Source organism: Flavobacterium sp. B330r (genome assembly GCF_056824325.1).
The window spans coordinates 346,030-403,700 of record NZ_CP124860.1 but is presented as its reverse complement, the minus strand read 5'-3'; the positions used below and the strand labels follow the sequence as shown (position 1 = coordinate 403,700).

The following is a 57,671-nucleotide window of genomic DNA, read 5'->3' as shown; positions in this document are numbered from 1 at the left end:
GAGAGCAACTTATGGCGTTAACGGAAATATAGATCAAAGTACAACGCCTTACGTAACGGCTACGAGAAGAAATGATAATTTATATCAGTCATTACAATACACTAATATTAGCGGACAGCCCAACCCAATGTTAAGATGGGAAAAAACACAAAGTACCAATTTAGGGGTAGATTATAGTTTGTTTAGAGCAAAATTAAACGGTAGTATTGATGTCTATCGTAAATACAGCAGTGATTTATTGGCTACGACCGATTTAGATCCAACTGTTGGGGCATTAAACAGAAGAATTAATGCAGGAGCTTTATTAAACAAAGGAATTGAGTTCAGTGTTGGTTCAGATTGGTACAATAACGGAAGTTTCCGTATTGGTTCTAATGTGATTTTAGCTTTTAACAGAACAACAGTTGACAAAATTACAAGAGCAGAATCGTCTGCAGCTTCTTATGTTAGTTCGCCTTTAAATTATTTCTTAATAGGAGAAACCTACAATAGTTTGTACGCTTACAAATACGGCGGAACGGTTAATGGATATCCTTATGTTTTAGATGAAAACGGAAATCCGGCAGTCACTTTTGATGCAAATGGTGTTCCAGTATCAAGTTCTATTAAAACAGTTAACTCCCCAAAAGCTTTGGTAAATATGGGAAGTTTGACGCCAACTTACTCTGGTTCGTTATCACAGCGATTTTCATATAAACAATTTGATTTGAATTTCTTATTTGTTTTCTCAGGTGGAAATGTAATGCGAAAAGAAGTTCTGGATACAGGTTCAGATGCGGTAAACCTTTCGGGTATTGCAGATCGTTATACAGATGCAAATCCAAATGGAAATACACGTTTGTATGTCGATTATGATGAAAGTGTTAGAAACTATGCTGTAACAATGAGCAGTTTATGGAGAAATTCAGATGTAAATGTTGTAGATGGCGATTACATCAAACTTAGAAACATTTCATTAGCTTATAATTTACCAAAAGCTTTTGCTGGTAAAATGAATATTTCATCGGCTAGGTTTACTTTTCAGATGAATAATATCTGGTATTGGAGTGCAGCAGGAAACCATATTGATCCTGAGGTTTATTCTGCCAATTCAGCTACACGTAATTTACCATTGCCAAAAACATATTTGTTTGGCTTTAATCTTACTCTTTAAATTATGAAACATTTATATATTTCAATTCTGTCAGTAATGATGTTTTCAGTAACATCTTGCGAAGAATATACAGACATAACACCAAAAGGATCTTTAGTAGTAGAAACAGCCGATCAGTTTCACGAAATGGTTTCACTTCCGGGGCGCGGTTATCCAATCAATAACTTTCAATATTTATCTGACGATCAATGGATGAGAGAAGCCAACGTAATCGGAAGAACGCCAAACATTGATATTCTTAATTTTACTTTTGATGAAAGCGTAGACAGAGTTTCGTTATTAAGTGGGTCAAGCTTTTATAATCAGGCTTATAATTATATCAACAGATGGAATACCATTATTTCATTAGTAGACAATAGTAAAGGCGATGCAAATACAAAACAATTAGCAAAAGCCGAAGCTCAGATTTACAGAGCCTACGATCACTTTTTATTAGTAAACACTTACGCAAAAGGCTATGATCCAAATACTGCAGCAACAGATGGTGGAATCTGTATCATGGATAAATTTGATTTAGAAGCACAGCCTTCCAAATCTACCGTGGCGCAGGTTTATGATTTTATTCAAAAGGATATTGAACAAGCGTTGCCCTATCTTCAGGAAAAACCGCTTGATGTTTATCATCCGTCTTTAGCTTTTGCTTATGCCTTTAAAGCTAAAGTGCATTTGTTTAAAAGAGAAATTGCACAAGCTCAAGCAGCAGCAGAAAAGTCGTTAAGCTACAACAACCAAATTTTTGATATGGTAGCTTACAGCAAACAAGGAGGACCAACTGCAGTTGCGGTACCGGCAGCCAATAATATAGAAGTATTGAGCTATATGTACATGACAGGTTATAATGAAATGAACTTTGGTCAGCTTTATGTCATCAGTCCAGAATTGAGAACTTTATTCGGAACTAACGATGCGCGTTTTAATTTGTTCTTTAATTCTACAAGTGCAACCAATTTAGATCAAGGTTCCAATACAGCATATTGGGGAACTCAATATACAAAGTTCTTTTATCCAACTGTTGGCATGAAAACACCTGAAGTATATTTAATTCTTGCAGAATGTTATGCTAGAGAAAATAGATTTAGCGAATCGGTAACTGTTTTAAATACATTGAGGGCAAAACGTATTTTATCAGGAGCAGTAAACTTAGAAGTTCCAGCTACAAGAAAAGAAACAATGGATCTTGTTATTAATGAAAGAAGAAAAGAATTGCTTTTTGGTTTCAATAGATTTTTTGATTTAAAAAGATTAAATACAGAAACCGAGTATGCAAAAACAATTACGAGAGTTTTTCCACTTGTAAACAAAACAGTTCCGCAGAAAACATACACCTTACAGCCTAATTCAAGATTGTATATCGTTCCGTTTCCTTTGTCGGCGTTGACAAAAAATCCAAAACTTACTTTAAATACAGACGAAAAAGTTCCGTTTTAATCCCAATGAAAAAGTTAATTATATCTCTAATCATGCTGTCGGCTTGGCAGCATGGTTTTGCTCAAACTCCCGAAAAGAAAGCCGATAGTACCAGTACACAGCCAAAAGGTATGCAGGCTTACAATAAAATAATTACCGATAAAGCTAAAAGCAAATCAGGTCTTTTTACGGTTAGCCAAGTTGATACTAAATATTACTTTCAAATTCCAGATAGTTTATTTAATCGATACATGCTTGTTGTAACAAGATATCTTTCAACGCCTGAAGGTTTTGGAACTTTTGGTGGAGAAAAAGCGAACGAGCAGACTATTTATTTTGAAAAAGGTTCCAATAATACGGTTTATTTAAGATCGCTGCAATACAGACAAGATGTTCGTTCTTCAGGTTCTATGCTTGCAAAAGCATTAGAAGGAAGCAATGAAAATCCGATTGTGGCTGCGTTTCCAATAAAAACAACCAATCCAGACACCAAAGATGTGGTTATTGAAGTAACAGATGTTTTCAAGAAAGACAATGCTATGTTCTCTATCGGAAGTCAGGACAAAACAGAGAAAAAATTAACGTCTCTTGCCGATGACAAATCTTTTGTTGAAAGTATTGATACATATCCAATTAATATTGAGACTAAAACAACAAAAACGTATACAAGTTCTACTTCAAGCAGCGGAAGCATAACATTACGATTGAATACTTCGATTGTATTACTTCCGAAAACGCCAATGCGCAAACGTTTCTTTGATGAAAGAGTAGGTTATTTTGCTAATAAATATGTTTTGTTTGATGATGACGAACAGCGGGCTCAAAAGAAATTTATTGTGCAGCGCTATCGTTTAGAACCAAAAGACAAGGATATTAAAAAATACTTGAGAGGTGAATTGGTAGAACCAAAGAAACAGATTGTTTATTATATCGATCCTGCAACGCCAAAAAAATGGAGACCTTATTTAATTGCAGGTATCAACGATTGGCAGAAAGCTTTTGAAGCAGCAGGCTTCAAGAATGCCATTGTGGGTAAAGAGTGGCCCGAAGACGATAAAACCATGAGTTTGGAAGACGCAAGATATTCTGTAGTGCGATATTTAGCTTCTGAAACACCAAATGCTTATGGACCAAGAATTAGTGATCCAAGAAGTGGTGAAATTATGGAAAGCCATGTTGGCTGGTATCATAATGTAATGAAATTGGTGCAGAGATGGTATATGATTCAGGCTGGACCTTTAGATCCAAGAGCAAGAAAAATGCATTTAGATGATGAATTAATGGGGCAATTAATCCGTTTTGTGTCTTCTCACGAAATCGGACATACCATTGGCTTACGTCATAATATGGGAGCGAGCAGTGCAACTCCGGTAGAAAAACTTCGAGATAAAAAATGGGTAGAAGCAAATGGACATACGGTTTCTATTATGGATTATGCCCGTTTTAACTACGTAGCACAGCCAGAAGATAATATTAGTCCAATAGGTCTTTATCCGCGTATTGGGAGTTATGATAAATGGGCTGTTGAATGGGGATATAAATATTACCCAAACACGAAAGATGAGTTTGAAGAAGAGAAATTATTGGCCAAATTAACAACTGATAGTTTAACGGCGAATCCGAAATTATGGTTTGGTGGAGAAGGAAAAGATGAAGATCCGCGTAGTCAATCAGAAGATCTGGGAGACGATGCGGTACTTGCCAGCGATTACGGAATTAAAAACCTGAAGCGCGTTGTGCCTCATCTAATCGAATGGACTTATCAGCCAAACGATCCGTATGATAATTTAGCAGACATGCATAAAGCAGTAGTAAGACAATACGGTTTGTATTTGTATCACGTTCTGAAAAATATTGGAAACAACTACATTACAAAACGAACAGTCGATGAAAAAGGAGTAGTTTATAAACCAGTTCCTAAAGCAAAAGTAAAAGCAGCGATAGACTATTTAGGTAGACAATTGTTTGTTTCTCCACTTTGGATGTATCCGCAGGAAATTGATGATCTGATTGCTTTAAAGAGAGAAGATCAAATCTCAGATCAGCAGAATCAGGTATTGAATATGTTATTGAGCTCTGGGATGCTTTATAATATCAGTTTAAAATCGATGCAATCTGAGGGAGCATATACCGTTCCTGAGTTTTTAAACGATGTACAGCAAACAGTTTGGGTGAAATTTAGCGGAGACGAAAAACAAGATTATTATAGAAGAAGTTTCCAGCGTGGTTATGTTGAAAAGTTAGGAATGCTTTTATTGCCAAAAGAATTAGAACCAGGAAAAGCGTCTAATACAGCACAACGAAGTGATGTAAGATTGTATGGAAAACAGCATCTTTTGAAATTAAAAACAGATGTTACAAAATTGATGAGTGGTTCAACAGGAATTAATAAAGATCACTACGAAAACATTTTATTAGAAATAGATAAAATCATTACCAAATTAGATAAACCTACATCATGAAAAATTTATTAGTTATAGCATTTATTTTCTGTAGCTTTTTAGCTCAGGCGCAACTTACGTCAAAAGAAGAAGTAACTTCTGAATTGGTTGCAAAGCGTGAAGCAGAGAAAAAAGAAATCACAAAAAGTTATTTGGCTTTAAAAAACAGTTTTTTAACATCAGACAGTTTAGCGGTTGTTAAAAATGCAGAAGCTTTAAAAAGTGCCTTAAAAAACTTCAAGTTTAAAAAGTTAAATTTAGAAAACATGAATGCAGCTACAACTTCGAGAAAAGAGATTATCGAATTGGCAACGGCATTAACGGCAACAAAAAACATCAACAAACAGCGTAAGATTTTTGAAACACTCTCGATAAAATATTGGGATCAGGCTCCAAAATTTAAACCTGCTGATGAGACATTGTATTTACAAATTTGCCCAATGACAGGTGCAGTTTGGACAAGTGATAGTAAGGAAATCAAAAACCCGTACTACCCAAAAAACATGCTGACTTGTGGTGAAGTAAAAGCAAGTTTATAATTTTTTTAATTTTGAATTAGTTGGATGAATGCGGTATTCTTTGTAGGGAAGCCGTATTTGTCGTTTATGAAATAAAGTAGTTCAGAGCGGATTTTTATCCGATTAAATCGTAAAAAAGAGCCTTGGAAATTAATTTTCAAGGCTCTTTTTTTTAAAATTTTGTGAAATTAAACTATCATTTTTTGAGGGACATTTCTATAATTTAAGTTTAATGTTTGTTAATAAAGTTTCGGTTTTTGATACAAGGCATTGACAATCAAAAAGGTAGCGTTATAATCTCGTTTTTTATTATTTGTAGGATTTTTATTTAAATTTGAAAACATTAATTAATGAAGTATTCTTACAATTGTATGGTTATTAAAAAATCTTAAACCATATGTAAAAATTAGAATAAATGATTGAAGATTTAGAAAATGTTGTTTTTGATTCAAACTTTAGTTTAAATTTTGGTTCATTTGAACAAAAAAGAATATACGGATTTTGTTATGAAAATTATGAAAATGATGTTTTAAAAAATCAAATTCATTATGAAATTGAAGTAGCTATTCTCAGTGATAACTATGGACAAAATTGTGTTTTGGAAATTAATAGAAGGCAAGTTTTTTTAAATAATAAAACTCCAAACGCAAAAATTGAACAGATTGCCGAAAAAGCATCAGTGGCAATTTTTCCTATTCGTCTAAAAATAAAAAGGAGTGGCGAAATTGAGGAAATTATTAATATGGAGGCTGTTAAAAAAAGATGGATATCTATCAAAAAAGAAATACTTCAATACTATAAAGGTGAAGTAATAGATAAAGTCATTAATGAAATGGAAAACATTTTATTAAATGACAATACATTAAAAAAATCAATTTCTCAAAATTGGTTTTTCCATTTGTACTTTAAACCGTTATACGTAGAATATACCTCTAAATTAAAATTTAAATCTATTTGGGAGTCACCCATATTTGGAAATCAATTTGTTGAATATGGTGTTTTTCATACGGTCAAGGATAAATATGATTTGGACGATAAAATACTTATAAATGCTAACGGAATTGCTATTGACGAGAGAGGTGTCGAAGAAATAATGGAAGGTTATCATTATCCTAAAAAATACTTGTCAGATGATTTTGGAGAAACAGTCGATTCTAAAATGAATGTCGATTACAAATTGTATAAGGAAGATCGAAGCATTTTTTCAATAGTAGGAACTTTTGAAACCAAAATCAATGAAAGTTTAAATAAAAGAAATCGAATAGAAATATACCACTTTCCAGAAAGCAGTTCATTTAGACCTTGTAGTGATGCAGAATTAAAAGAAAGTAAAAGAATATTTCAATCTTATCAAGATAAGGAAGATGATGATATTATTGATGTTACTGCAAGACTAAAAAAAATGCAATCAGAAAATCTCGAACCCAAAAGAATACTTGGTGTTCCAAGAGAAAAACATCAATTCTATATTTATGAAAAAGAAACCACTGAAACTAAAGAAAGAAGTTTTACAGATAAATTAAAATCTTTTTTTAGAAAAAATAAATAAGCCTCACTTTAATAAACTTAACTATGGCCGAGAAACATTTTGTAGTTTATGGAGCTGTCTGCCAATGTCAGTTCAGCCAAGCACCACAAACAGATGAATTAGCAGTTAAAACGCATTCCAAGCATTATGCAAATGATGCTGACGGAAAAGAAAAGTTAATTGCCACCAATAAAGAAATTGGGAAAACAATGAAAAAAAACACTTTTGGGAATTGTAAAAAACAGCCATCTGGAAGCAGTTTCCTTCCTTGCCAAACTACAATAACCGAATGGAGCGGTTCTTACGAAAAAGTAACTTTATCAAATCAAGGGCATCCTTTGTTGGAGGACAGTAAAGCTACGTGTCCAATGGGAAGCAAAGACTGCATAACAATTAAAAATCATGGACAAACGGCAGATCTCACTGAAAAAAACACAAAAAGCAGCTCTCCAGAAGTGTTAGCAGAATTACTTCCTGGACTAAACTTAAGCGATTTGAACGATTCTGTTTTAATAATTAATAGCGCAGAAAATGAGTAGAGATTTACATATTAAGCCCGTAGAACCTTTGGAGCCAGGTCAAAAATGGGATAAAGCAAAAAGCTGTCTCACGCTTTCTAAAGCTGGAGCATTTAAAGTGATTATTACTGATTTTGAAAAATATATTAATTCTATTTATCCTAAACCAAAATCTTTTACCCCTGTAAAAAAGGAAGTTTATGATAAAATGAGTCGCGAAAGTCAAAATGAATACAAACGTAAATTCGAAAAATACAACGAATCTCAGGACACTTACGAAAAAAATACAGACCAGGAACGAGCAAGTATAAAATGGTGCTGGCAGGTTGTAGGAAAAGGAGTTGATCCAGATAAAATTACACACAATAATACGATTATTTTAGGGATTGCCAGTACAAACTCTAAGCAGATCACATTTCCAAAATTACTCGAAGGTGGCGGTATGACTTGGCTTGAAATTTTCAATAAAAAAAGTCTCCCTATGGGTGTGCCGCCTCATGGTATGTTTATACGCGCTGTTGGCACGCCAAAAGTTATTGCAGCAGAGTGGCGTGATTATACGGGGGCTTTAATAGAAGAAGAAATTGCATTTGGTTCTACAGTTTACCTTCATATTTATACAGAAGCCTTATACGGACAAGACATTCAAATACAACTGCGAGATACCAAATTAGTCAATGCCGATTTAACTCCAACCCCAAGTGATGCTGACGGAGATCCGATACAAAAATTAGATCCAAAAAATGCTTTAACTAAATTTGTGCGCCCTGTAAAAGTATATCCGTATACCAAAATGACTAGACTACCTGCCGGATCTATTACAGATGCAATGATTACTGCCGAAAAAGGAAAAAGTCAGAGCTCCACTCCTAATGTACAAAAGTGTGTTTTTCCTGTGTTTGTAGAACAAGCTTGGCAAATTCAGGGAGCTGGCTTTTGGGACAGCGGCAGCGAACTTTCTATTAACCCTATTGTGTATCATGATAAAATAAAGGATGGAAGTATTGATTTGGATGACTGTACGCTAAAAGTTTCTAAAAAAGGAATTTTGATGCAAGGCGAACTCTCTGGTAATAACCCTTTAGTGCAAGGTGAAGCAGAAAAGGGTGGAATTCCCGAAGAACAAAAGAAAATAGATTTTACGTTTGGTGTTTTTATAGATGGTACATTAAATAATATGTACAATACTATTGCAAGAAAAACCTGGGAAGACGACCAAATTAAGAAAAAACATTCAGACGTTTCATACCAGCAGCAACAAGACTATATTGAAGATCCCGAAGAACGTTTAAAAGTAGCCGCATCGAACCAAAAACAAGTAGGAAAAGCAAAAGAAAGCCGTTATAAATATGCAGACGAAAGCAGCTTTGAAAACGATTTGAGTAATCCCGCTATTTTGTTTAAAAATTATTTAGAAGACCCTTTCAATAAAATACATCCCGTACTTAAAATTTATACAGAAGGAATGGGAACCAACACCCTAAACAATAACGATGAGAATAGCGAAACTGGAATTTTGCCTCTCGAAAATTATGAAACAGATGATGTAGCTCAAGGAACAGGATTTGGACAAGGAAATGCAGGAATATTAGACCGGGTAAAAAGAGCAATAGAACTAATGTCAGATAAAATAAAAGAGGCTAATCAAAAAGAAATAGGCACTATTACCGTTGATGTTTTTGGTTTTAGCCGTGGAGCAGCGTCGGCACGCTGTTTTGTTCATGAAATAACAAGACAGTCTTATATGGCAGAGACAGTTTATCTTGTCGATGGGTCGTTTTATTGTAAAGATGCAAATGGTTATGCAGTAAGTAGTGAATATGCCAATAAAAAGTTGCCAACCAATGGAAGATTGGGATATTTGCTGACCAACGAGAATATAACATTCGATCGATTAGTTATTCGTTTTGCAGGATTGTATGATACTGTACCGCATCATGGTCTCGTACAGTGGAATGATGTAAAAGATTTAGGTCTTAATTCTATAAGTAAAGCCAAATATACCGTACACCTGGTCGCTGCAGATGAACATCGTGCCAATTTTAACTTGGTAGATATTTCGTGTATTACCGGAAAAAGAGGAGGCGGAAAGACAGACCGCGGTGTAGAACTTTATTTACCTGGCGTACACTGTGATGTAGGCGGCAGTTATGTAGAAGGCAGAAGCGAAATAAACGGACGATTGTTAGTAAATAACTCTATGTTTGGTAATATGCTCGAAAAAGAAAAGGAACAACTCATTACCGAAGGCTGGTTTCATAAGGACGAACTTACGATTCATTGGGACAATACTCAAAGAACTATTTTAAACGGTATGGCTAGTGTATTGTCTTCAAACAGAAAAGCGATAAGTAATCAGTACAGCTATATTCCGCTCCATTTAATGGCTCAGTTTTGTTTGAATAAGGAAGTTCCAATATCTTTAAAGAGTATTATGAATGACTATAAGTTCAAGAATACAAAATTTTCTAATGTATCTTTTTTAGAAAAAGTAAAAGCTCGTCTAGAGCAATATGCTTTTCATGATGGTCAGCCTTTTGTATATGAAATTGTTCCGATGCGAACCATTGTATACAGTGCTGATGACCATACAGCTGTTGCTAAAGAAGAAGAAAGAAGGGCTAAAGAAGAAGACGAGCGAAATGCTGTACTAAAAAAACTTCGTCATGATTACCTGCACTGGAATGCCGTCTATGGAGAAGGCGTAACCAATACTTTAGTACAGCCCAACAAACCCAATTTTGAAAATAATAAACGAAAAAGAGTCGTAAACGGATAATATATATGAAAAAAAAATATCAACTATTAGGTTTAATGATGATACTGTTACTATCCTGTAACAATAAAAATAAAAAAAATATGAATTCTAAAGAAAATTTTAATTGGGGCGTTGCTGTAATAGCACCACATACATATCCTATAGAAATACACAAGGGCTACTTAGGCAATGACAAAAAAATGATTGCTCCATTTATAAATACAGGACTTATACAACAAGGATGGGCTTATTATGGAGATGTTTTCTCTGGTGGCAATGAAATGCCTACAGAATTATCACTTACTTGGATCAGTTATGCTGAAAAAAAATTCTGGAAAATTGAAACAGAAATAGATAAAAAAACACAGGATAAAATACGACAATTGTTTACAGAAGGATATGACAATAAAAACCTAAATGGAGTATGGTCTCATACTACATATAAAAAAGTCACTATAGGTTTAGCTCCCGGTGGTATTGTTATTTTATGGCTTTCAGGATTGAATAAAAAAATAGAAATTGCAAATTATCAAGCAAAAGAAACCTTTGTAAGTGTAAATGAGTTTTGTAGAAACCCAGACGAGTATACTCAGCAGGAGTTTTATGATGATAGATTTGAAGATTATGTACCTAAAGAAACACAAGAATATATCAAAAAAAATGGTGTTCCTGTAACCTTATGGGAAGAATTCAGAACAAAATATAACTATCGTTTCGATTTGCAGTTCTACAAAACAGACAAAGAAAGTAACGATAGGGAATCAGAATATCTAAACGGTGAAAAGGAAATAATAAAAATAGAAGATTTAAATTCCTATCAAACTAAAGCTCTGCCTTCTTATTGCCGATTTTGGTTTAGCCAATATAATGCAGAAGCAGAATTTGACGGCGAAGAAATATTAAATGCCTTTAAAAAAATAAGCAAAAACCACCCCGATAAAAATATTGATATAGAAGCCAAAGTCGCGTTTATGTACAAAACTGTTGATTTTATCGTAAAATGTGAAGGAGAGGAAATTCCATTACACAATGTAGTGGTTAGAATGTGGAAGAATTAAACCATGATTAAAAAATATAACACCATTTTTCTATTCATTTTATTTGGCATTGTTTCCTGTAACAATTCAAATAAAAAAAATATGAATTCTAAAGAAAATTTTAGTTGGGGAGTTGCCGTAATAGCACCTCGAATATATCCTATAGAAATACACAAGGGCTACTTAGGCAATGACAAAAAAATTATTGCTCCATTTATAAATACAGGGCTTATACAACAAGGATGGGCTTATTATGGAGATGTTTTCTCTGGTGGTAATGAAATGCCTACAGAATTATCACTTACTTGGATCAGTTATGCTGAAAAAAAATTCTGGAAAATTGAAACAGAAATAGATAAAAAAACACAGGATAAAATACGACAATTGTTTACAGAAGGATATGACAATAAAAACCTAAATGGAATATGGTCTCATACTACATATAAAAAAATCACTATAGGGTTAGCTCCCGGTGGCATTGTTATTTTATGGCTTTCAGGATTGAATAAAAAAATAGAAATTGCAAAGTATCAAGCTAAAGAAACTTTTGTAAGTGCGAATGAATTCTATAGAAATCCTCATGAATACACACAGCAAGAATTTTATGATTATTACTATGATGCAACTATTTCTAAAGAAACACAAGAATATATCAAAAAAAATGGTGTTCCTGTAACCTTATATGAAGAATTCAGAACAAAATACAACTATCGTTTCGATTTGCAGTTCTACAAAACAGACAAAGAAAGTAACGATAGGGAATCAGAATATGTAAACGGTGAAAAGGAAATAATAAAAATAGAAGATTTAAATTCTTATCAAACTAAAGCCCTGCCTTCTTATTGCCAATTTTGGTTTAGCCAATATAATGCAGAAGCAGAATTTGACGGCGAAGAGATATTAAATGCCTTTAAAAAAATAAACAAAAACCACCCCAATAAAAATATTGATATAGAAGCCAAAGTCGCGTTTATGTACAAAACTGTTGATTTTATCGTAAAATGCGAAGGAGAGGAAATTCCATTACACAATGTAGTGGTTAGAATGTGGAAGAATTAAGCCATGATTAAGATTAATGTGATAACAGTTTTTTCGAGTTCCGAATTTATTATTACTTGATATACTAATAAAATAAGCCTTTTCTATAAAATTTAGAAAAGGCTTATTTTAATATACTTTATTGTGATTGATTTATTTATTGATTAGCTTTTCAAGCCTTGCCATCATTTCATCTTTCTCTTTCAACATACGCTCATATAAAGCTATTTTATCATCATACAATTGTACAATTTTATCAATAGGATTAAATGTACAAGTATCATTCTTTTGATAGCCAATCGAACCGTTGTCAAATTTATTAGAAATAATATTAATAGCTTGTTCTTCATCAAAATTCTGAAATGCTTCAACAGGAATTCTCAAAGAATTCGAGATTTGTTTAAGAAGAGAATCTTCAATAACATCTTTCTGCTCTAGCATAGAAATTTTCTTTTGGTTCCAATCTTCTCCCAAATCATATGCCAATGCTTCTTGTTTGATACCAAGCATTTCTCTGAATCGTTTTACATTTCTTCCTTGATGAATTTTCTGTTCCATAAATGAGTCTTGATTTTCTGAATGCTCAAAGATAAAGCCATTTCGATTAAAAATACTTGAATTTCAAAGATAAAAAAATATTCTATACAATATCTTTTGTAAGATATTATATCTGCTTTTGAATGGATTATTCTTTTGAAAGAATCGAATTTCGCTTAAGAACTTTAGATCTGGCGTAACAGAATGAAATATTTAAGAAGTACATTAACAGGATACAGAAAAAAGGTATTTAATTTTTGGGACATACAATAATTGTACAAATTCATAAAAAAAACCGTAAAGACTTTTTTAGTCAATTACGGTTTTTTTTGTGGAGTCGCCGGCTATTGCGGTAATTATATCAGAGTTGGTTGTTAATAGCTGATTATCAATAAGAAACGCTTATTTTGCAGTAATTCTTATATTTGTTATGACTAAGTTTTTATAACTAAATATAGCATTATTGTCAACTAAATTGTCAACTGATGAAATACACTTTTAATCTTAAAGAGCCGAAGAGTGATAAAGAAACTTTGATTTTATTTTCATGCTATTTTAAAAATGAGAATAAGAAATTTGTCTTTTCAACTGGTGAGAAAATAATGCCTGAAAATTGGGATTTTGAAAATAGATTCCCTTTTGTAAATGGGAAAAAGAAATCAAAATTTGTTCAAAGCATAAGACTTCAGATGAATCGATACTCTGATTTATTTCTTGAAACAGAAAGCTTGTATAAAAGAATAAATGAACCTTTTACTTCGAAGAATTTAAAAAAAGTTTTTGACGAAGAGTTTAAAAAAGCTCCGTCCGGGAAAAATGCATTTTTTGATGCGTATGATGAGTTTACTGCCGAAAAGGAGAAAGGCAAAGAATGGTCTGCGTCAACAATCAAAAGGTATAAAAATATAAAGAATATTCTAGAAAAATTTGAAGCTGCTAGAAAATTCAAATTGACATTTAGTAAGATCGATGAAATATTTCATCGTGAATTCACTTTCTATTGTATGGATGATTTAAAGCATATTAATAATACTTATGCTAGAAATCTCGGGCTTTTCAAAACCTTTATGTTTTGGGCCAGGAAAAATAAATTTACTTATAACGATAGTTTTGTAGAGTTTAAAAAAGTTGAGAGAGTAATTACAAATCAAATTGCATTAACAATAGATGATTTGAATAAGTTGATGCAACACGAATTTGAAAGTGAAAAGCTAGGGAAAGTTCGTGATGTTTTTGTCTTTGCTTGTGTAACTGGTATGCGTTTTGGAGAGTTATCTTTGATAAGAAGAAGTAATGTGACTAATGATTTTATTTTATTAAAAGAAAATAAAGATGAAACTAAAGAAACCAGGGAGATACCTTTAACTAGTATTTCTAGATATATTTTATTAAAATATGATTATAAACTTCCTTTAATTGCCAATCAAAAACAGAATAAATATATAAAAGATGTATTTCAGGAGATGGAATACAATAATAAAGTTCAAAAAGTTACAACTAAAGGTAAAGAAAATATTAAAGAAGAAATGTTCTTTTACGATAGAATAAGTACACATACAGCAAGAAGAACTTTTATTACTATGATGAAAAGACAAGGTAAAAGTGATAAATTAATTGCATCTATAACTGGGCACAACGATATGAAAACTTTGAATCAATATTACCAGATTAGTGAACCAGAGAAAAAAGAAGCCATGGATGAAGTTTTTAATGTTGAATTAAAATTGAAAATCGTTTAGTATGGATTTTATAAAGAAATATTTTAAAAAGAAATCAGAATTTATTGATTTAAAGCGTCTTGATAATAAGAATACTAATGGTGAAATTAAACTAGGTGTAGTTATTCTTATTATGGTTTTTCTTTTTTTGATTGCTTTTTATTTTTTCGAAAATGTTTTTCTGAAATCAGAAGGAATATTTAGACTAGTTGCTATAGGAATAACGTTTTCGGCAGCAATTATGGTTGTTTTATATTTTCGTCTATTGATTGATAAGACTGATAAGAGGAATAAAATAAATTCAGCAATAGTAAATTATGATTTTTCGAATGATGAAAATAATACAATAGAAGTTCGCTTTAAAAATTTTTTTAAAGATGAATTGTGTTATTTGAATTTTAAAAATAATGCCATTAAAATTGGATTAATTGACCAAAATTGTAAGTGGTTGTACAAAGAAAAAGAAATTTTATACTTCGCTTTATTGTTTTCTAAGTTAAAAGAGAATAATTATTTTAAAAACACAATTGAAAACAAAAATTTTTGTGAGATTTCTAGCCAATTTTTAGATATTAAAATTAATTCAACGATGCTAACAAAATACGATCTTTCCAAGGAAAATAATCTAATTAAAGCACATCACGAAAAATATTATGAAAATGATTATTCCATTTTTAACCAAATATAGTTCCACTCATTTTCAATTGTATTCAATTGAAGATATTGAATACAAATAAGTTATTATTAAAACGATTAAGTTATAAAATTGTAAAAAATTAAATCTACAATTTTATGCAAAATCCATTTGAAACAATTCAATCAGAATTGAAAGAGTTAAAAGGTTTAGTTGCACAACTTCTTACTAAACCAGAAAAAGATTTATCTAATAACATGTATACTGTCAAAGAAGCGGCAGAACTCTTACATGTGGATCGCCAGACCATTAGAAACCATATTGATAATGGTAATATTAAAGCTTCTTCTATTGGGAGAAGAATTTTAATAAATCACGAAGAGTTATTTGACTCTCTTAATGAAGTAAAATCCCTGAAATATAAAAGACAAGTATAGAAAGCACCATTTCTATACTTGTTTTTTTATTATCTAACCTATTGTATACACCATAATATACAATAAAAAACATTGCACAAAATGGAAGAAAAATATTTACGAGTAGGAACTTCCTATTTCAAAATTATAGATAAACCTTTAATTTCTGACGATAAAGTAAAAGTGATGGTTAGATGGAATCGTGAAACAATCATTTCAGATCATGGAAAATCGTTTTTAAACGATATATCCAAATTAGATGGTTTTTGCTGTATTCCGAATCATTTTGGTTACCAGCAAATTGTAGATGATTTCTATAATACCTATCATGAACTGCCTAACCAACCAATAGCTAAGGATTTTTCAATTCATGAGCTCGAAAAATTGATTCCAAATTCATTGCAATTTATTCAACATATTTTTGGAGACCAAACGCAATTAGGCTTAGACTATATAAAACTTTTATATGAAAAACCTACGCAAGCATTGCCAATTCTTTGTTTGGTAAGCAAAGAGCGATCGACAGGAAAAAGTTCTTTTATAAAGTGGTTGAAAGCAATTTTTGGAATGAATATGACTTACATAAAAGGCGATTCATTTGGGTCGCAGTTTAATTCTGATTGGGCGAGTATGTTAGTTGTAGCGATTGATGAAGTGTTTTTTGATAAAAAAGAAATTACAGAACGTTTAAAGTATCTTTCTACGACAGATAAAGATAAAATAGAAGCAAAAGGAAAGGATCGACAAGAAATTGAATTCTTTGCAAAATTCATTCTTTGTTCTAATAACGAAGATAATTTTATTCAAATAGATGAAGAAGAAATCCGTTTTTGGATTCGTAAAATTCGGACTATAAATACAGAAGATGTATTCTTTCTTAAAAAACTGAACAAAGAAATTCCGTATTTCTTAAAGTACCTGCAAATGAGAAATTATTTTTCCGAGCAAAAAACCAGAATGTGGTTTAAACCGGACCAGATTATGACTGCCTCTCTATTAAAGCTTGTAAATCGAAATAAAGAAGAGGCGCTGATACTTGAATTGATTCATGAATGTTTTGAGAAAATGGAAGAGTATGAGTTGAAACTAGCTCCTAATGATATTTTCATTCTACTAAGGAAGCAAAATAACAGAATAAATATTTCTGCTAATGAAATAAGAAATATTCTTAAACGATGGGGTTTTACACCAGAAGATAATACGAAATCTTATTGTGGAATTGACTTATTGTCGCATGGCGAATATGTAAAAGTAGATCGAAGAGGACGTTTTTATACCATCAAAAAGATTTTGTTTTATAAAATATTTGATGCTTTGATGCAAAATTAGCATAAAGTCTTGTAATTGAGCTAAAGAGATCTGCATCAAAGCTTGCATCAAACTAAAAAACAATCTTTTTTGATGCAAAACTGATGCAGGACAAAAATAAAGTGATGCACTGATGCAACTATTGATGCGCTGTAATAGTAATATAATCAATGAGTTAAGTGTTATTTGCATCAAAACATCAAAAAAAAGCAAAATTCTGTTCTTTTTTTCATTAGCAAATGAACTGACTTGTACCAAATCTAGTAGGAGGTTTATTTAAAAAAAAACAATTATGGAAAAGTTCAATTGTAAAATTGCAAATCAAATTGATTTAGTCAATTATCTGGAAACGTTAGGGTATGAGCCGTCAAAAATAAAAAATCAGGATTATTGGTATCTATCACCACTCAGAAATGAAAATACACCCTCTTTCAAAGTGAATCAAAAATTAAATTCATAGTATGATCATGGAATAGGTAAAGGAGGAAATGTAGTCGATTTTGGGATTGAATATTTTAGATGTAATGTTTCGGAATTTTTACAACTTTTAAATGGTAATAGCATTTCCTCAGGTATAAGTTTAGCGCTTATAAATGAAAAACAACAGACTTCAAATCTAAGAATTGCAAATGAAAAGAAAGATAATCCCCTTGATAAAATTATCATTGTTGATGTACGCACATTGGAAAATAAGTTGTTGATGGCTTATTTAGACAAACGAAGCATTTCACAAGAGATCGCAAGGCAACATTGTAAAGAGGTTGATTTTTGTTTAAATAATCGAAAGCATACTGCAATTGGATTTGAGAATATTTCAGCAGGATATGAATTACGTAATGAAAATTTTAAAGGCAGCAGCTCACCAAAAGACATCACTTTCATAGATAATCAAGCAAAATCAGTAGTTGTTTTTGAAGGCTTTTTTGACTATCTCTCTTATAAAATGATGAATCAAAAATCGGTTAACCTAGAAACAAATTTCCTGATACTAAATTCTCTATCTTTTTTTAAGAAGTCTCTACAATTAATGGAAAAGCATGAGAGAGTCGATCTTTATTTAGACAGAGATACGGGAGGTATAAAATTAACTAGCGAAGCCCTGCAAAGAGATTCTATCAAATATATTGACCAAAGTTTTTTATATAAGCAAAAGAAAGATTTAAACGAATTTTAAAACCAGGAACAGCAAGTTAAACGAGGTCATAATTTTAGACGATCTATATAACGTTCGAGTGGTAGCCAGCTATGTTTTGGTAAAACCAAAACGCTGGCTCCCCTCATGCTATCGCATTCGTTGAGAGGATTTTTTTCATGCTGCCGCATTCAAAAAATAAATGATAAGAGACTATGGAAGAGAAAGAAATAAAAAAGAACGGAGGGGGAAGACCCAAAAAGGAAGTAAAAAGAGACCAACTGATGGCAATTAAATGTACACTCTACGAGCGTAAAATCATAGAATTCAAAGCTAAAAAAGTAAATCTTACCGTTTCCGAATACCTTCGGGAAATTGGACTCACGGCAAAGATTGATTACAGAAATAAAGCGTTTCCGAAAGAAATCCTAAGCTTTACTGGAGTGCTCAACCATATGGCAGCCAATCTGAACCAAATCGCTAAAAAGAGAAATAGTAATGATGAATTAAGTCCGCTTGAACGAGCAGAATTAAAAGTACAGTCAGGTCATGTTAAAGATCTAGCCGTCCAAATTAAAAACTTTATGTCATGATAGGTCGTGTAAGCATCGGCAGCTCTTTTTACCATTGCATTAGCTACTGTCTGGAAGATAAAAGAGAGTTATCAGAGGTGAAAAAACTTGCACTTGCAATGCAAGATCGTTTGCAGCATAAAGACCGAGCAGAAGTATTAGAATATAATAAATGCTTCGAAAACAAATATGAGCTTACAGAGCAGTTTAAAGATGTAAGGAAATTAAGCAGGCGTGTTGAAAAACCAATGTTACATCTGACCCTGCGTTTAGCTCCGGAAGATACATTAACCAAAGAACAATTGAGAGAAGTTGGAATAGAATGCGCTAAGGAGTTTGGTATAGCGGACAACCAATACATCTGTGTATTACATAAGGATACCAAAGAGCAGCACATTCATATTGCAGCCAATCGAGTTGGCTTTGATGGTAAGGTTGCCAATGATAGTAATAGCTATAAACGGATGGCTGAACTTTGTCGTCGGCTTGAAAAGAAATACGGTCTTCAAGAAGTATTAAGTCCAAGAGCATTTATGTCTCCTAAAGACCGGTTATTGCCTCGCCATGACAGTAGAAAAGAAAAACTTAAAGCAGATATCGAGCAGACATTAAAGTCTGCCAGTTCTTATCTAGCATTTGAAAAACAAATGCAAAATTTAGGATATAAAGTTCTCAAAGGAAGGGGGATTTCTTTTATAGATGATAAAAAAGTAAAAATAAAAGGAAGCGAAGTTGGTTTTTCATTGATGAAAATTGAAAAGTTATTGCATCAGAAACAACAGTGTGTCATGAAAAATGATGGCAAAGAAAAAAAATATGATAGAGATAGTCAGTCAATATCTAATTCTTTTACGACTGAAAAACAAAGAAAAGCAAAGCAAAGCTATAATTTAGAAAGACCAGGAGAAACAGTTGTTAAAGAGGTTTTAGGGTTTACAGGTCAATTAATTAATTCTGAATGTGATGTGGATTATATGGATCCTGAATTACAGAGAATTCCACAAAAGAAAAAGAAGAAATCAGCATTAAGGAGATGATATTGAAAAATAGAAAATATGGAAACAAATTCAAATACAGACAAAGGGCATATAGAAAGAGAGACATTACAGTTAGTGCTGGAGGAATTTACACAGGAACAGAAAACAAATAATCAGCATATTGAGGCGCTTATTGCTGCAGTTAAAAATGTGGAGAATAAAATTGATGTATTTAAAAAGGAATATAAAATAGAAAAAAATGTTTCAGAACAATTGGAAATTAAGCAAATTGAGACTATTCTTCAAAAAGGTTTTCTAGACATAAAATATATGATTGGCAGGCAACCAAAAAGTATCGTTAGGAAATTCCAGATTTTGTTATTTCCGGAGCAGGATGCAAAACTGTTTTATAAAATTGTTTTTGGCAGGTGGTTTTTATGGCTTATTATAATGGTAGCCCTAAGCAATCTTTACAACTGGGGAATACATTATAGCGACAATAATAAAGAAATTGAAATGCAACAAATTCAAAACGACAGGATACGAAAAGCTTGGCACTATATGTATGCTAATAATGGGAAGGAAATTAAAAAACTTATGAATAAAGCTTATTTAAACTCGGTAGAGAGAGTAAGCGGTAATGATAAAACTCCTCATAAGTAGGTGTTTTATTAAATTATAATGTAGTAATAATTCTGTACTTTATCTTCAAGAAATCCTGATGATAAAATTTTTATGTTTAAAAAGCTCTCCTGATATTAGAGATAGCAATTAATCAGTCATCTATAAAACACTAGTAATAAGGTGAATATGATTAATGAGAAATTTCTGAAATTTATTTTCTTCAATAAATTCTTATTTTTTATTGTTCGATTTTGTTATGTAAGAAAAAGATGTACCTTTAAATTCGAAATAAATCTTGTTTTTTTTATATGATTATTGGGGAAATTTTAGACGAAGTAGGAAAGGTTAAACATAAGACCTACAAAATACAAGATGGTGATACACCACAATCAGTTGCCAATAAACTTGAAATAGAATTATACGACTTAAGAAGCTATCATAACTTCAATTGTATAGAAGATAGAGACGTAATAAACGCGTATTTACCCAATCATCTCAAATTTATTCTTTTAAAACCTCTAAAATTTAAAGCAAATGGAGAAATAGAAGACAAACCTTTAGAATATATTCGTTTTAGCACTAAAGATTATCAACTACCTTTTGATCCTTCTCGTGAAAACAACTATTTAGCGGTTTACACTGTTGAAAATGGTGACATCAAACAATCCATAAAAGAAGAACTCAGTGTTAAATGGTTAGCTACTGATATAAACAAATATTCTTTCTTTGAAATAGACAGAATTTCCAAAGTCTATATTGACCAAAAGGAGGCAGACTGTATAGCTGATGAAATAGCAGAAAAAACAGGTCGTATTTTTTATCCTCTTCAAATTGTTGTAAATGAAAAAGGCAAATGGATTGATATACATAATTATGATATTATCCAAGAGCGCTGGTATAAAACAAAACCTAAAATTTTAGAGGAATACGAAGGAGAGGAAATTGAGGAATGTTTAAGTCGTTTCGAAATAAAATTAGAAGATAAAGATGCATTTTTGGAATCATTTTCTTTCAACTGGTTCTTAAGAGCTTTTTTTAATGGAATTAATATTGAATATAAAGATCAATTAGTTGTTGAAAAAAACATCTTCTTTCCCATTAGCAATACTTTTGGAGATACGCGATTTCTCGTTAAACAAGAAATTTCACCAACATTAGACAATTACAATCTAGTCAATATAACGCAAAAAGGAATTCTCAGTGATCCCAGAACAAAGCAGGATTTTGAAAATGAAACTGATTTTCCGTATGATACCTTGTTAGAAGAAAATCCTGAAAAAGCACAAGGGCAATACAATTCATGCTATTTTTTGAATCCACGTACATACGTTGTTGATAGTTTATTCTTAGAATGCAGTATTAGACTTGATATTCCAATAAAGACAACGATTACTATTTCCAATCTCGAAGACAAGGAGGATTTAAAGCCCAAATCCAGAGTCTCTCTTTATGCGGGAGACACAGAGAAATCAGAGCGTTTTTTAGACACAGTCACAGATATTTTTAGAGTGAAACAAGATATTTATTATGAGTGAAAAACATATTGTAGTGCAGGGGGCTACGTGTAAGTGTAAATTTAGTGTTGAACCCAAATTTGATAAGCTAAAAGTTAAAACCCAAACCAAGCATTATGCTAACGATAAGGCAGGGAAAGATAAATTAATAGCAACAGATAAAGAGGTTGGACAGACTTTTGAGAAAAATACTTTTGGTAAATGCAAAATGCAACCCAATGGAAGCGGTGACTATCTTCCATGCCAAGCTACTATTACAAAATGGAGCGGTTTTTATGAAAAAACAACTTTATCTAATCAAGGAAAATTATTGCTGGAAGATAGTAAAGCTACTTGCCCAATAGGTGGGCCTGATTGTATTGAAATCGATAAACATGGACAAGTTATTGAGCCAAGTCAACAAAATTTTAAAAATTCAAATTCCGATATACAAAATCAAATCAATCCATTATTGGATTTGAAAGGAATGAGTAAACCAAAATTGAAGCACTTAGATATTGAAAGTGTTTAAATAGTTTGTTATTATAAAGAAAAAACATGGAAAAAGGGATTGAAAGAATAAAATGGACTGGTGAGGGACAAGTTGCCTCAAACCTCTCCATTCCTAATGTAAAAGTTACTATAAAAGCAGACCAATTTGTATATTTTCAAATAGATGAATGGACCGATGGTACGACATCTACAGAAAAACAGAAAAACATTTTTTGGAATTTTCAAACTAACAAACCTCGAAAAAGTGTACTTGAAACTACCCGATTAGCGAATCAGAAATATGGCATAAAACTGCCCAAAAAACTTTGCGGCCCTTATACCTATTATTTAGAAGCCAGCATTGTAGGTTTAAAATACTCCCAAAAAGCAGGATTGGCTGTAGGCGGATGGTGTGAATCAAAAATTATCAAAAGTAAATGGAGTACCACCAATGATGGTGAAGATGTGAGGAATTCTCATGTTTTCTCCTACGGAAATACTATTCATTTAAATTTAGATACTGAAGGACTCAACGGACATAAGAATTTAATTGTAGATATTTATCGAGATAAAGGAAAAGAAGGTGAACTAATAAAAGTATATACTAGTGTTGATGTAAATGACGGAGAAATAAATCTTGCTATATCAGATACTTTTACATGGTTTGGCAAGATTAAAGGAATTAAGGATGTTGAACAATTTTATGTGAAAATTAAAAATCCAGGAACAAAAAAATACATTTCTAACAGGAATAACGAAACTATACACGCACGTTTTCTTAAAATAAAAAAGAAAATTGAGTCAACTGTTGCTAAACCGCCAACAAATCTAACTCCATTAAAAGTAGGAGAACTAGATAAATACTTAAAAAATGCGGGGCATTGCAGGTTCAAGGAAATTTCTATTTATGAAAACGAGGACCCTGTTATACTGTTTAACGAAGGAAAATTTATTCGCAAATTAAATCCAAATGATAAATCTATTGCAACCGAAAACATATATTATGATTATGATAAATGGGACATTCGAGAAGATGCTAAACCAATTTTAGAGAAAATAGCAACGTTTTTACTGGAACCTCCTCGTTTGCCTGTTGAATTAGGATCTCATACTGATGTAAGAGGAACTGATGCTTATAATATGGAACTCTCTGAAAAAAGAGCTCAATCTGTTGTAGATTATTTAATAAAAAAAGGAGTAGATCCCATTAATATTTCCGCAAAAGGTTATGGAAAGTCAAAATTGATAAATCATGGTGATCACATTTCTGAGGCACTTCATCAGCAAAACAGAAGGACTACTTTAAAATTTAAAATTTTCGAAAACGATGCGCAAGCTTTGGTGCATAATGCGATTGTACCAAGTTATAAATTACCAAAGAAAATTAAAATACAAATTAATGGCTTTACCCGAAAAGGATGTGTAAAGAAAGCTGATCATAAAAATGAAATAACCATTATAGATAGCTATTTAGAAAAGAAAGTTAATAGTTTAAAAGATGGAGACAATTCAGTAAGTCATTCGATACATTCAATTACTCCAAGTATACCACAGCTCTTAGAAGCATTTCTGCATGAAAGAGGACAAATTTTCTACAGATTTTATCTGCATTCCTGTGCCTATTATTCTATAGCTAAAACAGAACACCCTACATTTGTAATTAATGCTTATCCTGATGTTAATTGGGTAGTACACTATAGATATGCATATCCGGAAGCTCCATTTTTTAAAGATATCCCCGTTGATTTAGTGAAAGGAATTAGGTTTCTTACTAAAATCAAAGAAGGACTTCAGGATTATATTAAAAAAATCGATTTTCTTTCTGGTGCTATGGAAGAGAGTGTTAATAGTGCTCTTGAATCCCTTACCGCTATTCCTGATGATATTCAGGTAGGATTTCATGCTTTACATGATTTTTCAAGTAATACCACGCCTACTCAGCGCATAGATTATTCTCAGGAATACAAAGCGATGGCAGAGGTATATGTAGCGCTACTGAGTGTTGTAGTTATTCTTGTAGAATTATTAATTCTATACCTTACAAAAGGAAAAGGATCTTTTGGAAGATTAAGAAGATACAGAAAAGCAGCCCGAATATCAAAAAAAATGAAAGAAATGGGGTTTGAGCTAATGACTCCAAAATTGTCATATTCAAAAGCCTATTATTTTGAAATTCAAAAAGATGGACGCATTGCAAATGTCTCTAAAGAAAGGATAGTAGCATATCCTTTTATTGGTATTTCTTATCATAAGACACATAAACTTTCAGAGTTAGCGGGTGAATCAGCAGAATCTAAGGGATTTACAGAGTTAGTGGATAACTATGGGGCTAATTCATCTTTAAAATTAGATTTTGAAGGAACTATCAATGCAGATTACACAGCCGTTTTTAGTAATTTAACTGGAGGAAATTATACAATATACGAAAAAGCAAGTAATGTTATAACAAATTCTGAGGGTGTTTATACTTCAGATAGAGCAATTGTAGTAAGTGCTGAGTTAATTGTCAACGGAGTTGCTGAAAAGACAATAACATGGATACCTTTTACACCACCACAACACATAAAAGTGAAACTAGATTTAAAAGCAAAGTTAGGTGGGTATATCTCCTTTTCAAGAAAGCATGGTATAGAAAATAGAAAGGCATATACTGAAGATACTCTTACTTTTTCAGGGTTAAAAGGAACTTATATGTTAAAGGTGAAAGCAACTAACAATGAAAGAGAAGTTTATGACTCCAATCCAGAAAGCGAAATTGTACCATTTACTATCTTTGAAAAACAGTTTATAACATCGGGAAGAGTTACGGCATTTAATTTTTAATATATGAGAAAAACAATAGTTTATTTAGCATTAATAGCAAGCTTAAATTCTTGCTCGCAAAAAAAAGAAAACATTAAAGAAATAAAAATGGACATTACATCAAATAATATTGTAGATAAAATAAACGAACAAGTAAAACATTATCCCGCAGAACCAATATATTATTTGTATGTAGCCAATTCATTGTGTGTGTATGAGATATTGGTAAATGATTATCCAATACATCAAAATTATAAATACCAACAGCAAGGCACGCCAATTTACATTAATAAAGGCATTCTAAAATCTGGAGAACAAAAAATAACTTATCGTATATACCCTGCTCCTGCTGAGTTTAATGGAGGAAGTGATGTTTTTGATGTTGATACTCAATTCAATATTAAAGTTTGTACACAGAATTTAAAAGTAAGTGATTCACATGAAGTCCTAAAAGAAGAAAAATTGCCCGTTAAAGAAGTGAAAGTAGGTAGTCAGGAATTTGAAAAAGAAACCGAATTTGTAGGAAAAGGTCAAAAATATTACGAACACACTTTTTATTTCAATGCCAAAGTGCCTTATGAAATCGAGGGGTGGAGTAAAGGTCAGGATTTACGAAAAATAGATCCTGATGTATTAAAAGAATGGGTAGTTAAATTTTATAATTTAAGAAAAAATACAGTAGAAAGCAATGATAAAGATGCGCTTGCAAGACAATGTTTCGAAGGCTTAAAAGAACAATTTATTGCAGAATATCAAACTAAAGCTTACATCAAGGATGCTTGGAAGGAATTTATCGAAACATATGAAAATACAAGTTATGAATTACAGCCTTTTGAAAATTACAAGATGGAAATTTTTGGAGATGGTAGGTTGGTCTGCTTGAGACAAAAGAGTACTGATGTTCGACAAAGAGAAAAATCTGCATTATGGGGAAAATATAAAGATGAAAAAGGTAATATTATAGCGGACTTTCATAAATTATATCTGTTCATTCCCGAAGGAGAAGGATTAAATTATATACAAATGATACGTTAATTATTATATGAGACAATACGCTCTTTTTGCACTGCTTTTTGTTTCTTTTTTTTCTTGCTCGCAAAAAAAAGAAAATATAAAAGAAATAAAAATGGACATTACATCAAATAATATTGTAGACAAAATAAACGAACAAGTAAAACATTATTCCGCTGAACCAATATACTATTTATATGTAGCCAATTCTTTGTGTGTATATGAGATATTGGTAAATGATTTACCAATACATCAAAATTATGAATATGAGCAAATGGGTACTCCTATTACATAAACAGAGCAATATTAAAATCTGGTACACAAAAAATAACTTACCGTATATATCCCGCTCCCGCTGAATTTAATGGAGGTAGTGATGTTTTTGATGTTGATACTCAATTTAATATTAAGGTATGTACGCAGAATTTAAAAATAAGTGGTTCACATGAAGTACTGAAAGAAGAAAAATTACCTGTTAAAGAAATACAAGTAGGTAGTCAGGAATTTGAGAAAGAAACCGAATTTGTGGGAAAAGGGCAGAAATATTATGAGCATACTTTTTATTTTAATGCCAAAGTACCTTATGAAATTGAGGGCTGGAGCAAAGGTCAGGATTTACGAAAAATAGACCCTGATTTATTGAAAGAATGGGTAGTTAAATTTTATAACTTAAGAAAGAAAACAGTAGAAAGCAATGATAAAGATGCGCTTGCAAGACAATGTTTTGAAGGCTTAAAAGAACAATTTATTGCAGAATATCAAACTAAAGCTTACGTCAAGGATGCTTGGAGGGAATTTATCGAAACATATGAAAATCCAAGTTATGAATTACAGCCTTTTGAAAATTATAAGATGGAGTTTTTTGGAGATGGTCGATTGGTTTGCTTAAGACAAATAAGTACAGATGTGAGGCTTCGAGAACAATCAGCTTTGTGGGGTAAATATAAAGACAAAGATGGTACCATTGCTGATTTTCATCGTTTATACCTTTTTATTCCCGAAGGAGAAGGATTAAATTATATACAAATGATACGTTAATATGATATGAGAGAATACGCTCTTTTTGCGCTACTTTTTGTTTCGTTTTTTTCTTGCTCGCAAAAAAAAGAAAACCTAAAAGAAATAAAAATGGACATTACAGCAAATAATATTGTAGATAAAATAGTAAAACAGGTAAAGTTTTATCCAAGTGAAAAAATATATGGTTTTCGTTATGAAAATTTTAATTGTTTTATTGAAATATACATAAATGATAGACTATGTTATAAAGATTTTAGAGATTCAAAAGCTGGTTCGTCCTTTGATATAAACCATTGTATTTATAGGAGTGGTACTCAGAAACTTACTTATAGGATGTATCCTGCAAGTGATGGTAGTCAAAATGTAAAAACTTTTGCTGAAAGTTCGTATTTAACTCTTCAACTGGAAACGTATGATCTCAATAACGAAAGTGCTGATGATATAGTTTACCAAAAATATAAAACTCCAGTAATTGTATCAAAAGATGAATATGGTAACAAAACTGAAAAGTTTATTGCTACAGGTAGAGAATATTATGAAGGGAGTTTCGAGTTTGAGGCTCAAGTACCATATCAGCTAGAAGGCTTCGAAAATGCGCAAGATTTGAGAAAACTGGATTCTAAAGCTCTTGAAGCAAAATTAGTTGCCCAATACAATATTCTTAAAGAGGTTTATAAAAATAAGGATTACGATAATATTGCAAAAACTTCATACAACAATTTAAAAGACCAGTTCATTTCTGAATATGCAAAAAAAGAAACCATAGAGGAAACTTGGAATGAGCTAATGGCTTTTTATAAAAATCCAAGTATGGAAATGCAACCCATTGAACATTATAAAATGGTGTTTTTTGCTGATGGAAAATTAGTTGCACTCATGCAATCAACGACTGATAATCGGTTTAGAGGAAATACAGCTCTTTGGGCTAAGGTAAATCACGATGGAGGCTTAAGACCTTTATTTTTGAATAGCTTTTTTTATATCCCGAAAGGAAAAACAGAATTTGAAATTTATTAAAACGAAATGAATTTTTGATATTTTAAATTCTTTGATTAATTTATTAATATGTTTTTAAGAACCTTGTAAGGCAAGCTAATAGTAACAGGAATTTAAGAAAAAAAAAGGTGAAGAAATTTATTAGTGGTATTTCAATTTTCATTTTGATTTCTTCATGTTCGGGCAAAGAAGAGAAGAAGCAACTTATTGATGAAAATAAGAAAGAAGCCAAGGAAAGTATGGCAAGAGAAGTGAAATATTGGAACGATATGTTTAACGAAGAACAAGCGCAATATAAAAAAGATAGTTTGCACACTGTAGCTGAAAGTGAAAGCGAGAATTTAGTAGTTGAAACTATATTTGGTGATTTTAATGGTGATGGTAATATAGAAGGCGCATTTATATCGCCAAAAAATGGCTACATTAATTTTTCACCTGAAATTTTAGGGAATGTGACTGAATTAGGAAAATTAGACCCCAAGAAATCAAAACTTATTAATGAAGGTGATTTAAACAATGATGGAGCAGATGATTTCTCAGTTTATACGAATTTAGATGGTTTAGGCAAAATTAATACTTTTATATTTAATAGAGATTTTCCATGGAGAGTATCTCTCTGTATCAATATGAAAAAAGTTGAGAAAGTTAGTGATGCGGATCTGAAAAAGAGAGTTTTTCGAGAAAACAATGAAATTTATTATTATGAAGATGAGCATATTGATGACTTATATCTACTGAAAGATACAATGCGCAAGAATAAATTGGTAAGAAAAAATATTAAAAATTATAAACCGGATTATTAAAAAATTTGAGAAAAAAAGCACGAGAAAATCTGTATAAAAGTGCAAAACCATAACATTAAATTATGGAGCTTTCTGAGCTGTTAATTGAAGTTCATATCTTACACCCAGTTCCTATAATTAATGTTCATTTATAAGCTAGTGAAAGTTTTTTATTAACAATGAAAACATCAACTAAATTGTCAACTAAAAATTAAAAAGCCTGTAAACATTGAGTTTACAGGCTTTTTTGTGGAGTCGCCGGGAATCGAACCCGGGTCCAAACGAGCAACTAAAGAGCTTTCTACACGTTTATTTCCTGATTGAATTTTCGATGTTGAGCTAGGCCAGAAACAACCACCCAACACTTATCTTCTTAATTTTCGAAATCCACCCGAAGCTCATGGAAATCTAGGTTTATTTTTACGGTTCCCCTGAACGGAACGCCACAAACCAAGGCTTTCCAGGAGAATCCAGCTTCTCTACCTTGTAGAGACGTGGCGCAATCTTACTATGATTCGGATTATGCAGCTAAAGCGTAATTATTTTCGCCGTGTAAAAGTTCGAGATCTTATATTTACGAGCAAGGTCTCAATGCTCGACGTGCTTACTGTTCAATTCGACTCGCTGTCAAAACCAGTCGACCCCAAAAATAAGTCTGCAAATTTAGAGTATTTGAAATTACTTTCTGCTAAAAATTTCAGAAAAATTTTGTTATTCTTCGTCTTTAAAATTAAAAGGATAATCTCCAAAGACAGGAGCTAGTTTACGAACTGCATAAGTATTTCTGGTCATCTTGTTTGATAACGCAATAATCGTTACGCCTTCGTTCATCAAAGTAATGTAAGATGAGGTGTTTCCGTGCCACCAGCCATTATGAAAATAGAAATTCTGACCTGTTTCCCAGTTAATCATTCTAATTCCAAGACCATAATTTTTAGTTCCTTTGCGTTCGTTGCTGTAACCTGTGTATACTTGTTTCAACAATTCAGGTTTTAAGAAATCTGGTGATTGTCTTGCTCTATCAAATTTTAAAAGATCTCTAGCGGTAGAGAAAATGTTTTTATCGCCGTAAACATTGTCTAGATAATCAAAACCAATTTCTACGCCGTTACCTTTATACGAAGGAACAATTTTTTTTCTGTCTTTATCATCGTCAAAAACGTAGGTATTTTTCATTCCTAGTGGTTTAAAAATCATTTCAGACATTGCTTCTTTATAGCTTAAACCAGTAATTTTTTCGATAATAAGCGCCAACATTGCATAATTAGTATTACAGTAGCTAAAACGAGTTCCTGTTCTAGATTCTAAACCAATGTCTTTTGTTGCTAAAATATCAAGAATATCTTTATTGGTTAATTGATTATGTCGGTCCCAAATCGATTTATCACGATCTGTGAAATAAGCATAGTTGCGCATTCCGGTACGATGATCCAGTAACATTCTTATGGTACACTCTTCGTATGGAAAAGTTTTTAAGATCGTATTTACCTTTTGGTCCAATTCAATTTTACCAGCATTAACCAATTTTAAAACTGCTGTAGCCGTCAAAACTTTACTTACCGAAGCAATTTGTACAGGTGTTTCAGACGTTATTTTGGTTCCTTCATTTTTATTAGCAAAACCATTATATCTTTCAAATAAAATCTGTCCGTTTTTGGCAACCAAGAAGCTCCCGTTCATGTTATTATTGGGCCAGTTTTTATTGTAAAAGTGATTTATTCTGCCCACAACCGAATTTTTATATGCTTGAGAAACTTTCGGTTCTGGACCTAAAGGTTTCATTTTGGGTAAAGTATCTTCGACTGTTTGAGTAGTATCTGTTGTTGTTTTTTTGTTTTGACCACATGAACTTAAAACAAGTATGGAAAAAAGTAATTGTGGTATCTTTGTCTTTTTAAGGAAAATCATTTGCATCGTTCTTTAAAAACAAATATATCGAATTCAATTTTGTTGTATTCTTAGTTCTGAGGCTTTAATTTGTGTTTTTTAACATAATTTTAAGAAAAGTAAATTTTAGTCGATTGTTTTTCAGCTTTTAACGGTTTTGAAACATTTTAAATTGAATTTTAGAAACAAAATTTTAACTAAATTTGTTATATTTGAAACAAATGCATTGTAAAAAGTTATATTATTTAATATTAAAAAATCAGTTTAAATGAAATTTGGAATCATAAAAGAGAGAAAAAATCCGCCAGATAGAAGAGTCGTTTTTTCTCCAAATGAATTGACAAGGTTAAAACAGCTTTATCACGATGCTTCTGTAAAAGTGGAGAGTTCTGATATAAGAATATTTTCTGATGATGATTATAAAAATATGGGAATTACAGTTGCCGATGATGTATCTGACTGCGATGTATTATTTGGAGTAAAAGAAGTTCCCGTAGCCGATTTGATTCCTAATAAAGCCTATTTCTTTTTTTCTCATACGATTAAAAAACAGCCTCATAACAGAAAATTGCTTCAGGCAATTTTAGAAAAGAATATTGATCTATACGATCACGAAACAATTGTAGACGAACATGATCGTCGTTTAATTGGTTTTGGAAGATACGCTGGAATGGTTGGTGTATATAACGGAATTAGAGCTTTCGGAATTAAATTCGAATTGTTCAAACTTCCTAAAGCAGAGACACTTTCAGGAAAAGAAGATTTGATCAAGCATTTAAAACGCATCACAATGCCAGCTCTTAAATTTGTAGTTACCGGAACAGGAAAGGTGGGGAGCGGAGCAAAAGAAATTTTGGATGCCATAAAAGTGAAAGAAATTACGATTGATAATTATTTGACTAAAAAATACGCTCAAGCGGTTTATGTGCAGTTGGATGTTTTGGAATATAACAAAAGAAAAGACGGTCAGGTTTTAGATTTTACAGATTTTGTGAATCATCCAGAGGAATACGAATCTGATTTTGAAAGATTCACGAAGGTTTCTGATATTTATTTTGCAGGGCATTTTTATGCAAGTAATGCACCAATGATTCTAACAAAAGAAATGCTGAATGCAAGCGACTGCAAATTGAAAGTTGTAGCTGATATTTCTTGTGATGTTAATGGACCAATTGCTTGTACAATTCGCTCATCTACAATTGAAGAGCCGTTGTACGGATATTTTCCTTTAGAAGATAGAGAGGTAGATTTTTTTCATCCTGCTGCAGTTGCAGTAATGGCGGTAGATAATTTGCCATGCGAAATCCCTAAAGATGCCAGTGAAGGTTTTGGAGAACAGTTTATGGAACATGTAATTCCAGCTTTCTTCAACGGAGATAAAGACGGAATCTTAAAACGTGCCAAAATCACAGAAAATGGAAAATTGACAGAGAGATTTAGTTATTTGCAGGATTATGTAGACGGGAAATAAGTTTTTTTTGTTTCAAGTTTCAGGTTTCACGTTATTAAAAAAGGGAGGAAATTTTAAATTTCCTCCCTTTTTTAATTAAATTAGGTTTTATTCGTCAAGTATTTCAAAACATGAAACATGAAACATGAAACAAAAAAAACTAAACCATCTCTTCAGGTTTCACCCAAGCATCAAAATCTTCTGGAGTTACATAACCTAAACGAACAGCTTCTTCTTTAAGAGTAGTTCCGTTTTTGTGTGCGGTTTGGGCTATTTCAGCGGCTTTGTAATATCCGATTTTAGTATTTAATGCGGTAACTAGCATTAATGAATTATCTACCAATTCTTTTATTCTTTTATGATTAGGTTCGATTCCTTGTGCGCAATGTTCGTCAAAAGAAACACAAGCATCTCCTAATAATTGTGCCGATTGTAAAAAGTTGGCTGCCATTACAGGTTTGAAAACATTCAATTCATAATGACCTTGCATGCCTCCAACTGCAATTGCCATATCATTTCCAATAACTTGAGCGCAAACCATTGTTAAAGCTTCGCATTGCGTTGGGTTTACTTTTCCTGGCATGATTGAAGAACCTGGCTCATTTTCAGGAATATGAATTTCACCAATTCCAGAACGCGGACCAGAAGCTAGCATTCTAACATCGTTAGCAATTTTATTTAAAGAAACGGCTAGTTGTTTTAAAGCTCCGTGTGTTTCTACAATAGCATCGTGTGCAGCAAGTGCTTCAAACTTGTTTTCAGCCGTTATAAAAGGATGATTAGTAAATTGGGCAATATACTCAGCTACTTTTACGTCATAACCTTTTGGTGTGTTTAATCCAGTTCCAACAGCTGTTCCTCCAAGCGCTATTTCAGATAAATGGGCTAAAGTATTTTTTAATGCTTTTAATCCGAAAGCTAATTGAGCGGCATAACCAGAAATTTCTTGACCTAAAGTTAATGGCGTTGCATCCATTAAGTGTGTACGCCCGATTTTGACTACGTCTTTGTATTCAGCTGCTTTTTTGGCTAATGTGGCGTGAAGTTTTTCCACACCAGGAATGGTAGTTTCGACCACCATTTTATAAGCCGCAATGTGCATTCCGGTAGGGAAAGTATCATTTGATGATTGTGATTTGTTCACATCGTCATTGGCTTTAATGAATTGTTCGCCTTCGCCAATTTCAAAACCTTTAAGAACTTGAGCGCGATTTGCAATTACTTCGTTCACATTCATATTGCTTTGCGTTCCAGAACCTGTTTGCCAAATTACTAATGGAAATTGATCATCTAATTTTCCTTCCAGAATTTCGTCGCAAACAGCAGCGATAGCATCTCTTTTTTCGATTGGTAAAACGCCTAAATCATAATTAGCATAAGCGGCTGCTTTTTTTAAGTAAGCAAAACCTTCAATGATTTCTTTTGGCATAGATGCCGCAGGTCCGATTTTGAAATTATTTCTTGAACGTTCTGTTTGTGCACCCCAATATTTATCGGCTGGGACCTGAACTTCGCCCATGGTGTCTTTTTCTATTCTGTATTTCATTATGTTGTTTGTAAAAATGTTATTCTGTAAATGTGAAATGTCTAAATGCGAAATGAAAAGTTTCTTTTGAAAATGAGTCTTTTAGCCCTGATGGTAGCGGCATCTCCCGATTTAGAAAAACAAGGCTTTTTAGCCGTAGTTTTTGTTTATCGGGAATACAGCGGACAGCAGGAATAGCTCCTGAAAATTATTACAATTGTCTGAGCTCTTTATTTCAAAGGACTTCAAGTTCAAAAAAAGCTTATTTAAAATGAGTATAAATATACGTATAAATGTTATTTAACGAAAATTGATTTAGATTTTATTGCTGAGAAAAAATATATACCCTACATTTGTCGTAACATTCAAAAATTCCGGAAAACATGTTTGAATTTTCACAGTACTTAGGCTTTTTACTTTTCTTAACCATTCTAACTATAGGGTTTTGGTTAATGTTTTTCTTGGTTGGTTTCGTATCTTATTGGGTTACGGGAGCAAGCTGGGAAATGATCAAAGAAAAAAGAGCCAGAAAAAGACAAGAAGAACAATCTATTAAATATTAGATTGATGTCATAAGAAAAGAACCCATTAGGGTTCTTTTTTTTTGTGCAAAAAAAGAAATTCCAATTCTGAAAATTCCAAATTCCAATACTTTGCGTTTAGAACTTTGCCAAAGTTTTAAGCTAAATCTAATTTGCCCATTTTTGTCATTTCGACCGAAGGGAGAAATCTCCGCAAGTAGCTCGACAAAGATTGGACTTTCGTTGGGGAGTTTCTTAAGGGATTTAGTTCTCGTGTTCACCATCCATTAGGGCTAAATTCCAAATTCCAATACTTTGCGTTTAGATTTTAGTCAAAGTTTTAAACTTTTACAAAGTTAAACAGCTAAGAAGTAGGCTTAAAATAAAAAATTCCAAATCCCAATTATAATTGGAATTTGGAATTTTTTGGATTGTTATTTTTTTATCCAATTTGGAATTTTTGATATTGGAATTTAACATATGTTAACCCGGAAATTCTCCGCCACCTTCTCCACCACCATCGTTTCTTGGCTGTGCGTTTTTATCTCTTTCGCTTTTTGGTTTGTTGAAACGGTAAGTGAATGATAAATTGAACTGACGTTTACGGAATTGGAATTCGCTATAAGAATTTACATTGTCTAAGTAGGTGTAAGATCTCATTTTTCTTGAATTGAAAACATCGCTAATATTGAATGCGATAGTTCCTTTGTCTTTCATAACATCTTTACTGAAAGCTGTATTCATTCCGAATTGGCCTAAGTTTTTACCTTGAGCTGTTTTTTGCTCTCCGTTGTACATTGCTGTTAACTGCCAGTCAATTTTGTATGGTAACGTTACTTTAGAGTTTACTCTTGCAAACCAAGAATTAGCCTGATTGTCTAAATTTTGAACAATCTCGTTTCCTTGTGTGTCTGTATAACTGTGTTCTCCAGTTGTTTTTACATTAAAAAAGTTGAAGTTACTGTTTAATTTCCACCATTTGTATGGAGTGTAATTAAATGTAAATTCGAAACCAAATTTTTGTTCTTTTCCTAAGTTAATAGGCTGGCTTTTGATAACTGGGATTCCATTAACTTCATCACCTGTAGGAGATCGTACAAAGCTGAAAACGTCTTTTGTATCTTCAAAATAGGCAGACGTATTAAAAGTTACTTTATCCCATTTTTTAATGTAGCCAATATCATATTTGTCTGTTAAAGAAGGATCCAAGTCTGGATTTCCTTGAAAGATATTAATGTTACTTGCATAGTTTACAGCAGGATTCATGAAACGACCTCTAGGTCTAGTTAAACGTTTACTATAGCTTGCCGAGAAATTACTCTGATCTGAAATTTCGTAACTAACAAAAGCACTTGGAAATAAGTTGTTGTATTTTTTAGTATTGAAATCGCTGTTGTCTAATAAGTTAACATGGATGTCTGTGTCTTCCCATCTTAAACCAAATAAATAAGAAAACTTATTTGCTTTGAAACCATATTGCGTGTAAAGCGCATTGATGTTTTCTTTGTACTCTAAGGTGTTTGATAAATTAGGATTTTTTACGCCTTGATCATCTGTTACAAAATATTCGTTATTCAGATCTCCAAAACTTCCTTTATAACCCGCTTCAAACTGTCCGCCTTTTCCTAATGGCAATACATAGTCTGCTTGAAAAAGAACTTGTTTCTGAACTTGATCGTTTAAAGTTGTGTCAAATCTAGGAGAATCTTCGATTGTACTATTGCTATCGTCTGTATTTCTTGAAATAGAAAAATCTGCGGTAAGTTTATGTCCTTTATCGTTGAAGTTTTTAATCAAGTTAGAAGTATATTCAAAGTTTTCACTTCCAGTATCTGCATTGTTTAAACGAAATGTTGTTCCTGTAAAATTTTGAGCAGCATCATAGTTGTAATAGTTGATCAAATCTCTATCGTCACCAGAATTTTTTTGGTAATTGATCGCATTGGTCCAAAATGTAGATGGAGTTATGGTCCATTCTACACCAGCTCTTCCGTTAAAACCTTTTCTAATACGTTGTGTATCCCGGTCTTCGTCTAAATAGCTTTTTATTGTTCCGTCTGGATTAAGGTATTCAGAATTTGTTTTTCCTGCTCCTTCTGTAGTTCTATAATTGTAACCAGCAGTGGTGAAATAGTTTAACTTCTCTGTTTTATAGTTCAAATTCCCGCTTAAACCGTAAGTTTCTGGCAAACCTGTTGAAGCAATAAAAGTTCCGTTGAAGCCTTGGTTTTTACCTTTTTTAAGAATAATGTTGATAATTCCAGAACCACCTTCTGCATCATAACGCGCCGATGGATTCGTAATAACTTCTACTTTATCAATTGCGTCTGCAGGCAGTTGTCTTAAAGCTTCTGCCATGTTTATAGCTTGCGAAGGTCTTCCGTCAATTAAAATACGAATATTGTCGCTTCCTCTTAAACTTACATTTCCTTCTGTATCAACAGAAACAGATGGAACGTTGTCTAAAACATCGCTCACGCTTCCGCCTTTTACAATCATATCTTGACCGACATTGTAAACTTTTTTATCCAATTTAATCTCAACTGTCGATTTTTCAGCTCGAACAACAACTTCATTTAACTGTGCAGCATCTTCGGATAGATTTATTACGCCTAAATTGGTGTCATCCTGAATGCTTCTTGCCTTAATTTCAGTTGGTTTAAATGAAATAAATTCAACCTTAATATCGTAAGTTCCAGGCGCAACAGCAACCTCAAACTCTCCTTTTGGATTTGTGATGCCTCCAGCGACAACTTTTGTATCGTTTGGAGCAGTAATCGAAATAGTAGCATATTCTAAGGGCTGTTTGCTTACTTTCTCGAAAACTTTCCCGGTGACTTTTACTTTATTCTTGCCACCTGGGCCTCCTTGTTGAGAGTAATTGTAAAAACTTGTAAACAAGAATACAAGCAATACTGCAAATTTGATTTTTTTCATTTTCTGGTTTTCTTTATTCCTTTAGACGGCAAATGTAGTTTTTGGTTTAAAGAGAGAAATCACAAAAAAATGTTAATAGGATATTTTAGAATCAATCTAAAAAAGAAGCGACCAATTCTGGGTCACGTCCAATGATGGCTTTTCCGTCTTTTACAACAATTGGACGCTCGATTAAAATAGGATTTTCTACCATCGCATTAACGATCTCATCATTGCTTAGAGTCTTACCTTTAAAATTTTCAATCCAGATTTTTTCTTTAGTTCTGATAAGCTGAATTGGTTCAAGATTTAACTGTACTAATAGTGTTTTTAACTGATCAAAAGTTGGAGTTTCGGTTAAGTAAGGAATGATTTCAAAATCTTGATTCGATTTTTCGATAAAAGCTAGGCAGTTTCTTGATTTTCCGCATCTCGGATTATGGTAAATTTGTATCATTTTGTTATATTTAAACGTTTCAAATATTCTTACAATAAAAAAGGGGTATTTTAGCAATATCAAAAGTAAGATTAACTTATCGAATTTGAATTCTCATTTTTTAAAATTTTAAATTTATGTTTTTAGAGCAAGGGATTAAACCTGAAAATAAATTTTGGAAATATCTTTTAGGATCTGTCTTTATTATTTCAGCGTCTTTTGTTGGCCAACTTCCAATTACAGCAGCTGTGTTTTATAAAACATTTACCGAGCACATCGCTTTTCCAACAACTAACGAGGGTGTTATGAACATGTTCGAGTCGAATACGACGCTTTTTCTGGTCATGATTTCGTTTGTTTTTGCGTTTGCAGGAATTTATTTTGTTGTAAAATTTATTCATCATCAAACCTTATTGTCAGTCACCACTTCAAGATCTAGAGTAGATTGGAATCGAATTTGGTTTTCTTTTTTTGTGTGGACATTTTTTTCACTGCTTAGTTTTTTGTTTGTCTATTTAAGAGCTCCGGAACAATTTGTGTTGCAATTTAAATTGATTCCTTTTTTAGTATTAGTAATTTTAGGTTGCATTTTAATTCCGATTCAGACAACTACAGAAGAATATGTTTTTAGAGGATATTTAATGCAAGGATTTGCCAATTTAGCGCAGAACAGATGGTTTCCGCTCCTAATGACTTCTGTTATATTCGGTTCAATGCATTGGACTAATCCAGAAGTTGGTAAAATGGGAAATATTATAATGATTTATTACATAGGAACAGGATTGTTTTTAGGAGTTATAACTTTGATGGATGAAGGAATGGAGCTTGCGCTTGGATTCCATGCTGCAAACAATCTTGTGGGAGCTTTGTTGGTTACATCAGATTGGACTGTTTTTCAAACGAATTCTATATTTAAAGATCTTTCAGAACCTTCGGCGGGAATCGATGTTATTCTGCCAGTTGTGGTTATTTATCCTCTTCTGCTTTTTATTTTTAGTAAAAAATACGGTTGGACAAATTGGAAAGAAAAGCTAACGGGAAATATTAATCATGTCGAATTAAAAGCTTAAGAATATGCAAAACTTAACTCAAAATAACGTTCACAATTATTTCAAATTAAATGGATATCATTTAAATGCGAAAGATCTGTGCCGTATCGCTTATAGTTTTATCAAAGAAGGAGATGCCTACGAACAATCAATAGGGGAGTTCTTTTTGGATTGGTTTGATAAAAAGGATTATATCGAAATGACTACTTCTGGTACAACAGGCCTGCCAAAATTAGTTAGGCTGAAAAAACAAGCCATGATACAGTCAGCGCTTGCAACTGGAGATTTCTTTGATTTAAAACCAGGAGATAAAGCGTTGTTGTGCCTTCCAACGCAGTTTATTGCTGGAAAAATGATGCTGGTAAGAAGTTTAATTTTAGGTTTAGAATTAGATGTTGTCTCACCAAGTCTTCATCCGCTGGAATTAAATACAACGACTTATGATTTTGTAGCAATGGTTCCGCTTCAAGTTCAAAATTCTATTGCTGGATTGTCTAAAGTTCGTAAGTTGATTATTGGAGGTGCTAAATTAGATTCGGCTTTAGAGGAGAAATTGTTGCCACTTAAAACGGAAATCTATGAAACATACGGAATGACTGAAACCATTACGCATATTGCTGCGAAACGTTTAGGCGATTCTGTTTTTTCGATTCTTCCAAATGTAAAAATTTCTCAAGATGATCGCCAATGTTTGGTTATCAATGTGGCTACAATATCAGATGAACCAATTGTGACTAATGATTTGGTTGAATTGTTGAATGAACAGCAGTTTAAATTTTTAGGACGAATAGATAATGTAATCAATAGTGGAGGAGTAAAGTTGATTCCAGAACAGATTGAAGCGAAATTGATTGGAAAAATAAACAGCAGATTTTTTGTTACTGGACTTCCAGATACCACTTTAGGAGAAAAATTAGTTTTGGTTATCGAAGGAGAAAAACAAGAGTTTGAACCTGATTTTTTTGATGTTTTAGGAAAATATGAAAAACCAAAAGAGATAGTTTTTGTTTCAAAATTTAAAGAAAACGAAAATGGTAAGTTGTTGCGAAAACCTACTTTACAAGATTAAATACTAATCTTTTAAATTCCAAGGTTTCGCAATTTTGTCATTTCGACGTAAGGAGAAATCTTCGCTAGAAACTCCACAAAGATTTGCTTATTGGAGCGGAGCTACTTGCGAAGATTTCTCCTTACGTCGAAATGACAAAGTTATATGGGATTAGAAAAAATAAAAAATTCCAAATTCCAAGTTTTAAGATTGGAATTTGGAATTTTAATATTGAGTATTCCGAAATAAATCGGAATTTGGAATTTATTTTTTTCTTTCCAAAAGTGCCATATAAAATCCATCAAAACCAGATTCTGAAGCCAGCATTTTACGATCTTCAATAAATGTAAACTGTTGTCCAATTTCTGTTTTTAAGAACTTCTCTACTTGCTCTTGATTTTCTGATGGAAGAACAGAACAAGTTGCGTAAACCAATTTTCCGCCTGGTTTTACAATTTTAGAATAGCTTTCTAAAACTTCACTCTGAACCTTACGGATATTATCAATAAACTCAGGTTGTAATTTCCATTTAGAATCTGGGTTTCTTTTCAAAACTCCTAATCCGCTACAAGGTGCGTCAATTAAAACACGATCTGCTTTTTCGTGTAATTTTTTGATCACTTTTGTACTGTCAATAATGCGGTATTCGATATTAAAAGCGCCATTTCTTTTTGCTCTTAATTTCAATTGTTTCAATTTACTTTCGTACAAGTCCATTGCAATCAATTGTCCTTTATTTTCCATTAAAGAAGCCATGTGCAAAGTTTTTCCTCCAGCACCAGCACAAGTGTCAACTACACGCATTCCTGGTTTTACATCCAAAAATCCTGCAACTAATTGAGAGTTGGCATCCTGAACTTCAAAAAGTCCTTGCTTAAAAGCATCTGTCAAAAATACATTGGCTCTTTCTTTTAAAACAAGAGCTTCTGGCTGGTCTTTTAAATATTCTGTTTCAATATTTAAATCCATCAAAGTATTTCGAAGGTTTTCTTTGGTACCTTTTAAAGTATTGGTTCTAAGAATAACTTTTGCAGGCTGATTTTGCGCTGCAATTTCTTTTGCCCAAGCTTTTTCTCCAAGTTCTTTCACGCCCAATTCATCCATCCAATCCGGAATAGATTCTTTGATAGCTCTAGTCTTAGATAATTCATCAAAACGGCCTTTTATCTTTCTTTCAGGTGTTCCTTCCAATTGTCTCCAATCTGGAATTGGATAACCGCGTAAAACAGCCCAAACGGCAAACATTCTCCATAGATTGTCTCGGTCGTAAGGTTCTTTTACTTCGGCAATTTCAGCGTATAATCGTTTCCAGCGAACAATTTCGTATATGGTTTCAGCAACAAACTTCCTGTCAGAACTTCCCCAACGTTTGTCTTTTTTTAATGCTCTTGCTACCACTTTATCAGCATATTCTCCTTCGTTGAAAATTGCATTTAAAGAGTCAATGGTAGTATAAACTAAATTTCTGTGTAATCTCATTTCTATAATTTGAGTTGCAAAGGTACTATTAATTGATTGAAAGTTAAATTTTTAATACTGAATCTTCCTTTAGACTTTCACTAAATGAAAAAAACACTCTAGTTTAGAGTGTTTTTTGAAATTATTGTTAAGCTTTTTATTCTTTTGAAATAATACGCGTTAATCCAATATTTTCTGGAGCGTGAAGCACCATTGGGAATTTTTCTATCTTAACAGAGCTGCTGTCCAGACCGAAAGCTCTTTCTTCAGACAAACTCAGTTTTTTGATGAAGAAATAAGAATTCATGATAATGTTTTCATGCCATCTTAAATCATTGTCATTGGATAAGAATTTCTCAGACAATACAAATTTAAAGTCTCCAATAATATTGTTTTTATTCAAAGATTCATAACGGCTCGTAATATCAACTTCACCACGTTTTACCATGTCTTTAATAACTTCTCTGAACATTAAATTGATTTTGGTTGGCTCTCTAAAACCTAAATTAAAATCAATTCTGTAGATATCGTCTTTAGCAATTTCAGTTACTTTATATTGTGTTTTATATGGTTCAGTCAAGATATTCACATGAACAAACCAATAAATATCGGCTCTTTTTGGACGTTTTTGAAGAATAGAATAAATTATTTTTTCCTCTAGTTCATCCACACGATTTGCGTTTGTCATATAAACCAAATGCGTAGCATATTTTGGAATAGATAAATCTTGGCTTAACTCTACCAAAACTTGTTTGTAATCATCAACCTTAACGACTTTTGTATAGTTTTTGTTGATTTTCTTAGCCAAATACCAGATTGTCATTACAGAAATCAGCATACTTGCAATGATTAAGGTTACATAACCACCTTCTGCAAATTTGGTAATATTAGCGAAAAGGAAACTGAACTCAATCAATAAATAAATTGTAATCAACGGTACCATGAAGTACAGTTTTACACGTTTCATGATTAAGTAGTAGTTTAAGAGAATCGTTGTCATGATCATACACAAAATAATCGCAAGACCATAAGCATGCTCCATGTTTCCAGATTTCTCAAAATGTAAAACGATTCCAACACAGCCAAAAAACAATAACCAGTTGATTGACGGAATATATAATTGTCCTTTTACCTCTGTAGGATATTTGATTTTTACTTTTGGCCAGAAGTTCAGACGCATTGCTTCGTTAATTAAAGTAAACGAACCTGAGATAAGTGCCTGAGATGCAATTACGGCTGCTAGAGTTGCTACTACAATTCCGAATGGTAAAAACCAATGTGGCATAATTAAGTAAAACGGATTTCCGTTTTCGCCTCCTAATTGCTGTAATGTGCTTCCTTCGTGGTGAATCAAATAAGCTGCTTGACCGAAATAGTTTAAAACTAAAGTCGTTTTTACAAACATCCAGCTAATTCTAATGTTTTTTCTTCCGCAGTGTCCCATGTCAGAATACAAAGCCTCGGCTCCAGTTGTACATAAGAATACAAAACCAAGAACGAAGAAACCATCAGGATGTATCGATAATAAATGATAAGCGTAGTAAGGATTAATCGCTTTAATTACTTCAGGATAATTCAGAACCTGAATGGTTCCTAAAGTACCAAGCATTGCAAACCAAATAAGCATCATTGGGGCAAAGAATTTACCAACCAATTTAGTTCCGAACTGCTGAATAGTGAATAAAACGAATAAAATTGTAATTACGATATACACAATGGTTTGTGTTTCCATCGTCGGGTAGAAAGCTCTAATTCCTTCTACAGCAGATGAAATCGAAATAGGCGGAGTTATAATTCCGTCAGCGAGCAGGGCGCTACCTCCAATAATGGCGGGTACTATGAGCCATTGAATTTTTGTTTTTTTGACTAATGCATATAGGGCAAAAATTCCTCCTTCACCGTGGTTGTCAGCACTTAAAGTAATAAGTACATATTTAATTGTAGTTTGTAATGTTAAGGTCCAGAACACACAAGAGATACCGCCTAAAACAATATCAGCATTTATCGTGTGATCGCCTAATATAGCCTTCATTACATACAATGGAGATGTTCCAATATCTCCATAAATAATCCCTAAAGTAATTAATAAACCCCCAATAGACAACTTACTATGTAAGTTTTTATGCGATGCGCTCATGTTAATTTTATAAAAAGACGGTTGCAAATTTACTGTTTTAAAACAAATTAGAGGCATTTAAAATTAAAAAGATAAAAAAAAGCACAATCGTAAAATTGTGCTTCTGTTTTTGAATATTATTTATTTGGAAAATTAACCTCGTCTTCCGTTTCCTCTAGAATTCGAGCCGCTTTCTCTTTGGCTTTGTCCGCCTCTAGATTCTTGGCTTACTCTAGAAGATTCCTGGCTCATTCTAGGAGATTCTGAACGTTGGCTTTGTTGTGGTCTAGCTGAATAATCTCTATTTGAACTGCTAGATTGATTTTCTGAGTAACTTCTTGAACTTCTTTCAGCTCTTGGAGCAGATGCTTCACGGCTTGAGTTACCTCTTGATGTGCTAGAAGAATTATTGCTACCATAATCTACTCTCTGAGAATTTTGTGCTCTCGGAGTGCTTTCAGCTCTTGGAGTATTATTCGTACTATTAGAATAATCACGAGTTGCGCTTCTTTGAGTATTTACATTTTCAGTGCTTCTGCCTGTAGAATTGTAGCCTCTGTTGCTGTTTCCATTGCCATTATTGCTTCTGTCGACAGAAGATCTATTTGTAGTGCTTCTGTTATCAGCATATGTTCTGTTAGAAACTCCATTGTTAGATGTTGATCTGCCACTGTAATTTCTGTTTGTATTGTACGTATTTCTATTATTTTCTCTACTTACAACACGTCTTTGATCTAATTCGTATCGGTTTGTTGTGTTAGAATGTCTTTCCGCAAAACTATAATTTGGACGCATTCTTTCGTAACCATAAGTACGTCTTGTTTCATAAATAGCAGGAGCTCTGTAGCTTCTTCTCACATTTACATAATTGTATGTATTGTGTACATTGATACATACATTTACGTTGTTTCTGTATCTGTAAACAGGGTAAGGTGTCCATGCAGTATAATACGTTGGATAATAACCCCAGTACCAAGTTGAATAATAAGGTCTGTAATTTGTTACCCAAAACGAAGTGTAAATAACAGGAACCACACTATATACGGGCTCATAAATATAATTTGCTCCGTATAAATAAGTGTTTCCTACAATCTGAACACTTACTTTGTTGTAATTGTCTCTCTCCACATCGATAGTTGCAATGTCTTGATAAACATCACGATCTAAAACGGCTTGGATAATAACAACGTGTGTTCTGTTTTCGACACTCTCAATAACGCGAAGATAATCTACTTCGTTATCACCATTAAGGTCTAAGTTTGATATTTGATATTTAGGATCATTTAAACGTCTTTCAAAATCTTGAAGGTTAGCTGATTCTCCAAACATCGAAGCAACAGCTCTTAAATCTAAGTTATCGCTTATATCTGAGTTTTTTGCATAAACAGTAGCTCCAGCTTGGGCTTGGCAAGAACTAATTCCTAATGCAAATAGGGCTAGTAAAAGTAATTTCGCTTTCATGATAAAATCATATTGAAGATTAATATTCTGAGATATCCAATTACTGTGCCATAAAATTTATTCAATATAATTATGAGTTTAGTTCCTTGGTTATCAGTATCTTTTTTTTTTTGTTATCGTCTATGGAGAAATACGTCTAAAACTGTAAATATAAATGGAACAATAATATCTTTTGGTCGAATACCAGGATCGTTACTGTAGCCTGTATTTTTAGAAGTCATGATAATATTAATGGTTGCCACATCTTCGAATATGTTTGGTTTTATTTCCGATTGAATGATGATGATTTTAATATTGTTTTGAATTTTTTCTGTAACTCTTAAATAATCAACCTTTCCATCATTATTTAAATCTAAGTTTGAGATTCGTTCATCAGGATAATTTAATCTTGTTTCAAAATCTGCCGCGTCTACAGATTGAGAAAATATCATAGAAACAGCATTTAGGTCTAAATTGTTCTCTACATAAGAGTTTTTAGCGTAAACATTTACTTTTTGGGCGTAAGTGGAATTTACTAGTAGTATAAAAATCCCTATAAATAATATATTTTTCATATTTTACTTGTTAAATGTATTTTGTAAGAAAACAATTACCATGCCAGAAAAGAATATAGAATGATTTTGAAATTTTATAAATAATCGTATTTTAGCGTTAACCAAATTTTAAATTTCCTATGAAAAAACTCGCTTTATTTTGTGTTATTTTTATTTTGCTGATGTCTTTTAGGACATTTAATTATAAAACTGATATTGTTTATAATAATGGCTTTACATCAATGACAATAGATACATTGTTTAAAGACAGAATTAGTATTAGAGCAATTCTTATTGATAAAAATAAAGTTTGGTACGGGGCTGATAATTCTCGTTTTGGTTATTATGATTTGGATAAAAACGAGAAATTTGAAGAACATATTTACCGTGATACGCTTAAATTAGAATTTAGAAGTATAGCGCAAACATCAAAAGATATTTTTTTGTTGAGTGTGGCAAATCCAGCACTTCTTTATTCCGTTTCAAAAAAAGACCGCAAAGTTAAATTGGTTTATAAAGAAATTAATCCGAAAGTATTTTATGATAGCATGCAGTTTTGGAACGATAAGGAAGGAATTGCAATTGGTGACCCAACGGAGGATACTTTCTCTATTATAGTTACTCGCGACGGCGGAGAAACTTGGACAAAATTATTGTCTGATAAATTACCAACAAATAGCACTGGAGAAGCTGCTTTTGCAGCCAGTAATACCAATATTGTTATAAAAGGAAATGATACATGGTTGGTTTCGGGCGGAAAAAAAGCACGTGTTTTTTATTCTCCAGATAAAGCAAAAACATGGAAAGTTGTAGAGACTCCTATTGTACAAGGAAAACAAATGACAGGAATTTTTACTGCCGATTTCTACGATTCTAAACAAGGTTTTATTGCAGGAGGAGATTATGATCTTCCTAATAATAAAGCCAATAATAAGGCTTTTACAAAAGATGGCGGGAAGACTTGGCAATTAATTGGTCAGAATATGGGATTTGGTTATGCGTCATGTATTCAATATGTTCCAGGAGGCAATGGAAGAGAAATTGTTTGTGTAGGTTCAGAAGGAATACAATATTCTCAAAATGGAGGAGAAAACTGGATGCAGCTTTCTACAGACACCAAATTCTTCACCATTCGTTTTGTGAATAGAAATACTGCTATCGCAGCAGGACATAATAAAGTAGTTCGATTGAATTTTAAATAAAAAAATAAGAACCCTAAATAATAAAGTAAGTATTATTATATAGGGTTCTTATCGCTGTTGTTTCTTTAAGTCTAGTCTTTATTGCCTTTATCTCGATATTGCTGCAATAGTTTTCGATTAAAATCGTCTTCTGATTTTTTAAGTAAAAGTATCTTCTTTGCAGGAAGTACTTTTTTCAGACTGCTCATGTATTTTTCACGAAGCTGATATATTTCTTTATCAGTACTTTCGATTTGAGATAATAACGTTGCCGCTTCTTTATCTGAAAGATTTTTAAGATTATCATCTTTTAATTGTCTCAGATAAGTCTTCATTTTCAAATACTTTAATTCATATTGCTTATCGTCATAAGCATTATAAATAGGCCAGAATTTTTCTGCTTCAGTTGAAGTTAATTCCAATTCTGTTGTTAAAAATGACACTTTAAAAGCTTTAATTTTTTCTCGCTTTTCATCAATTTTTCCGCTTTGGGCAAAAATTGAAAAACTTATCAGAAATAGCAGGAGTGGTAAAATGTTTTTTATTTTCATTGTTAAGCTAAGTTGTTGAGTTAAGTTTGATTTAATTTTGTTCTGAAATTAAGTGTTCTAAGTTCGGACTTGTAGCTAAAATGTCTTCTAGTGTTTCGTCTTCTAAAGTGACATCGTTGCCTAATTTTTCTATATCACTGTCGTCTAAGGTTTGAATTAAATCGTATTGGCTGATATTGGAGTGATAAGATAAATAAGTTTCTAAAGTAGCTTCGTCAAGTTCGTTTGAACTGGCTTTATAATTATTTACGATCGGTATTAATAATGCAAAACCAATTACTGCAGCGGCCGCTAGAGAGATTGTTTTGTTGTGTTTGTAAAAAGGAATTACTTTAACTTCTTTTTCGTCTAATTGCTGTAAAACCTTCTCTGAAAAATGATCAAAATAATTGTCTGGAGTTTTAAAACCAGATTTTATTTTGGGTTCGTTTTCTAATTTAAATGTTTTCATGATACTTATAAGATAGTTTTTGTTACAAAAGGTTTAATTTGATGTAACATATAATTCAATTTTTTTTACTGCGTGATGATAAGAAGCTTTTAAAGCTCCAACAGATGTTCCTAAGATTTCTGCGATTTCTTCATACTTCAATTCCTCAAAATATTTCATTTTGAAAACTAATTGCTGTTTTTCTGGAAGTGTTACAATTGCTTTTTGAAGTTTGATTTGAATTTCATCTCCATCAAAATAAAGATCTGCTTTTAAATTATCGATCGTTTTATTCTGCAGATCTTCAGATGAAATTCCGCTTAATTTTGCTTTTTGCGATAAAAAAGTCAAAGCTTCATTGGTAGCAATGCGATACATCCAGGAAAAAAGTTTACTTTCTCCTTTAAAGTTTTTAAGATTTTGAAAGACTTTTACAAAAGTGTTCTGTAAAACATCGTCGGCATCATCATGATTCAAAACAATGTTTCGAATATGAGAATACAAAGGTCTCTGGTAATCGGACAAGAGTTTTTGAAACGCAGTATTTTGCGTTTTGGGACTTAATAATTCTTTTATAAATTCTTTCTCGTCTATCAAACTTTTTGTTTTGTAAACTTTCTTTAATAGAAGTTAGACAGAATTTAATTTAAAAGGTTTAATGCGCCTTTAAAATTATTTAAAATTCTGAATCTTCTTCTTGTGCCGGTGTTTGTGTTGGGGCAGGGGCAGGAGCCGCTGGTTTACGCTTTACTGGCTCTGCGCGTGGTTGTTCTGTATGTGGCTCGCTTGTAGTTTCACTAGTGCTTTCTGGGCTATAAGTCGGTTCAGCGGTAACAGGAACTACTTTTGGTTTTATTGGGAAATAAATTTCAGTCACCAATTTTGAAGAAGCTTTTACGTCCAATTTGCTCAACGTTAAGATCTCAAGATGAGACCAGCTCAAATCTGGAATGATTTTTTGGTTGTTAATGTAAGCGGTTGTTTTAGCTATTGCTTCATTTCTATGAGAGTAATCTCCGTTAAGAGTTGTTTTTACAGCATCAAAACCATTTAATTTTCCCGCTAAAATATCACTTCCTGAACTAGTTGAAATTTCTTTATTAATAGGGAGACAGATTGAAATCTTTGCCAAACCTGTTTTAGTGTCGTACGTGTGATAAATAATGAATGGTTTTCCGCTTGCTGCTAAGCCATTTGTTTCACTAAAGTGAATAAGCTTCGGAATTACAATCCTAGCATTTTTGCTTACTTTGGCAATCTCACTAGTAAAAGTCTGTTTTATATAAGGTGTTTCTGTTTTCTTAACCACTCCGTCTACTGTAACGGCGTAAGTTTTGGTTTCATAATCTAAATTTTTGTCAATATTAGCCAAACTTTTTTCGTAGATAGTTCCTATAACTCTGTCTGAACCTCCATGTAATGCGGTATAAATTTTAAACAGAAAGCTCATTGTTCCTTTTCCTTTCCAGGTAACTTTTGTTTTTCCGTTCAAAGTATCTTTCAAAGTCCAGTTTACATCAGCTTCAGTACCGTCAAATTGCATTTTTTGATCAATGCTTTCGCCATCTTTTGTTTTAAGAATAATAGAATTTCCTTTTCCATCAGCACCATCCCAATAAAATGTCGCACCATTTCCGCTAGTTTTATTAGCGTATGTCATTTTTATAGAAGGATCTTCAACCGACCATGATTCAAAATCTTCGTAATTTCTAAAGTCATTTAGGTAGTTGTAAACCGTTGTACGCGGAGAATTGATGACTTTACTTCTTTCTACAGAAAAATCCCCTTTCTGAGTAGCAACAAAAACAGTAAGAGCAACAAAGCTTAAAAGTGCAAAAAGAAATAAATACTTTAGAATTTTCATGGTAGGCTGTTTGGTTTTGGTAAAGTTATAAATTTATCATGAGTCTTACTAATAACCCATAATGATTAGGTTTTATTTTATTGCGACCAGAATAATTTATCTTTTCAAAAAGATTTTAATTACGAACAAAAGGACAATGAAAAGAAGAAAGGCAAGGAGTACTTTGTAATTTCCTTTATAAAAGACTTTGTGTAATTTTAAATCTTTTCGATAAGCAAATATCATAATGATTACAAAAACGATAAAAAAACATATTCCAAATTGTATTTGACCTTGACTAAACATAGTTATAAAAATTTTTGGCAAATTTAAAGATTTGTAAACGATTTGCTGCTAAATTGCCTTTTCATTTCCTTCAATAAATTTCAGATTTATAAGAAAGTGACTTAAATTAGCAAAAAAAAAGAAAACGACTATATGAAAAAACAACTTGACGCCGTAACTGAATTTCACACTGCTTTTAAAATTGGCCACAGCGCAACTCCAATTGCCGATGTAGGAGCAGAGAAAAAACTACTCCGTTATAATTTAATGAAGGAAGAGAATGAAGAGTATTACGAGGCGGTTCAAAATAATGATTTGGTTGAGATTGCAGATGCACTTGGAGATATGATGTATATTTTGTGCGGAACAATTATCGAGCACGGACTTCAAGATAAAATTGAGGCCGTTTTTGATGAAATCCAACGCAGTAATATGAGTAAATTGGGTGAAGATGGAAAGCCCATTTATCGCGAAGACGGAAAAGTGATGAAAGGTCCTAATTATTTTAAACCTGATTTTTCGAAATTGTTGTAAATGGTAAGAATTTAAATTTACCGAATGCTGTTATTAGATAATTTTTCAAGTTCATTTAGTAAAAACTTTAATCGATTATTCCAATAATCATTTTCAAATCTTACATTGAATTTATATTTAAGTAATTCATGTAAGATTTTTGCAGATAAAATCACTCTATTTATAAAAATAATCTCTTCTGCTAAATCAAATGGATGAGAATCTGGAGGATAATTATCATTATACTTTGATTGATAAATATTATCTAGTTCAATTATTTCAGTTTCTAAATGATTGTTAATTGATAAATTACCTACTTCAATGTTTTCATATATTGAATTTGAGTTATCTTCTTCAATCCAAATTGGAGAGCAAAAATATTCAAAGCTGTATTTTAAATTTCTCATATTACAAAGGAAAAATATTTTGTAAGAAAAAACAAAACCCGATAAAACTAAATTTATCGGGTTTCTTTTTTATATGGTTTTGGATTATTGAACTTTAACTGTCCATCCAAAAGTATCTTCAGAAAGTTTGTTTTGAAGACTTGTTAATTTTTCTTTTAAGAAAGAGGCATAAGAATTCTCAATTGGAGCCATTTCATAGTACTCATCTTTATAAGAGAATCCTTTGATAACGCTAATAACTGCAGCAGTTCCCGCTCCGAAGATTTCTTTTAGAGATCCGTTTTTAGCCGCTTCAACCAATTCTGAAACAATTACTGGACGAACGTCAACTTTTAGACCTTCTTTTTCAGCCATTGCAATCAAACTTTTTCTGGTAACACCATCTAAAATTCTTTCGCTTGTTGGAGCTGTTAATAAAGTATCGTTGATTCTGAAGAAAACGTTCATTGTTCCCGCTTCTTCTAATTTTGTGTGCGTTGCATCATCAGTCCAGATCACTTGTTGGAAACCGTCTTTGTTTGCCAAGTTAGTTGGATAAAATTGAGCAGCATAGTTTCCGGCAGCTTTCGCAGCACCAATACCACCATTTGCAGCTCTACTGAAATGCTCAGCAATGATTACTTTTACTTCACCTCCATAATATGCTTTTGCAGGAGAAAGTAAAATCATAAATTTATATTCGTCAGAAGGATTTGCGATAACTCCAGGACCTGTAGCAATCATAAACGGACGAATGTACATACTAGCTCCGTTTCCTCTTTGAATCCAGTCTTTGTCTAATTTCAATAATTCATTTAAACCATCCATAAAAATAGCTTCAGGAACTTCTGGCATTGCCATTCTTACAGCAGATTTATTAAAACGGTTAAAGTTTTCATCTGGTCTAAACAACCAAACATCATTATTGTCATCTTTATAAGCTTTCATTCCTTCGAAAATTGCTTGTCCATAATGGAAGACTTTTGAAGATGGATCCATTAAAATTGGCGCATAAGGCTTAATGACAGGATTTTGCCATTGTCCGTCTTTAAAATCGCATTCGAATAAATGGTCTGTAAATACAGCACCAAAACTTAAGTTGTCAAAATCTACTTCGTTTATTTTTGTAGAAGTAGCTTTAATGATTTCAATTTTGCTTGTTTGAGTTGTACTCATAGTTATGTAAGTTTTTTGTGAGATATTCTTCACTGTCAGAAATCTAAAGTGATGATATCATGTAAAATAGAATTTATTGAATGCAAAATTACGTAAAAATCTGTAAAATACTTGGCGAAAATTCATTATTTGCTGGTTTTGACTGAGATTTATTTATCCTATAATAAACTCAAATATTTAATTGCTTTTTATAAAGATTTTATGAAAAAAGTATGGTTTTTTAAGGCTTTACGCATTAGTTTTGATTAAATTTGATTATTAAAATGGCTTGAAAACCAATAAAAAGCTAGTATAAAATTCTAAAAAAAGTGAAAAGAGAAATAATTAAAACGCTAGATGGCTCAACTACAATTCGTTTACCAGAGTGGGATGAGTGCTATCATTCTAAACATGGTGCAATTCAGGAAGCGAAGCACGTTTTTATTAAAAACGGTCTTTCGTTATTTGAAAATCCGATAAGTATATTGGAAATAGGTTTTGGGACGGGTTTGAATGCTTTTATAACTTTTTTAGAATCTGTTAGAAAGAAGCAGGCTATCGATTATGTTGGGGTTGAAGCTTATCCGGTAGATGCAGATGAGATTTTGGAAATGAATTATGCGGAAGAATTAGAAGCATCGGAATTTTATAACATTTTTGAAAAAATGCATAAATCGGAATGGAACGAAAAAATAGAAATTTGCGATCAGTTCTCGTTAACCAAAAGAAAACAATTTTTTCACGAAATAAACGATTTTGAAATTTTTGATTTGATTTATTTTGACGCCTTTGGTTATCGAGTGCAACCAGAACTTTGGAGTACTGAAATTTTTCAGAAAATGTACAACAGTTTAAAGCCAAACGGCGTTCTTGTAACTTACGCAGCCAGAGGAGTTGTTAAAAGAAGCATGATTGAAGTTGGATTTACTGTAGAAAAATTGGCAGGGCCTCCAGGGAAAAGAGAAATGTTTAGAGCCTTTAAAAACGTTTAAATGAGTTATTTAGAATAATTCTACATTGATTTATATGTTTTAAGAAAACGTATTCGTTGCTAAAGTTTTTAAAAAAATAAGTTAAAAGTAGAAATTATGTTAGTTATTTGTTTAAATTTGGCTCGAGTTTAAAAAAATAGATAACCCCCGAAAATCTTATTTTATTATGTCAAAAATGATGTTTGATTACACGAAATCAATACTTGAAAGAGTTAGTTTCGATCCGATACTTTTCTGCAAAGAGTTAGAAAAAGCTATCAAAACACTGTTACCTTACGAAATGGAACAATTGCAAGAGTGGTTACTTAATTTCGTTGTTGGAAAACCAGAATTAAAACAAAGTCTACAACTAATTAAAGTATAAAAGAAAGGAGCCAAATTGGCTCCTTTTTTATTACGCTTTCTTTTGTAATGGACTAATGATTTGAACATTCTGAAAAACTATTGCGCCTTTTACAACGCCAGCAATTGTAGATCGTAATGCGTCAATGATTTGCATTTTTAATTCGCTCTTTGGGTAGATCAAACTTACCTCTCGAGCAGGTTTTGGCTCTTTAAAATTACGGAGCTTCAGTTTGTCGGATTCTTTTAAGTCTAATGTGTGCAAGTACGGAAGTAACGTTGTGCCAAGGCCTTCGTCTGCCAATTTAATTAAGGTTTCAAAACTACCGCTTTGAATCTGGAAATTGTTTTGGTCGGCGTCTGAGACATTTTTGCATAAATTTAAAATACCATCTCTAAAGCAATGTCCGTCTTGCAATAAAAGAATTTCATTCAGATTTAAGTCGGCAACTTCAATTTCTTCTTTCTGGAAACTTGCGTGGTGTTCTGGTATATAGGCGACGAATGGCTCAAAATACAAAACAATTTCTTTGATTTTTTCGTCTTCTAACGGAGTTGCGGCAATTGCAGCATCCAAATGTCCATTTTTTAGCTTTAGAATAATTTCTTCTGTATTCAACTCTTCGATTAAGAGTTTTACTTTCGGATATTTTTTAATGAAGTTATTCAAAAACATTGGCAGAAGCGTAGGCATAATCGTTGGAATAATACCTAAACGAAATTCTCCGCCAATAAAACCTTTCTGTTGTTCTACAATATCTTTTATGCGATCAGCCTCGTTTACGATATTTTTAGCTTGATTTACAATTTTCTGTCCTATATCAGTAAGCTGAATTGGTTTTTTACTTCTATCAAAAATTAAAATATTAAGTTCTTCTTCGATTTTTTGTATTTGCATACTTAAAGTTGGCTGTGTAACGAAGCATTTTTCAGCAGCAAGAGTGAAATTTTTATGCTCAGCCACCGCTAACACATATTGCAATTGAGTTATAGTCATGTTGATAGTAATTTGTGATGCAAAAATAAGAAAATATAATTTTTATTTATGTTTATTTTGGTAAAGTTACTCTAAATTTGTAGTAAATTAGTGTAAAAAAATAGATTATGAAGACGAATATTTTAGGATTACCAGTAAAAGAATCAGAATTATTAGTAAAGGAATTGAATGTGCTATTGTCAAACTTTCAAGTGTACTATCAAAATTTGAGAGGAATTCACTGGAACATTCGCGGAAAGCGTTTCTTTGATTTACATGTAAAATTCGAAGAATTGTATACCGATGCACAATTGAAAATAGATATGATTGCAGAAAGAGTTTTGACAATTGGAGGAACGCCTCTGCATACTTTTGAAGATTATATTAAAAATAATAAATTGACAGTTGGAAAGAATATTTCTAATGATGAAAAAGCGGTTCAGTTAATTGTTCATTCTTTATCAGATTTATTAAAAATCGAGAGAGAAATCTTGAACAAATCTGACGAAATTAATGATGAAGGAACCAATTCTATGATGAGTGACTTCATTGCTGAGCAGGAAAAAACAATTTGGATGATGAACGCTTGGTTAGAAGAAACTTTGTAAATAATTGTTTTTTAAATAATTAAAAGCAGAATGGAATGAAAATTGCATTCTGCTTTTTTGTTTATGTTAAATTTCTATAAAAATCTCTTTGATTTTATTTGTTTAACGCTATTTTTGCTTTGATGAAATATATAGCTCGCATATTATTATTCATATTTATTGCCTTCTTATCGACCCCGACAATTGTTCAGGCGATTAAGAAAGGAAATAATACGGCTATATCTTTTAGTATTGCTGAAGAAGAAGTGCACAAAGAACTTAAAAATGTAGTTCATCCTACTATTCTTGAGCATGAAGTTTTGATTCCGGTTTACATCGAGAAAAAAACGATTATTTCTGAAAACATTGTCAAACTAGACAACATCTCTCCGAGCATCTTTGCTCCACCACCTAACGTAGCATAATACTTCCGATTATTTCGAACTTTAGCCGCATTTCTATCGAGATGGGGTAAATCTTTAATGAATAATTTTTTTAGTATTATATTATGACAAAAAAAATCAATCTTTTTGCCAACCTTAAATCTGATTTTGCTTCAGGTTTAGTGGTTTTCTTGGTGGCTCTTCCGTTGTGTTTAGGTATTGCAATGGCTTCTGGAGCACCATTATTTTCTGGAATCATTGCTGGTGTTGTGGGTGGTATCGTTGTAGGATATTTGAGCCAGTCACATATTAGCGTATCAGGTCCAGCTGCTGGGTTAACGGCTATCATTTTAACCGCAATTACCGATTTAGGAGCTTTCAATGTATTTTTAATGTCTGTTTTTATTGCTGGATTAATTCAATTAGCATTAGGATTTTTAAAGGCTGGAAGTATATCGAACTATTTTCCGACAAACGTAATCGAGGGAATGTTAGCGGGTATCGGAATTATTATCATATTAAAACAAATACCACACGCTTTTGGTTATGATGCAGATTTTGAAGGAGATCAGGCTTTCATTCAAAATGATGGAAGTAATTCTTTTTCATTTTTATTCGATGTCTTAAATCATATTCATTTAGGAGCTGTAGTAATTTCAGCAGTTTCATTGGTAATTTTATTAGCTTGGGATAAAGTTCCTTTCTTAAAAAGAATAAAACTAGTTCCTGGAGCTTTGGTTGCTGTTATAGCAGGAGTAGTTTTAAACGAAATATTTGTATCTACAGGAAGCACTTTGGCAATTGCAAAAGAACATTTGGTTTCTTTGCCAGTTCCAAAATCTTTTGAAGACTTTAAATCAATTATAATTACCCCAGACTTCACTGCTATTACAAATCCGCAGGTTTGGGTGGTTGCTATTACGATTGCCATTGTCGCTTCTATTGAAACGCTTTTGTGTATTGAAGCTTCAGATAGAATGGATGTGCAAAAACGTTACACCAATACCAATGTAGAGCTTAGAGCTCAAGGTGTTGGTAATATGGTAAGTGCTCTTTTAGGAGGTTTGCCAATGACTTCTGTAGTAGTAAGATCTTCTGCAAATAACAATGCAGGAGCAAAATCTAAAATGTCTGCCATCATTCATGGTGTGCTTTTATTAATAAGTGTATTATCTATACCAGCAATTTTAAACAAAATTCCATTGGCAACATTGGCTACTGTTTTGATTTTGGTGGGATATAAATTAGCAAAACCAGCAACCTTTATGCATTTCTGGGAAAAGGGGAAATACCAGTTTGTACCTTTCATTGCAACTTTGGTCTTTGTTGTTGCGACAGATTTGCTAAAAGGTGTTGCGTTGGGAATTGTTATCAGTATCATTTTTGTTCTTAGAGGAAACCTGAAAAGAGCTTACGTTTTCAAGAAAGAAGAATATGAAGATGGGGATATCATTCATATTGATTTAGCGCAGGAAGTTTCGTTTTTAAATAAAGCGGCAATCAAACAAACATTGGCTGAAATTCCAGAAAATTCGAAAGTAATTATCAATGCACATGATACGGAGTATATTGCGCATGATGTTTTGGATTTAATTCGTGAATTTAAAGAAACTAGAGCTATCGATGAAAACATCAAAGTGAAGCTTAAAGGATTTAAAGAAGCATACGAATTAGAAAATACGCCAGAAAATAGTAACCATGTTACGATTGAGCATTATTATGATGTGGCAAAAAGAGAACTGGTTAAAAAAGAAGTTGTTAGAGGAGAATAATTAAAAATTGGTGTTTTTAAGGAAGATGAAATGTCAAATTTTAGGTAACTTTACATTTAAGTTCATTTTTTGAGACTATTATAACTTAGAAATTACCACACAAAAAAATAAAAAAATGAGAAAATTTTATGAGCAGTTATTAGAGAACAATAAAAAGTGGGTTGAAACTTCTTTAGCAAAAGATCCTAATTATTTTGCTGATTTGGCAAAAGGACAATCACCACCTTTATTATGGATTGGATGCTCTGACAGCCGTGTTCCTGCAAACGAAATTGTTGGTGCAAAACCAGGTGAGGTTTTCGTTCACCGAAACATTGCCAATATGGTTGTGCACTCTGATATGAACATGCTAAGTGTTCTGGATTATGCTGTAAACGTTTTGAAAGTAAAACATGTTATTGTATGTGGACATTACGGATGCGGAGGTGTAAAAGCGGCAATGGGACATCAGTCTGTTGGAATTATTGATAACTGGCTTCGTCATATTAAAGATGAATATCGTTTACATGATAAATACTTAAACTCTATTGAAGATGAAACAGAGCGTTTTAATGCTTTTGTTGAAATCAATACTAAAGAACAAGTTTACAACTTAGCGAAAACATCTATTGTACAGAATGCTTGGAAAAATGGCCAAGATTTAATGCTTCATGGATGGGTTTACGGACTAAATTCTGGTTTTGTAACTGACTTAGATGTAAATATTGCTTCAAATGATGAGCTAGACGAAGTTTACCAATTAGATCTTTAATAGATACAAATAGAAATCGCCCTCAAAAGGGGCGATTTTTTTTATTCGTTTTCGTCTAAATTTTCATTAAATGCAGACGGAAGCATTGTTGGGATAAATTTGATTAGAATTGGAAGAAGTAAACTTCCGCCAGGAAGTAAAAAGATGGTTAGCGACGGAATGGTTTTACAAATGTCCAAAAGCTGTTTTTTTACCTTTTTCTTTTCCTTCGC

General features: G+C 32.4%; 54 protein-coding genes and 1 other RNA gene (2 of these 55 only partly in view). 37 read left to right on the top strand and 18 right to left on the bottom strand.

Annotation, left to right across the window (positions count from 1 at the left end; genetic code table 11):
- The 9 genes from QLQ95_RS01810 to QLQ95_RS01770 form a co-directional block, all read left to right on the top strand.
- Positions 1–1,153, top strand: partial view of a SusC/RagA family TonB-linked outer membrane protein gene (locus QLQ95_RS01810; protein WP_482502377.1) — the final stretch only. Its footprint begins 2,492 nt before the window's first position; the window shows 1,153 of its 3,645 coding nt (coding positions 2,493–3,645); its start codon lies beyond the left edge, outside the window; its stop codon occupies positions 1,151–1,153.
- Positions 1,154–1,156: 3 nt separating this feature from the next.
- Complete coding sequence (locus QLQ95_RS01805; protein WP_482502375.1) at positions 1,157–2,581, top strand: RagB/SusD family nutrient uptake outer membrane protein; 1,425 nt, start codon at positions 1,157–1,159, stop codon at positions 2,579–2,581.
- A 5-nt stretch (positions 2,582–2,586) separates the two neighbouring features.
- Positions 2,587–5,022, top strand: coding sequence for a zinc-dependent metalloprotease (locus tag QLQ95_RS01800; protein ID WP_482502373.1), 2,436 nt, complete (start codon positions 2,587–2,589; stop codon positions 5,020–5,022).
- On the top strand, positions 5,019–5,540 hold the full coding sequence (locus QLQ95_RS01795; protein ID WP_482502371.1) for a DUF3347 domain-containing protein: 522 nt from the start codon (positions 5,019–5,021) through the stop codon (positions 5,538–5,540). The genes QLQ95_RS01800 and QLQ95_RS01795 overlap by 4 nt, the downstream gene beginning before the upstream one ends.
- Positions 5,541–5,934: 394 nt before the next feature.
- Complete coding sequence (locus tag QLQ95_RS01790) at positions 5,935–7,068, top strand: hypothetical protein (RefSeq protein WP_482502370.1); 1,134 nt, start codon at positions 5,935–5,937, stop codon at positions 7,066–7,068.
- Between the two features lie 23 nt (positions 7,069–7,091).
- On the top strand, positions 7,092–7,586 hold the full coding sequence (locus QLQ95_RS01785; protein WP_482502368.1) for a DUF4280 domain-containing protein: 495 nt from the start codon (positions 7,092–7,094) through the stop codon (positions 7,584–7,586).
- Positions 7,579–10,344: a T6SS phospholipase effector Tle1-like catalytic domain-containing protein gene (locus QLQ95_RS01780; protein ID WP_482502366.1), complete on the top strand. Its 2,766-nt coding sequence runs from the start codon at positions 7,579–7,581 to the stop codon at positions 10,342–10,344. Before QLQ95_RS01785 ends, QLQ95_RS01780 begins: the two co-directional genes overlap by 8 nt.
- Positions 10,345–10,424: 80 nt before the next feature.
- Complete coding sequence (locus QLQ95_RS01775) at positions 10,425–11,381, top strand: DUF2931 family protein (protein WP_482502364.1); 957 nt, start codon at positions 10,425–10,427, stop codon at positions 11,379–11,381.
- 81 nt (positions 11,382–11,462) lie between these two features.
- A complete protein-coding gene (locus tag QLQ95_RS01770) occupies positions 11,463–12,419 on the top strand; it encodes a DUF2931 family protein (protein WP_482502362.1) in 957 nt (318 codons plus the stop codon).
- A gap of 132 nt (positions 12,420–12,551) precedes the next feature.
- On the opposite strand, the gene QLQ95_RS01765 is transcribed toward QLQ95_RS01770, so the two are convergent.
- Complete coding sequence (locus QLQ95_RS01765; protein ID WP_427874756.1) at positions 12,552–12,956, bottom strand: helix-turn-helix domain-containing protein; 405 nt, start codon at positions 12,954–12,956, stop codon at positions 12,552–12,554.
- Positions 12,957–13,420: 464 nt separating this feature from the next.
- Here QLQ95_RS01765 and QLQ95_RS01760 point away from each other — a divergent pair, with 464 nt between their 5' ends.
- From QLQ95_RS01760 to QLQ95_RS01685, 16 genes are all read left to right on the top strand, one after another.
- Entirely contained in the window at positions 13,421–14,674 is a 1,254-nt protein-coding gene (locus tag QLQ95_RS01760; protein WP_482502361.1) for a tyrosine-type recombinase/integrase, read from the top strand.
- A 1-nt stretch (position 14,675) separates the two neighbouring features.
- Positions 14,676–15,341 carry a hypothetical protein gene (locus QLQ95_RS01755; protein WP_482502359.1) on the top strand — a complete coding sequence of 222 codons (666 nt, stop codon included), beginning with the start codon at positions 14,676–14,678 and terminating at the stop codon, positions 15,339–15,341.
- Between the two features lie 104 nt (positions 15,342–15,445).
- On the top strand, positions 15,446–15,724 hold the full coding sequence (locus tag QLQ95_RS01750) for a helix-turn-helix domain-containing protein (protein ID WP_059116779.1): 279 nt from the start codon (positions 15,446–15,448) through the stop codon (positions 15,722–15,724).
- Between the two features lie 81 nt (positions 15,725–15,805).
- Complete coding sequence (locus QLQ95_RS01745) at positions 15,806–17,032, top strand: primase-helicase family protein (protein WP_482502357.1); 1,227 nt, start codon at positions 15,806–15,808, stop codon at positions 17,030–17,032.
- A gap of 679 nt (positions 17,033–17,711) precedes the next feature.
- On the top strand, positions 17,712–18,185 hold the full coding sequence (locus QLQ95_RS01740; RefSeq protein ID WP_482502355.1) for a toprim domain-containing protein: 474 nt from the start codon (positions 17,712–17,714) through the stop codon (positions 18,183–18,185).
- Between the two features lie 173 nt (positions 18,186–18,358).
- Positions 18,359–18,736, top strand: a complete 378-nt coding sequence (locus QLQ95_RS01735) for a plasmid mobilization protein (RefSeq protein WP_482502353.1) — start codon at positions 18,359–18,361, stop codon at positions 18,734–18,736.
- Positions 18,733–19,752 carry a relaxase/mobilization nuclease domain-containing protein gene (locus QLQ95_RS01730; RefSeq protein WP_482502351.1) on the top strand — a complete coding sequence of 340 codons (1,020 nt, stop codon included), beginning with the start codon at positions 18,733–18,735 and terminating at the stop codon, positions 19,750–19,752. The genes QLQ95_RS01735 and QLQ95_RS01730 overlap by 4 nt, the downstream gene beginning before the upstream one ends.
- A gap of 18 nt (positions 19,753–19,770) precedes the next feature.
- On the top strand, positions 19,771–20,355 hold the full coding sequence (locus tag QLQ95_RS01725; protein WP_482502349.1) for a hypothetical protein: 585 nt from the start codon (positions 19,771–19,773) through the stop codon (positions 20,353–20,355).
- Positions 20,356–20,624: 269 nt separating this feature from the next.
- Positions 20,625–21,851, top strand: a complete 1,227-nt coding sequence (locus tag QLQ95_RS01720; protein ID WP_482502347.1) for a hypothetical protein — start codon at positions 20,625–20,627, stop codon at positions 21,849–21,851.
- Complete coding sequence (locus tag QLQ95_RS01715; RefSeq protein WP_482502346.1) at positions 21,844–22,341, top strand: DUF4280 domain-containing protein; 498 nt, start codon at positions 21,844–21,846, stop codon at positions 22,339–22,341. Before QLQ95_RS01720 ends, QLQ95_RS01715 begins: the two co-directional genes overlap by 8 nt.
- Positions 22,342–22,367: 26 nt before the next feature.
- Positions 22,368–25,124: an OmpA family protein gene (locus QLQ95_RS01710; protein ID WP_482502344.1), complete on the top strand. Its 2,757-nt coding sequence runs from the start codon at positions 22,368–22,370 to the stop codon at positions 25,122–25,124.
- Between the two features lie 3 nt (positions 25,125–25,127).
- Positions 25,128–26,138 carry a hypothetical protein gene (locus QLQ95_RS01705; RefSeq protein ID WP_482502342.1) on the top strand — a complete coding sequence of 337 codons (1,011 nt, stop codon included), beginning with the start codon at positions 25,128–25,130 and terminating at the stop codon, positions 26,136–26,138.
- 7 nt (positions 26,139–26,145) lie between these two features.
- A complete protein-coding gene (locus tag QLQ95_RS01700; RefSeq protein ID WP_482502340.1) occupies positions 26,146–26,409 on the top strand; it encodes a hypothetical protein in 264 nt (87 codons plus the stop codon).
- Positions 26,410–26,639: 230 nt separating this feature from the next.
- Positions 26,640–27,152: a hypothetical protein gene (locus QLQ95_RS01695; RefSeq protein WP_482502338.1), complete on the top strand. Its 513-nt coding sequence runs from the start codon at positions 26,640–26,642 to the stop codon at positions 27,150–27,152.
- Between the two features lie 6 nt (positions 27,153–27,158).
- On the top strand, positions 27,159–28,151 hold the full coding sequence (locus tag QLQ95_RS01690) for a hypothetical protein (protein ID WP_482502336.1): 993 nt from the start codon (positions 27,159–27,161) through the stop codon (positions 28,149–28,151).
- A gap of 107 nt (positions 28,152–28,258) precedes the next feature.
- Positions 28,259–28,933 carry a hypothetical protein gene (locus tag QLQ95_RS01685; protein ID WP_482502335.1) on the top strand — a complete coding sequence of 225 codons (675 nt, stop codon included), beginning with the start codon at positions 28,259–28,261 and terminating at the stop codon, positions 28,931–28,933.
- 226 nt (positions 28,934–29,159) lie between these two features.
- On the opposite strand, the gene ssrA is transcribed toward QLQ95_RS01685, so the two are convergent.
- Positions 29,160–29,557: a transfer-messenger RNA gene (gene ssrA, locus QLQ95_RS01680) on the bottom strand.
- 66 nt (positions 29,558–29,623) lie between these two features.
- Complete coding sequence (locus QLQ95_RS01675) at positions 29,624–30,826, bottom strand: serine hydrolase domain-containing protein (RefSeq protein WP_095928946.1); 1,203 nt, start codon at positions 30,824–30,826, stop codon at positions 29,624–29,626.
- 241 nt (positions 30,827–31,067) lie between these two features.
- Between QLQ95_RS01675 and QLQ95_RS01670 the strand changes: the two genes are divergently transcribed.
- A complete protein-coding gene (locus tag QLQ95_RS01670) occupies positions 31,068–32,270 on the top strand; it encodes an NAD(P)-dependent oxidoreductase (protein ID WP_320492181.1) in 1,203 nt (400 codons plus the stop codon).
- Positions 32,271–32,409: 139 nt separating this feature from the next.
- Here QLQ95_RS01670 and fumC read toward each other — a convergent pair whose 3' ends face one another.
- On the bottom strand, positions 32,410–33,795 hold the full coding sequence (fumC, locus tag QLQ95_RS01665) for a class II fumarate hydratase (RefSeq protein WP_320492180.1): 1,386 nt from the start codon (positions 33,793–33,795) through the stop codon (positions 32,410–32,412).
- Positions 33,796–34,157: 362 nt separating this feature from the next.
- Between fumC and QLQ95_RS01660 the strand changes: the two genes are divergently transcribed.
- Complete coding sequence (locus tag QLQ95_RS01660; protein ID WP_095928943.1) at positions 34,158–34,337, top strand: hypothetical protein; 180 nt, start codon at positions 34,158–34,160, stop codon at positions 34,335–34,337.
- A gap of 441 nt (positions 34,338–34,778) precedes the next feature.
- Here the strand turns inward: QLQ95_RS01660 and QLQ95_RS01655 are convergent, their stop codons facing one another.
- Together QLQ95_RS01655 and arsC are read right to left on the bottom strand one after the other, a co-directional pair.
- The gene (locus QLQ95_RS01655; protein WP_320492179.1) at positions 34,779–37,232 is read right to left on the bottom strand and encodes a TonB-dependent receptor; all 2,454 of its coding nucleotides are present in this window, start codon (positions 37,230–37,232) and stop codon (positions 34,779–34,781) included.
- Between the two features lie 91 nt (positions 37,233–37,323).
- A complete protein-coding gene (gene arsC, locus QLQ95_RS01650; protein ID WP_482502333.1) occupies positions 37,324–37,668 on the bottom strand; it encodes an arsenate reductase (glutaredoxin) in 345 nt (114 codons plus the stop codon).
- Between the two features lie 116 nt (positions 37,669–37,784).
- Here arsC and QLQ95_RS01645 point away from each other — a divergent pair, with 116 nt between their 5' ends.
- Positions 37,785–38,717, top strand: coding sequence for a CPBP family intramembrane glutamic endopeptidase (locus QLQ95_RS01645; protein WP_095928940.1), 933 nt, complete (start codon positions 37,785–37,787; stop codon positions 38,715–38,717).
- Between the two features lie 4 nt (positions 38,718–38,721).
- Positions 38,722–39,765: an AMP-binding protein gene (locus QLQ95_RS01640; RefSeq protein ID WP_095928939.1), complete on the top strand. Its 1,044-nt coding sequence runs from the start codon at positions 38,722–38,724 to the stop codon at positions 39,763–39,765.
- 243 nt (positions 39,766–40,008) lie between these two features.
- On the opposite strand, the gene QLQ95_RS01635 is transcribed toward QLQ95_RS01640, so the two are convergent.
- The 4 genes from QLQ95_RS01635 to QLQ95_RS01620 all read right to left on the bottom strand — a co-directional run bounded on the left by QLQ95_RS01635 (position 40,009) and on the right by QLQ95_RS01620 (position 45,333).
- The gene (locus QLQ95_RS01635; RefSeq protein WP_095928938.1) at positions 40,009–41,223 is read right to left on the bottom strand and encodes an RsmB/NOP family class I SAM-dependent RNA methyltransferase; all 1,215 of its coding nucleotides are present in this window, start codon (positions 41,221–41,223) and stop codon (positions 40,009–40,011) included.
- Positions 41,224–41,359: 136 nt separating this feature from the next.
- Complete coding sequence (locus QLQ95_RS01630) at positions 41,360–43,339, bottom strand: KUP/HAK/KT family potassium transporter (RefSeq protein WP_095928937.1); 1,980 nt, start codon at positions 43,337–43,339, stop codon at positions 41,360–41,362.
- A 132-nt stretch (positions 43,340–43,471) separates the two neighbouring features.
- On the bottom strand, positions 43,472–44,779 hold the full coding sequence (locus tag QLQ95_RS01625; RefSeq protein WP_482502330.1) for a hypothetical protein: 1,308 nt from the start codon (positions 44,777–44,779) through the stop codon (positions 43,472–43,474).
- 113 nt (positions 44,780–44,892) lie between these two features.
- Positions 44,893–45,333, bottom strand: a complete 441-nt coding sequence (locus QLQ95_RS01620; RefSeq protein WP_482502328.1) for a hypothetical protein — start codon at positions 45,331–45,333, stop codon at positions 44,893–44,895.
- A 119-nt stretch (positions 45,334–45,452) separates the two neighbouring features.
- Here QLQ95_RS01620 and QLQ95_RS01615 point away from each other — a divergent pair, with 119 nt between their 5' ends.
- Positions 45,453–46,514: a beta propeller repeat protein gene (locus QLQ95_RS01615; RefSeq protein ID WP_095928934.1), complete on the top strand. Its 1,062-nt coding sequence runs from the start codon at positions 45,453–45,455 to the stop codon at positions 46,512–46,514.
- Positions 46,515–46,585: 71 nt separating this feature from the next.
- Here the strand turns inward: QLQ95_RS01615 and QLQ95_RS01610 are convergent, their stop codons facing one another.
- The 4 genes from QLQ95_RS01610 to QLQ95_RS01595 all read right to left on the bottom strand — a co-directional run bounded on the left by QLQ95_RS01610 (position 46,586) and on the right by QLQ95_RS01595 (position 49,338).
- Entirely contained in the window at positions 46,586–47,044 is a 459-nt protein-coding gene (locus tag QLQ95_RS01610; protein ID WP_095928933.1) for a sensor of ECF-type sigma factor, read from the bottom strand.
- A 31-nt stretch (positions 47,045–47,075) separates the two neighbouring features.
- On the bottom strand, positions 47,076–47,495 hold the full coding sequence (locus QLQ95_RS01605; RefSeq protein WP_095928932.1) for a hypothetical protein: 420 nt from the start codon (positions 47,493–47,495) through the stop codon (positions 47,076–47,078).
- 33 nt (positions 47,496–47,528) lie between these two features.
- Positions 47,529–48,071, bottom strand: coding sequence for an RNA polymerase sigma factor (locus QLQ95_RS01600; RefSeq protein ID WP_482502325.1), 543 nt, complete (start codon positions 48,069–48,071; stop codon positions 47,529–47,531).
- 79 nt (positions 48,072–48,150) lie between these two features.
- Positions 48,151–49,338 (bottom strand): SRPBCC family protein, encoded by a 1,188-nt coding sequence (locus QLQ95_RS01595; protein WP_428238306.1) that lies wholly within the window; start codon positions 49,336–49,338, stop codon positions 48,151–48,153.
- 417 nt (positions 49,339–49,755) lie between these two features.
- Here QLQ95_RS01595 and QLQ95_RS01590 point away from each other — a divergent pair, with 417 nt between their 5' ends.
- Entirely contained in the window at positions 49,756–50,136 is a 381-nt protein-coding gene (locus tag QLQ95_RS01590) for a pyrophosphohydrolase domain-containing protein (protein WP_057116704.1), read from the top strand.
- Positions 50,137–50,153: 17 nt separating this feature from the next.
- On the opposite strand, the gene QLQ95_RS01585 is transcribed toward QLQ95_RS01590, so the two are convergent.
- Positions 50,154–50,522: a hypothetical protein gene (locus tag QLQ95_RS01585; RefSeq protein WP_482502323.1), complete on the bottom strand. Its 369-nt coding sequence runs from the start codon at positions 50,520–50,522 to the stop codon at positions 50,154–50,156.
- 84 nt (positions 50,523–50,606) lie between these two features.
- Positions 50,607–51,677 carry a branched-chain amino acid aminotransferase gene (locus tag QLQ95_RS01580; protein ID WP_482502321.1) on the bottom strand — a complete coding sequence of 357 codons (1,071 nt, stop codon included), beginning with the start codon at positions 51,675–51,677 and terminating at the stop codon, positions 50,607–50,609.
- A gap of 308 nt (positions 51,678–51,985) precedes the next feature.
- Here QLQ95_RS01580 and mnmC2 point away from each other — a divergent pair, with 308 nt between their 5' ends.
- Both mnmC2 and QLQ95_RS01570 read left to right on the top strand, forming a co-directional pair.
- Positions 51,986–52,648 (top strand): tRNA (5-methylaminomethyl-2-thiouridine)(34)-methyltransferase MnmC2, encoded by a 663-nt coding sequence (mnmC2, locus tag QLQ95_RS01575; RefSeq protein WP_095928927.1) that lies wholly within the window; start codon positions 51,986–51,988, stop codon positions 52,646–52,648.
- A 166-nt stretch (positions 52,649–52,814) separates the two neighbouring features.
- A complete protein-coding gene (locus tag QLQ95_RS01570) occupies positions 52,815–53,012 on the top strand; it encodes a hypothetical protein (RefSeq protein ID WP_095928926.1) in 198 nt (65 codons plus the stop codon).
- Between the two features lie 30 nt (positions 53,013–53,042).
- On the opposite strand, the gene QLQ95_RS01565 is transcribed toward QLQ95_RS01570, so the two are convergent.
- Positions 53,043–53,987 (bottom strand): LysR substrate-binding domain-containing protein, encoded by a 945-nt coding sequence (locus QLQ95_RS01565; RefSeq protein WP_095928925.1) that lies wholly within the window; start codon positions 53,985–53,987, stop codon positions 53,043–53,045.
- Positions 53,988–54,094: 107 nt separating this feature from the next.
- Here QLQ95_RS01565 and QLQ95_RS01560 point away from each other — a divergent pair, with 107 nt between their 5' ends.
- The 4 genes from QLQ95_RS01560 (at position 54,095) to can (ending at position 57,459) form a co-directional block, all read left to right on the top strand.
- A complete protein-coding gene (locus QLQ95_RS01560; RefSeq protein ID WP_095928924.1) occupies positions 54,095–54,574 on the top strand; it encodes a Dps family protein in 480 nt (159 codons plus the stop codon).
- 122 nt (positions 54,575–54,696) lie between these two features.
- Complete coding sequence (locus QLQ95_RS01555; protein ID WP_253251777.1) at positions 54,697–54,978, top strand: hypothetical protein; 282 nt, start codon at positions 54,697–54,699, stop codon at positions 54,976–54,978.
- Between the two features lie 83 nt (positions 54,979–55,061).
- Positions 55,062–56,708, top strand: coding sequence for a SulP family inorganic anion transporter (locus tag QLQ95_RS01550; RefSeq protein WP_095928922.1), 1,647 nt, complete (start codon positions 55,062–55,064; stop codon positions 56,706–56,708).
- A 115-nt stretch (positions 56,709–56,823) separates the two neighbouring features.
- Positions 56,824–57,459 (top strand): carbonate dehydratase, encoded by a 636-nt coding sequence (gene can / locus QLQ95_RS01545; protein WP_095928921.1) that lies wholly within the window; start codon positions 56,824–56,826, stop codon positions 57,457–57,459.
- A gap of 41 nt (positions 57,460–57,500) precedes the next feature.
- On the opposite strand, the gene QLQ95_RS01540 is transcribed toward can, so the two are convergent.
- On the bottom strand, positions 57,501–57,671 hold the 3' portion of the coding sequence (locus QLQ95_RS01540; protein WP_095928920.1) for an LETM1-related biofilm-associated protein. 1,032 nt of this gene lie beyond the right edge of the window; only the last 171 of its 1,203 coding nucleotides appear in the window; the start codon falls outside the window, past its right edge; it ends in the stop codon at positions 57,501–57,503.

Bases quoted from the DNA above. Each gene is read 5' to 3' on its own strand.
- QLQ95_RS01805 (WP_482502375.1), top strand. From the start codon at position 1,157: ATGAAACATTTATATATTTCAATTCTGTCAGTAATGATGTTTTCAGTA.
- QLQ95_RS01800 (WP_482502373.1), top strand. From the start codon at position 2,587: ATGAAAAAGTTAATTATATCTCTAATCATGCTGTCGGCTTGGCAGCAT.
- QLQ95_RS01795 (WP_482502371.1), top strand. From the start codon at position 5,019: ATGAAAAATTTATTAGTTATAGCATTTATTTTCTGTAGCTTTTTAGCT.
- QLQ95_RS01790 (WP_482502370.1), top strand. From the start codon at position 5,935: ATGATTGAAGATTTAGAAAATGTTGTTTTTGATTCAAACTTTAGTTTA.
- QLQ95_RS01785 (WP_482502368.1), top strand. From the start codon at position 7,092: ATGGCCGAGAAACATTTTGTAGTTTATGGAGCTGTCTGCCAATGTCAG.
- QLQ95_RS01780 (WP_482502366.1), top strand. From the start codon at position 7,579: ATGAGTAGAGATTTACATATTAAGCCCGTAGAACCTTTGGAGCCAGGT.
- QLQ95_RS01775 (WP_482502364.1), top strand. From the start codon at position 10,425: ATGAATTCTAAAGAAAATTTTAATTGGGGCGTTGCTGTAATAGCACCA.
- QLQ95_RS01770 (WP_482502362.1), top strand. From the start codon at position 11,463: ATGAATTCTAAAGAAAATTTTAGTTGGGGAGTTGCCGTAATAGCACCT.
- QLQ95_RS01765 (WP_427874756.1), bottom strand. From the start codon at position 12,956: ATGGAACAGAAAATTCATCAAGGAAGAAATGTAAAACGATTCAGAGAA.
- QLQ95_RS01760 (WP_482502361.1), top strand. From the start codon at position 13,421: ATGAAATACACTTTTAATCTTAAAGAGCCGAAGAGTGATAAAGAAACT.
- QLQ95_RS01755 (WP_482502359.1), top strand. From the start codon at position 14,676: ATGGATTTTATAAAGAAATATTTTAAAAAGAAATCAGAATTTATTGAT.
- QLQ95_RS01750 (WP_059116779.1), top strand. From the start codon at position 15,446: ATGCAAAATCCATTTGAAACAATTCAATCAGAATTGAAAGAGTTAAAA.
- QLQ95_RS01745 (WP_482502357.1), top strand. From the start codon at position 15,806: ATGGAAGAAAAATATTTACGAGTAGGAACTTCCTATTTCAAAATTATA.
- QLQ95_RS01740 (WP_482502355.1), top strand. From the start codon at position 17,712: ATGGCTTATTTAGACAAACGAAGCATTTCACAAGAGATCGCAAGGCAA.
- QLQ95_RS01735 (WP_482502353.1), top strand. From the start codon at position 18,359: ATGGAAGAGAAAGAAATAAAAAAGAACGGAGGGGGAAGACCCAAAAAG.
- QLQ95_RS01730 (WP_482502351.1), top strand. From the start codon at position 18,733: ATGATAGGTCGTGTAAGCATCGGCAGCTCTTTTTACCATTGCATTAGC.
- QLQ95_RS01725 (WP_482502349.1), top strand. From the start codon at position 19,771: ATGGAAACAAATTCAAATACAGACAAAGGGCATATAGAAAGAGAGACA.
- QLQ95_RS01720 (WP_482502347.1), top strand. From the start codon at position 20,625: ATGATTATTGGGGAAATTTTAGACGAAGTAGGAAAGGTTAAACATAAG.
- QLQ95_RS01715 (WP_482502346.1), top strand. From the start codon at position 21,844: ATGAGTGAAAAACATATTGTAGTGCAGGGGGCTACGTGTAAGTGTAAA.
- QLQ95_RS01710 (WP_482502344.1), top strand. From the start codon at position 22,368: ATGGAAAAAGGGATTGAAAGAATAAAATGGACTGGTGAGGGACAAGTT.
- QLQ95_RS01705 (WP_482502342.1), top strand. From the start codon at position 25,128: ATGAGAAAAACAATAGTTTATTTAGCATTAATAGCAAGCTTAAATTCT.
- QLQ95_RS01700 (WP_482502340.1), top strand. From the start codon at position 26,146: ATGAGACAATACGCTCTTTTTGCACTGCTTTTTGTTTCTTTTTTTTCT.
- QLQ95_RS01690 (WP_482502336.1), top strand. From the start codon at position 27,159: ATGAGAGAATACGCTCTTTTTGCGCTACTTTTTGTTTCGTTTTTTTCT.
- QLQ95_RS01675 (WP_095928946.1), bottom strand. From the start codon at position 30,826: ATGCAAATGATTTTCCTTAAAAAGACAAAGATACCACAATTACTTTTT.
- QLQ95_RS01670 (WP_320492181.1), top strand. From the start codon at position 31,068: ATGAAATTTGGAATCATAAAAGAGAGAAAAAATCCGCCAGATAGAAGA.
- fumC (WP_320492180.1), bottom strand. From the start codon at position 33,795: ATGAAATACAGAATAGAAAAAGACACCATGGGCGAAGTTCAGGTCCCA.
- QLQ95_RS01660 (WP_095928943.1), top strand. From the start codon at position 34,158: ATGTTTGAATTTTCACAGTACTTAGGCTTTTTACTTTTCTTAACCATT.
- QLQ95_RS01655 (WP_320492179.1), bottom strand. From the start codon at position 37,232: ATGAAAAAAATCAAATTTGCAGTATTGCTTGTATTCTTGTTTACAAGT.
- arsC (WP_482502333.1), bottom strand. From the start codon at position 37,668: ATGATACAAATTTACCATAATCCGAGATGCGGAAAATCAAGAAACTGC.
- QLQ95_RS01645 (WP_095928940.1), top strand. From the start codon at position 37,785: ATGTTTTTAGAGCAAGGGATTAAACCTGAAAATAAATTTTGGAAATAT.
- QLQ95_RS01640 (WP_095928939.1), top strand. From the start codon at position 38,722: ATGCAAAACTTAACTCAAAATAACGTTCACAATTATTTCAAATTAAAT.
- QLQ95_RS01635 (WP_095928938.1), bottom strand. From the start codon at position 41,223: ATGAGATTACACAGAAATTTAGTTTATACTACCATTGACTCTTTAAAT.
- QLQ95_RS01630 (WP_095928937.1), bottom strand. From the start codon at position 43,339: ATGAGCGCATCGCATAAAAACTTACATAGTAAGTTGTCTATTGGGGGT.
- QLQ95_RS01625 (WP_482502330.1), bottom strand. From the start codon at position 44,779: ATGAAAGCGAAATTACTTTTACTAGCCCTATTTGCATTAGGAATTAGT.
- QLQ95_RS01620 (WP_482502328.1), bottom strand. From the start codon at position 45,333: ATGAAAAATATATTATTTATAGGGATTTTTATACTACTAGTAAATTCC.
- QLQ95_RS01615 (WP_095928934.1), top strand. From the start codon at position 45,453: ATGAAAAAACTCGCTTTATTTTGTGTTATTTTTATTTTGCTGATGTCT.
- QLQ95_RS01610 (WP_095928933.1), bottom strand. From the start codon at position 47,044: ATGAAAATAAAAAACATTTTACCACTCCTGCTATTTCTGATAAGTTTT.
- QLQ95_RS01605 (WP_095928932.1), bottom strand. From the start codon at position 47,495: ATGAAAACATTTAAATTAGAAAACGAACCCAAAATAAAATCTGGTTTT.
- QLQ95_RS01595 (WP_428238306.1), bottom strand. From the start codon at position 49,338: ATGAAAATTCTAAAGTATTTATTTCTTTTTGCACTTTTAAGCTTTGTT.
- QLQ95_RS01590 (WP_057116704.1), top strand. From the start codon at position 49,756: ATGAAAAAACAACTTGACGCCGTAACTGAATTTCACACTGCTTTTAAA.
- QLQ95_RS01585 (WP_482502323.1), bottom strand. From the start codon at position 50,522: ATGAGAAATTTAAAATACAGCTTTGAATATTTTTGCTCTCCAATTTGG.
- QLQ95_RS01580 (WP_482502321.1), bottom strand. From the start codon at position 51,677: ATGAGTACAACTCAAACAAGCAAAATTGAAATCATTAAAGCTACTTCT.
- QLQ95_RS01570 (WP_095928926.1), top strand. From the start codon at position 52,815: ATGTCAAAAATGATGTTTGATTACACGAAATCAATACTTGAAAGAGTT.
- QLQ95_RS01565 (WP_095928925.1), bottom strand. From the start codon at position 53,987: ATGACTATAACTCAATTGCAATATGTGTTAGCGGTGGCTGAGCATAAA.
- QLQ95_RS01560 (WP_095928924.1), top strand. From the start codon at position 54,095: ATGAAGACGAATATTTTAGGATTACCAGTAAAAGAATCAGAATTATTA.
- QLQ95_RS01555 (WP_253251777.1), top strand. From the start codon at position 54,697: ATGAAATATATAGCTCGCATATTATTATTCATATTTATTGCCTTCTTA.
- QLQ95_RS01550 (WP_095928922.1), top strand. From the start codon at position 55,062: ATGACAAAAAAAATCAATCTTTTTGCCAACCTTAAATCTGATTTTGCT.
- can (WP_095928921.1), top strand. From the start codon at position 56,824: ATGAGAAAATTTTATGAGCAGTTATTAGAGAACAATAAAAAGTGGGTT.